Origin of the sequence: Haloarcula sp. R1-2 (genome assembly GCF_011627385.1) — an archaeon.
In the GTDB taxonomy this organism is placed as follows: domain Archaea; phylum Halobacteriota; class Halobacteria; order Halobacteriales; family Haloarculaceae; genus Haloarcula; species Haloarcula marismortui.
In genome coordinates, this window is the sequence record NZ_JAANTG010000002.1 from 892,328 (window position 1) to 948,295 (window position 55,968).

Here is a 55,968-nt window from a genome sequence, read left to right on the forward strand (position 1 = left end):
ACGAGTTCGAGGTCGTCGGGCTTGGCCGCAATAAGCCCAATCACGTCCTCGGGGTCGACGAGGCCGCGGTTCGCGGCGTAGAGAACTTCGTCGAGGACAAGCATATTGACCCCCCCCTCTGGCGGACCGTCGGCGTCCTGTGGCGTCAAAAGGTCGGCGTCGGCGCTGGCCTGCACAATCTCTTGGGCGCGGTCGAGTGCCCCCTTCGCGCGGGCCTCGTGTTCGTCATCCTCGCTCCCGTCGAGGAAGCCGTGCCAGCCGTAGTGGCCGGCGTTCTCGTAGGAAAACCCTGGGAGCGCGGCGATGGCGTTGTACTCGCCGCGCACGTCTTCGACGGTGCTGGTCCCGCCTTTCATGAACTGCAGGAGGTGGACGCGGTAGCCGTGACCGACGGCACGGGTCGCCATCCCCAGCGCCGCCGTGGTCTTGCCCTTGCCGTCGCCCCACCAGACCTGCACCAGCCCGAACTCCTCGGGCACACTCGGACTGATGGGCTCGGCGGTCGGTCCGGCCGTGTTGTCGCTCATATCCGTTTGTTCGGTTGGATTCTGTTTAGCCGTTTGGACTCCGGGACCGTCGTGGGATACACTGTCTTCTCACGGCTCGAAAATCTCGGTATCCCGGTCGGTGACGACGCCGTACTCCGCGCCGTCGACGGTCGGCAGGGCGTCGCCCCCATAGCGGGCGGCCAGACTCGCTCTGATAGCATCGCGGACACAGACGCGGGTAGCGGCCCCAATTTCGGTCGCACTCCCGGCGAAAGAGGCGCGCTCGGCGCTCGGGACACAGCCGACGATGGCCGCGTCCGATGTGGTTCCGGGGACGCTTGCCGCGTCTAGCAGCGTCGCAGCCTTCGCCTCGACGGCGGTGGCGAGCAGCGTCGCCAGCGCGCCCTCGTCCAGCGCCCGGTCGACACCGACGATGAGATTGACCGTCCCGGGCCGCCAGTCGGGGCTGTCCGCCGGATTCGACGCAGTCCCGTCGGAGCCGTCGGCTGTCTCCGCTGCCGACATCGGCAACGCGGCGGGGTTCGAGAGACCCGCTGTTGCCAGCACCGACACCGACCCGCTCCGGGCACAGCGGGCGTGTTCCATGTGAACACCAGTGAGCAACGTCGGGCCGACGGCGAAGCCGGCACCAGACAGCCGCTCGGCGCGGTAGGCGTTGAGGTCGGTCCGCTCGAACCCCTCGGGGACGGTGACGTTGTAGACGGCGTTCGCGGTCCGGTAGCCGCCGTCCCACGCTGTCGAGAGCCAGCGTGCTCCCTCGCGGCGAATCTGGCAGACACCGTCACGGACAGTCGTTTCAAACATCCAGCGCATCCAGCAGCCGGTCGTTTTCTTCGGGGGCTCTGACAGCGACGCGGATGTGCGAGTCCAGCCCCCGGAAGGTGCGGGCATCCCGGAGTGCGATACCAGCCTCGCGGGCCGAGGCGAGGATATCGTCGACGGACTCGTCGGCCTCGCTGACTGACAGCAACAGGAACGGCGCATCGGAGGGGGACACGTCGAACCGCGTCGCCAGCCGCTCCCGCATGCGTGCCCGCTCGTCAACGATGCGGGCTTTCGTCTCCGCGACGAACTCGTGTTGTCCGTAGCAGTGTGCGCCCACCGCAGCCGCGGCGGCGCTCATCGACCAGGCACGTCGCGCGGTGGCGAGTCGGTCCCCGGCGTCGCCGGTCCCGACGGCATAGCCCATCCGGATGCCGGGGAGACCGAATAGCTTCGTCAGCGAGCGTGCGACGATGACGCCCTCACGGCCCGCCAGCGACTGCTCGTCGGTGAACCCGAGAAAGGCCTCGTCGACCAGTAGCGTCGTCCCGGCTTCCAGACAGTCATCGGCGAAGGCCCGGAGCGCCGCGGGGTCGGCGGCTTCTCCGGTCGGATTGTTCGGGTTGCAGACGATGGCGAGCGCGTGACTGTCCGGGTCGGCGGTCAGCAGTTCGTCGTGTGGAACAAACTCCGGCGTCCCGCCCTGAAGCCGGACTTCGCGGGCATACTCGCCGAAGCTAGGGTACGGGACGAGGACGCTGTCACCCGCTCGAACCGTCGTCTGAATCGCCAGCCGTATGGCTTCGAGGCCGCCGGCAGTAGGTATCACCTGCGCCGGGTCGCAGCCGACAAAGGACGCCGCGGCCTCGCGGAACTCGGGGTAGTCATCCGCCGGATACGAGCGGGCTGTGTCGAACGCCTCCCGGTACGCTTCCGCGGCCTCCGTCGGAACGCGGGGGTTCGTGTTCGCGCTGAAATCCAGGAGGTCCGGGTCGTCGCTACTGCCGTGTGGCACGCGTCCGTCCGGACCGATGGCGTCTCCGGGTCCCTCGCCGCCACTTGCCCGCAAGCCCTCGACCGAATCAGGGTCCATTGACAGTGGCTACGGTGGGCGATGTGGAGAAAGTTTCGTGGCGGCTCGGTGTCCACTGCATATGGTTACAGCCACTGTTCCGCTACGCGCGCATCAGCGAGCGTGTTGACGTTGACTGCGACACGTCGGTCCCATGTGAGCCAGGCGTCGTCGGGGCCATCGCCGACGACGTTGATGCCCGTCGGCGCGACTTCTCGGTTGCCGCTTTCGAACGTCGTGTCGTCGCTGACGCCAAGCTCGCGCTTCAGCGAGGCCGGGACCAGAACTGACAGCGAGCCCCCGTTATGCCTGTCGAGCACGCGGTCAACTATCTCGCCGTCAAGCAGCGGAAGGTCGGCGGCGACCGTCAGCACCGGCTGGGAGAGCCGGTCGTCATTCAGCGCCGCGTCGAGGTCCGCGACGTACCCCTCACCCGGCGTCTCAATGCACGGAACGTCCAGATGTGACTGCGTTTCCGGTGCGTTGGGCGACGTTGCGGCGATAATTCTCTCGACGGCACTATCTTCGAGTGCACCGACGACACGGCCGACCATCGGGACGCCGCCGATTCGAAAGAGCGGTTTCTCGACCTTGGTGTCGAGCCGCGTCCCGCGACCGCCACACATCACGAGAGCGTCCACGCGAGCACCCCCCAGTCGACGAGCGGTATCGACCAGACGCCACCGAACAGCGACCACACGGCGACGCCGACGTGGAGCGCGACGGCGCGCGTGAGTTCGTTGGCCGCGCCGAAGGCGTCGCCGCTGACGCCGCCCAGTCGCTGGTCGGCCCAGTTTGAGAGACCTATCGCCAGCAGCGGGCCGGTAAGAACTGCGACTGTGGCTGCCGGAACAGCGATAATGGCGGCCGGGAGTGAGACGGCGAGTGCGCCGACGAGGTGGCGCGGGCCGTTCCCGTCGATGACCGTCGCGCCGAACCCCTCGTGGCTCGGGCGGCCGATGCAGGCCAGCGTCGCCATCGCCAGCTTCGCCCCTACCTCGGCGGCGAGGACCAGCGAAACGGCGACCAGCGGCGGGAGCCGGGCGACAGCCAGCGCGGCCAGTGCGAGCGCGAGGAGGACGGTCCCCAGCGCAAGGACGGCCCCGACGCCGATGGTCGTGTCCCGCATCACGTCGCGGCGCTTTTCGGGGTCGCCGTGGACAACGGCGGCGTCTCCGAGGTCAGCGAGGCCGTCGGCGTGGTTGACACCGGTGACGAGGACGACGCTCCCGAGGTACGCCGCGGCGACGACCGGGGCTGGGAGCAGGCCGGCGGCGAGGAACGGGAGCGCGACGAGGCCGCCGACGACGTAGCCGGCAAGCGGGAACGCTGCCGGCGTCCCGACGAAGGCGTCCCACGCCTGTTGGCTGTGGCCAACCGGGAGCCGTGAGAGGAACCCGAGCGCCCCCCGGACCGCAGTCAGAACCACGCGACCACCCCCAGAGCGGCCAGCACGTACGCCAGCACCCCGGCGACGCCGACCCGCGTCACGCTGCGCTGGGCCGTCGCCACGTCGGGAAGTCCTCTCGCAGGGTTCAGGACGTACACGCCCGGCTTCTCCAGCCGAACGTCGAGCGCCGCGGCGGCCGTCCCCATCGGCCACCCGGAGTTCGGCGAGGGGACGCCGTCCAGCCAAGCTCGGGCGCGGGTTACGGACCGCGGCGACCCACAGGCGAGGGCAAGCAGGAGCGCGCTCAGCCGGGCCGGGAGCCACATCACGGCGTCGTCGAGCCGCGCCGCAGGTGTCCCGACGCGTTTCGAGCGGTAGCCCAGCATCGAATCCATCGTGTTGACGGCCTTGACCCACGCCGCTGCACCGGCAGCGACGGGAAGCGCTGGCAGGCCGACGCCCGTAGCGACGAGTCCCCCTCCAACGAAGGCGGCCAGCGACGCGACGAGGCCGTCGGCGAGGTTCTCCGACGCGCTCTCGACGGCGGCGCTCCGGACCTCGCCCGCAGAGAGAGCGCTGGCGTCGCGACCGGCGAGTGCGAGTAGCCCGTCCCGAGCAGCCGGGAGGTCGGTGTCGGTGTCAGCGATGACGCCCCGTGCGGTCGAAAGGAGACTGCGGAGACTCGTGGTCAGGAATAGCGTGAGGCCGGCGAGCGTGACGGCAGCGAGGGGCGCGACACTGGCGGCGAGTGCGACGCCGCCACCGACGACGACAGCAACTCCAACGGGCAACAGCGCCGCGGCAAGTCCCCCGACCGCAAGCGGGTGGTCCCACTCACGGTCGACCGCTCCGACGAGCCGTCCGAACCACGCAACCGGATGCAAGCGGGTCGGCGGCTCACCGATTGCGAGTCCCAGCCCGCCGGCGACGGCCACCGCCAGCGCGCTCAACACAGTTCGTCCTCCCGGAGTTGTTCGGCTATCGCCGGTAGCGAGTGGTCGTCCAGTAACATCGACTGCGCGCCCACGCGGCCCGCGCCGCCGTCCGTCCGGGCGTCGTCGCCGACGTGGACGAGGTCTGCGAGCGCCACGCCAAGCGCGTCGGCGGTCGATTCGAAGATATTCGGATGCGGTTTCCGCCAGCCGCAGTCGACGCTGGTGACGACGGCGTCGAACGAGTGGTCGCTCCGGGCTTCGATGGTTGCTCGTTCCAGCGTTCGCTCGACCAGCCCTGGGACGCTGCAGTTCGAGCAGACAGCGACCGGGCCTCGCTGTGCGGCGGCGTCCAGCGCGTCGATGGCCCCCTCACGGACCGTGACCGGGCTGTCGAACGCGTCGAGGACGGCTTCGGTCGCTGTTTCCTCGGTGACCTCGGTTCCGCGGCTGGCAAGCGCTAGTCGAACGTGCTCGTCCAGCGGCGCTTCCCGACCGCGGTCGTACTCACGATGGGCCGAACGGTAAGCGTCCTCCCAGTCGTCCGGGACCCGAACCGACCGGGCCGCAAGCGACTCCGCGACGGCGTCCCACGGCTCCGACGGCCGGTCTGCCGTAACGAGCGTCCCGAACAGGTCGAACGAGAGTGCCACACCTGTGTGGTTAGTGCAAGCTCACTTGAACTGTGGGGTAGCTGCGGGAACGGTCGGGGTACGCGGTGCTGCTGTCGGGCGTTCTGGACGTGTGTGACCTACATTTTAGGCGAACTCGGCTACAGAGCGGGAGTCACGACGGGTCTGGCTTGCGGCATTCCAAACCGTTTATACCCAAACAGGGGTAATCCGGCGGTATGGCAAGAGAGCAGACCGAAGTTCGAGAGCTCGACGAAGGAAGCTACGTCATGATCGAAGACACACCGTGTAAGATCAACTCCTACAGCACGGCCAAGCCGGGCAAACACGGCAGCGCCAAGGCCCGAATCGACGCCAAGGGCGTCTTCGACGGAAAGAAGCGCTCGCTGTCACAGCCCGTCGACGCGAAGGTCTGGGTCCCGATTGTCAACCGGAAGCAGGGGCAGGTCGTCTCCACTGACGGCAACGACGCCCAGGTAATGGACCTCGACACGTATGACACGTTCACGATGCGCGTCCCCGAGGACATCGACCTCCAGCCTGACGACGAGATCGAGTACCTCCAGTACGAAGAGCAGCGCAAGATCACACGCTCGTAACGATGCTGCCCGGTGCGGGGGCCGACCGCGGGGCGGCCGACTACGCGATCGTGGGCGCGCCGCTTGACGCATCGACATCGTTTCGCCCCGGCGCACGCTTTGGCCCCGACCGCATCCGCAAATTCGGCCAGCAGTTCGACGACTACGACCACCGCACCGACCAGCACTTCACTGATTGTTCCGTCTACGACCACGGCGACATCGGTCCCACGGCCGACGTTGCCGAGTACCTCACGTATCTTCAGGGTACCCTCTCGGATTTCAGCAGCGACAGGGCTGTCCCGCTCGTCGTCGGCGGCGAACACACTGTCTCGGTCGCTGGCGTGCGCGCGCTCGCTCCGGACGTGTTTGTCTGTCTGGACGCACACCTCGACTTGCGGGAATCCTACGCCGGCGACGAGTACTCTCATGCGACGGTGACCAACCACGCGCTCTCGGTGGCCGACGAAGCGGTCGTACTGGGCGCACGCACTGGCTCGGAAGCCGAATGGGACCGCGCGAGCGAAGCCGACGTGACCGTGGTTCCGCCCGAAGACGTTGCCGACTGGTCGCCCGCGTTCGACGACGAGCGGGTGTACCTCTCTGTGGACATCGACGCCGCCGACCCCGGGTTCGCGCCGGGAACCGGGACGCCGGAGCCGTTCGGCCTCGACCCACGCGAGATGCACGACGTGGTCCGGGCCGTCGCACCCCAGGCCGTCGGTTTCGACGTCGTCGAGGTCAACGACCGCGACGACGGGCAGGCGGCGACGCTGGCCGCGAAACTCCTTCGGGCGTTCGTGTTCGCCCACGCGGACCAGCGCTAATCGAAAAGATATCCGAGTCTCTTCCAGCCGTCGCGTTAGCAGATGACCCGGTCGATATCTAGCGGAGATGCCCGCCGGACAACTGCGTCAACTGGGTCAGCGACCGCCGAGAGGTTATCCGAGTCGCCATCGAGGACCAGTAGCGCGGCCCGGCGACCGGGTTCGATGACACCGCAATCGAGACCGACTGCTTCAGCTCCAGCGGTCGTCGCCATTCGAAGTACCGTCCGCGAAGAGAGGTCAAACGTTTTCGCGGTGTACTCCATCTCACGGAACATAGACGGGGCATTCAGCATCACGTTGTCCGTCCCGAGCGCTACGTCTGTGTACTCAAGCAGCGTCTCAATCGGTGGCCGGCCGACCCCGAGGACGCGGTTTGCACGGGGACAGACCGCGATGGGGACGTTCTGGTCGGCGACCCGTTCGAGGTGCTCCGCCTCGGCATGGACCATGTGGACCAGCAGGTCCGGGTCCAGATCCAGCGCCGGGTGGATATCGGTGGCGTCCGGTTCGCCGGCGTGGATAGCGAACGGAACCGCGCGCTCCTCGGCAGCGGCCCGCTCGGTGGTGAAATCGTCGTCGTTCGCGCCACTGGCACCGAACCCGTCAGCCACATCCAGCACCGCAGAGTCGTCGCTCCCGAAGATGAAGTCCTCAATATCGAGTCCCGAAGCGGCCTCGCGGAGCGCGGTTGCGCCGTCGACGCCGAACTCCCGGAAGTCGAGAAACGCTGCGGTACCGGTTCGCTGCATGAACCGGAGTGTGCGGTGCATCGCCGCAATCAGCGTCTCGTCGTCGGCCGCTTCGATTTGCTGGTGTTTCAGGCTGTCTGGCGGGACCACTGCTTCCTCCAACCCAAGCCCGACGGCTGCCTCCTTCGCAACAGAGTCGCCAACGTGGGTGTGTGCGTTCACGAACGCCGGCAGGACAATGCGGTCGTGGTCGCTCTCACGGGCCGGCGTCTCCTCGATGGCCGTTATGTACCCGTCTTCGACGACAACGTTGCCGTCGACCGGTTCGAACGACCGCCCGGCAAGGATGGTGCCCTCGATTCGCTCCATGCGATAGCGAGGGAGCGGAGCTATATGTGTCTCATGGAGACACAATCTGTTCTGTTCATCGTGAGCCACGGTACACTGATACGCCCGGCGCTGGACAGTCTACGTATGAGTGGCGGTACCACAGTTCCCGAGGACCGCGCGCTGTCGCCAGACGACTGGCCCCATCCAGCCGAGCGACGGTACGCGGACGCCCAGGCCCGCCTCGCCGACCACTACGACCTCGCCGTCGAGTCCAGAGTAACCGAGACAGACGCCGCGGGTCGCGTTCACTATCTCACCGGTGGGAACCCGGACGGCGACCCTGTCCTCCTCCTGCACGGCGTTGGGACGCCAGCAGCGACGTGGCTCCCCCTGTTCCCGGCGCTCACCGACGAGTATCGCGTGTACGCTCCCGACCGACCCGGTCTCGGCCTTTCGGCCGCTCCGAGCTACCGGGACCGGGACCTCCGGTCGTTTCTGGTGACGTACCTGCTGGAACTGCTCGATGACCTTGGGATTGACCGGCCCCACATGGTCGGCAACTCCCACGGCGGCCTCCAGTCGTTCCTGCTCGCAATCGACCACGACCGCGTGGACCGACTGCAACTGGTCGGTGCGCCGGGCGGCGTCTCGCGGGACCTCCCGCTCCTGTTTCGTCTGCTGACGGTTCGCGGTCTCAACCGCGTGTTGCTGTGGTTGCTCAACCGCGGCGACCCGGTTGAGAACGCGAGGCAGTCGATGCAGCGGGTCAATGTCGTCGACGCCTCGGCCATCCCTGAAGCGCTGTATGAACTGCTCGCAGTCGGGCAGGCCTTGCCCGGCCGGCCGGAGAGCCAGCGGTCGCTGGCGACGGCACAGGGGTCGTACGGCCGTGCCCACCCCCTCTTTGATATCCGGAACGAAATCGTGCGAATCGACCGCCCAACGCAGTTCGTCTGGGGGACGGAGGATGCTTTCTATCCGCCAGCTGTGGGCCGTTCCGTTACTGAAAAGATGTCACACGCCGAGTTTCACGAACTGCCGGGATACGGCCACACGCCGTGGCTGGAACCCAACGACGACGCCGTGACACTGGTCCGTGAGTTTCTCGCCTGACTCGTATACAAGCACTTACAGAGTATACGACAGGTGAGTGGACAGCACTGGTCTGTTTTGTGTCTGTTGACATCTGGGTGGACCTCAGCTATCCCACCCACTGACGGCTTGCTCGGCGACGAGTACCCAGCCAAGCATTTCTAGCCGAACTTCGCCGTCTTCGAGCGTTACCAAGTCGTTCTCGATTAGTTCCTCGAGGAGGGCCGCCGGATCAGCTGATTCCTGTGACAGTACGCTTTTGGAATCTGTGCGCCCCCCGTGTGTGTAAAGTCTCGTCAGGGTTCTGACGACCGGGGGCGGCGGGGCGAGTTCCCGAAGCTCCTGCCGCAGACGGCCGTAGCTACGCCGAAGGTACCGCCCGAGCAGATTGAGCTTCCGCGGGGGGTTCAGCGACAGGTCGACACCCACGACGACTCCCTGCCTGACGTACCGAAGGTCGACAGCCAGTTCCCGACGGCCCAGTAGTTCCTTTTTACTGCGACTAACGCCCACGATGGTTTCGAGGTCGACGTTGAGCGGCTGTCTGATACCGGTGCACCCGACTTTTCCGGGGGTGACTCGGAGTTCCCCGATTTCAAAACGCCGGTCTGTCACGCGCCCGCCGATTGTCGCGGGGTGGCACACAGCTACCTCTGTGCCGTCAAGCAACTGTCGGAACAATAGCCCGCTGACCCGGTCTAATGTCGACTCTGACCCGCCTATGAATAGGGCGACGCGCTGTCCACCGCGTTCGAACCCGATTGTGAGTACCGTTCCCGAGAGCGCTTCCACCGCGGCCCGTGGTGGTTGTCCCAGCCTGATGTCGAAAATCTCGTCTAGTCCGGCTTCCTCCGCCAGCTGGTCGCCTTCGACAACGACACCTGCGTTGTCGAGACGGAACTGTGCCTGACTCGGCTCCGCGGAAACGGACGGACAGAACACAGTCGTCGAGAGCTCGACTGTCCGGGTCACGGTTGATTCTCTCCCGGAGCGTATTCTGTGGTCACACGGACAGCAAAGGGCCTGACTGGGGAGTCTCGACGCGTCCAATTTATCGCAGACAGTAACAGTACACCCGACGGGATGGCCACGGTGTATGTAGCAGCTATACCGGCATAAGCATTTTAGTAACCAGCATCTCCACGTAGCGGGTATGAACCAGCTATCGTCGTGTTACTTCTGTGGCGGCGCGCTCGATGTCTCGCTCTCCGAATATCCGATTATCCCGAAATCGCTGGACCCGGAAGCTGAGAAACAGGGGACTGTCGTTCTCTGCTCGACCTGCCGGGAGAAGCTCGCAACTATCGTCGAACCGGCCGTCGAGGCGGCGAAGGCGGACGCCCGCGAGACAGCGGAAACGGCTGGCGATGCCGGGACCACGGAGCCGCCGGGACTGCTGGACGAATCCGAGACGCCGACGACCGGCGGGCGGACGACCGATGAGCCGACGACCAGCGAGCAGACGACCGATGAACCGACAACCACCGATAGCGTAGTCGAGCCGGCCGATGACGGCTCGCTGTTGGGCGACGATAGCGCGAGTGCAGCGGGACAGGAACAGTCGGCGCAGTCAGCGGAGACAGCGGACGCGGCTGCGGAGTCCGATTCGACGAACGTGGCAGCGGCGGACACCACGGACAGGCAAATGGCGGAGCCGACTGCGTCGAGTGGCTCAGCGGCCAAAACTGAGAGCGGAGACACCGAACGTGGTTCGGACAGCGACGACAACGATAGCAGCGATGACGGCCCGTCGCTGACGAAACTGGAGTACAACAAGGTGATGCGCTTGCTCCAGAACCGTGAGATGCCCGTTGACCGCGCGGAAATCCGCGAGGTTGCGGTCAACGCCTACGATATCGACGGCGAGCAGTTCGACGCCATCATCGACGCCGCGGTGGACCGGGGCCTCATCGGGCAGGCGAACGGCCAGTTAGTCGAATCGGACGGGTAGCCAGACGCCAGTAGAGAAAAGCATACCACCGGCCATCTCGAAGCCCGCGTTATGAATGCCGGAGACATTGCGGTACGTCTTGACGATAGACTCGACATCGAGGCTTACGCCGACATCGACGCCAGTCCGAACGGTCTACAGGTCGGGCCGGCGAGCCAACCGGTCGAGCACGTCGCCTTCGCAGTCGATGCGGCCGTCGAGACCATCGACCGCGCCGACGAGGTGGGCGCTGACCTGCTCGTAACGCACCACGGCATCGTCTGGGGCGGGATGGAACGCGTGACCGGAACCAACTACCGCCGCGTCGCGCCGCTAATCGACAACGACCTCGCGCTGTACGTCGCTCACCTCCCGCTGGACGGCCACCAGTCGCTTGGTAACGCTGCCGGTGTTGCTGACCTGCTGGACCTCAACAACCGCGCGCCGTTCGGGTCAATGGGCGGCGAGAATATCGGCCAGCAGGGGACCCTTGCAGAGCCACAGACAGTCTCTGAACTCGCAGATTCGCTCGAAGGCCTAGATACTGGCGGACAGCCAGTTCAGGTTCTGGACTTCGGCCCGTCGACTGTCGAGGACGTCGCCATCGTGACCGGGAGCGGCGTCGACTGGCTGCAAGAGGCGGTCGAGGCGGACGCTGACGTGCTCATCACCGGTGAGGGGAAACAGAAGGCCTTCCACGAGGCGCGCGAGCAGGGGATGCACGTCGTTCTCGCTGGCCACTACGCGACCGAAACGTTCGGCGTCCAGTCGCTCCAGACCGTCGTTGAGGACTGGGGGCTGGAGACGACCTACATCGACTGTCCGACCGGGCTCTGATGCGATGGACGAGGGCGTTTCGTTCGAGGGCATCAACTCGGATGCGGACCTTATCGTCTGGTCACGACAGTACTGCAAGCGAGTCCGCCGCGAGCATGGCGTCTCGGTTCGGTTCGACCTCGTCGACTGGGAGGTGTCACACCGAGCCAAGCGACGGGCCGCCGCGGTCAAGCGGCCGAAACTGGACGCCGCCACTGTCGGCCAGCGGTACGACTGGGACAGTGTCGAGGGGAGCGACGGCCGCCCGCTTCCGTGTACGGTGTCGCTGACCTGGGACGCGTTTTCGGCCTTCGAGCGGGCGGTCTGGGAGGCGACGCTGCGCCACGAACTCATCCACGTTGAGCAGTACCAGCGCGACGGGACGACCGACCACGGCGAGGCTTTCCGGGAGCGGGCCGACCAGCTTGACACTGATATTCACTGTCCGGCCTTCACCGACCCGAAGCACGTCCTCACCTGCGGGGCGTGTGGCGACCTCGTCGCCCGTCGTTATCAGGACTGTCCGCTCGTCGAGCAACGCGAGCAGTACCGGTCGGACTGCTGTGGGGCCTCGCTGGAACTGGCTTGACTACAGCAGGAACCTGATAGCCCAGAGGACGCCCATTCCGGTCACCATCGTCGCGAATACGTCCTCGGTCCGCCAGGCGACACCTGCTGCGAGCGCGCCGGCGATGAACTTGTCTGGGGCGAAACTACTGGCGTCGAGGGTCACGAACGACGGGAGGACAAGCGCAGCAAGGACGGCGGCGGGGACGAACCGCAACACCCGCTTGACGACCGGCGGAATCTCGTCGAGCCGACCGAACAGCGCGATAAAGGAGAGCCGACAGGCGTACGTCAGCACGCCGATGACAGCGATGACACCGGCGATCTCAACTGGGCCGTAGTTAGTCGCCATCGGTGCCTCCCGTGGCGGACTCAGTGAGAACGCCAGCGGTGATGCCAACGCCGGCCGCGACGAGCAGCCCGAGGTTGAGCGGGAGCCCAGCGCCGACCACGGCGATGGCTCCACCGACGGCGGCGGCGACAGCGGTCGCTGCGTCCTCGATTGCAGGGACCAGAATCGCGAGGAAGACCAGCGGGATAGCGAATTCGAGACCCCAGGCGTCCGGGACGCCGGTCCCGAGTAGCGCCCCCGCGATAGTCGTGACCTGCCACACCGCCCAGAGCGTCACGGCGACGCCAAGGTAGTACCACTTCCGGTCGGTTTCGCTGTCGGACCGGTAGTTGGCGACCGACAGCGCGTACGCTTGATCGGTCAACACGTAGGCGAGCATCGCTTTCCACCGGCCGGTGAAATTCCGGAAGTACGGCGCGATTGATGCCGAGTACATCAGAAGCCGGAGGTTGATGACGACTGCCGTTGCAACGACAACCGTCAGCGGTGCGTTCTGTCCCAGCAACTCTAGCGCCGCGAGCTGTGAGGCGCCGGCGAAGACAACTACCGACAATCCGACCGCGGCTGGCAGTCCCAGCCCGGCGTTAACCGTCGCGATGCCGGCAACGAGGCCAAACGGGATAATCCCCAGCAGAAGCGGCGCAACATCACGAACGCCGCGCCGAAACGAAGCGGTATCCATAGCTCTCCATCCAACGCAGGGGCGTCTAAGCCCTCCGTTTCAGTTGCGGTATGTGACGGCAAGTCGACACATGGTCCGTGCCCGTCGTGGCGAACCACGACGTTGAAACCCGCCCGCGCTCGACTGCACAGCAATGAGCGACCACACTGACGAGCGAGAGACGTTCCATCACGACCCCATCGGGCACGCGGAAGCTCGGGCCGGAATGACGGTCGGCGAACTGGCTAACAGCTACGGCGAGGCCGGCATCGGCGCGAGCGACATCCACGAGGCCGTCGATATCTACAGCGAGATGCTCGATGACGACGTGACGACCTTCTTCGGACTCGCCGGTGCGATGGTCCCGACCGGGATGCGGGCTATCGTCAGCGAACTCATCCGCGACGGCCACATCGATGTGCTCGTCACGACGGGGGCGAACTGCACCCACGACAGCATCGAGGCCATCGGCGGCAAGCACCACCACGGCGAGGTGACGCCTGAAGGGCAAACGGAACGCGAACACGACGAGACGCTTCGTGACGAGGGCGTCGACCGTATCTACAACGTCTATCTCCCCCAGGAGCATTTCGCCCTGTTCGAGAACCATCTCCGGGACGAAGTGTTCTCCACGCTGGAAGACGAGGGCGCGGTTTCGATCCAGCGTATGACGGAGGAACTCGGTCGGGCCAACAGCGAAGTCAACGAGCGTGAGGACGTGCCTGAGGACGCTGGCGTGCTGGCGGCGGCCTACGAGAACGACGTGTCGGTGTACTGCCCGGCCTTCCAGGACTCCGTGCTGGGCCTGCAGGCGTGGATGTACTCTCAGACCAGCGAGTTCACGATCGACGCGCTGGCGGATATGACACAGATCACGGACATCGCGTACGAGGCTGACAGCGCCGGTGCGATGGTTGTCGGCGGCGGCGTCCCGAAGAACTACGTCCTCCAGACGATGCTCGTCTCGCCCGACGCCTACGACTACGCCGTCCAGTTGACGATGGACCCCTCGAACACCGGCGGTCTCTCCGGCGCGACGCTTGATGAGGCCCGCTCGTGGGGGAAACTTGAAAAGGACGCCCGGAATGTCTCGGTGTATGCCGACGCGACGATTACGCTCCCGCTGGTCGTGGCCGCAGCCCGTGAACGACACAGTACGTAAGCCTGCGGATTCGGCCGGATACCACACGCCTGACCGCTGGGACCCATTTCTACTGAGAGACATATACTCCTCATATAAACAGTCTTTCACGACCGCTCGGCAGCCGTACGTAGTATGTCACAGTACCTCGGCAGGCGGACGTTCGTCGAAGGGACGGCGGCGACGCTGGCGAGTTCCGGGATTGCAGGGAGCACAGCGGTACAGAAATCCGATGCTGACGAGTCAGGCACAGATGACGCCACCGACACCGGGAGCGAAGCGATGACTGACGACACGACGCTCATCGCTCACCGCGGGTTTGCCGGCGTCTACCCGGAGAACACGGAACTGGCCGTCGAGGCCGCTTCGTTCGGCGGACCGGGAACGCAGACGGCCCACCGGCGCGCCGACATGGTCGAAGTCGATGTCGTACCGACCGCCGATGGCACGCTCGTCACCTTCCACGACAACGGGCTGGCCGAACGCGACGGCGGTGAGCGCGGGCTGACAGACACCGAGGGACTCGTTTTCGAGACCGACACGGATACTGTGACCAACGCGACTGTCTTGGGGACCGAAGAAACGGTCCCGACGCTTGAGACCGTCATGGACGCGATTCCACCGAGCGTCGCTGTCAATCTAGAGTTCAAGAACCCCGGGAGCGACGACCTCGCGTTCGCCGAGTCGCTGTCGGACCAGACACTGTCGACGCAGCGAGAACTGTGGCGACCCTACACCGAACGCGCGCTCGACCTCGTCAGCGAGTACGACAACGATATTCTCGTCTCGTCGTTCTACGAAGCTGCGCTTGCGACTGTCCGTGATTACGACGACTCGGTCCCCGTCGCCTTCCTTTTCTGGGATAGCATCGAGGAGGGGCTGGAGGTCACCCGCCGCTACGACTGCGACGCGATGAACGTCCCCCGGCATATGGTTCAGGGAACGCCCTTCTTCAACGACAGCGAGTACATCGACTCCGACCTGAGCGACATCGACCTCGTCGACATCGCTGCCGACGAGGACCGAGCCCTGAACACCTGGACCGTCGGCACGTGGTATCAGGCCCGGGAACTGGTCCAGGCTGGCGTCGACGGACTTATCTCCGACTACCCCACTGTGCTCTCAGCTCAGGGCTGACGAACGCCGATGCCGAATGTTGAAGGGGCGACCGGTCGACAACGCTAGTATGGAAGCACCGACCGGGGACGCAGGAATCTACGCCCGCGAGTCGTCGTATCTCGACCGGTACGTCCAGCTTGGAGAAGCCGGCGACCGGATCATCTCGTTGTCGTTTCCGTCCCAGCCAGAGGCCGACGCTGGCGAGGACCACGCGCTGCTTGACCGCATCGACGAGTATCTTCAGGGGGTCGAAGACGACTTCGCTGATGTGACGGTCGGCCTCACGGTCCCGACGGACCAGCGAATAGTGCTGGAAGCTGTCCAGGAGATTCCGTACGGCGAAGATGCATCCGTCGCGCAGGTCGCGCGGATGACGCCGGACCTGAATGATGACGAAGAGGACGACCTCGCACAGGTCCGGGAGGCACTAGCCGCAAACCCCGTGCCGCTGTTGATTCCGGACCATCGGGTTCGAGACGGACCAAGCGCCGCGCCGCCGCCTGTCGAGCAAAAGCTCCGGGCTATCGAGGGTCTCTAGGCCCAGAGCCGGTCGACGCCCAGCCCCTCGTGGACAAGTAGTTCGAGGGCGTTGACGAGGTAGTGGGCGACGACGACGGCGAGTAAGCTGTTTGTCGCGATGAACAGGCCAGCGAGCGCCAACCCCAGCGTGCCGGTGACGACGATACCCACCCGGCCTTGTGCGCCGTGGCCCAGCGCGAAGGCGACAGAGGCGACGATAGCCATCGCCCACGCCGGCGCGTTGAGGCCGGCCACGGGGACGCCGATAGCCGCTGCCCGGAAGAGCAGTTCCTCGACGATAGCGATGACCGGCAAGACACCGCCCAGCAGGATGACCCAGCCGCCGGGCGAGTCCGGGGCGAGCAGTTCCCGTAGCGACTCATCGAAGGTGACGCCGAAGCCGTCTGCCAGCGCAGCGGCGCCCTCGTTCCCGACCCAGAAGCCGATTCCAGCGCCGATACCGATTGCCACTGCCGGCAACCCTGTCGAAAGTGCGTCACTGGTGACTCCAAACGCACTGGCGGGGATTTCGAAATAAAACGCGCCGGCGACTAGCAGCACGCCGAACAGCCCCTGTGTGAACGCGACGTTGGCAAGCAACGCCCCTGTCGAGACATCGTTCGGGGCGAGCGTGTCGCGCATCTGTTGTCGCTGGGCCGCCGCCCGTTGCGTTTCGAACCGTGGGATGGTCGGGTCCCTGTCGGCCATTGAGACGCCGTCGACTGTGGATGAGACGCCGCCGTCGGACCGTACGGCTCCCTGCGAGAGCCGTGCGAGACCGAGAAGCGCGGTTAAAAGAAACCCCGTCAGGCCGACGAATGCGGCCCACTCGGGCATTTATTGCGGACTTGGACTGCCGCCCTGCCGGCCGACCTCGTGGTCGAGTGCCTTGCCCGTGATGGACTTGAGGCGGTCGACCAGCGAGTCCTTCTCGGCTTCGCCGGCGAGTGCGACCTCGAGGACTTCTGAGATGTGCGAGACGGGAATGATCTCGATCATGTCTTCGTACTCGTCCTCGATCATCACGTCCTGCGTGTTCGCCTCGGGGATGATGACCGTATCGAGGCCGGACTTGGCAGCCGCCTCGATCTTGTGCGTGACACCGCCGACCGGGAGTACGTCACCCCGGACCGACAGTGAGCCGGTCATGGCGAGGTTCTGCTTGATCGGAACGTCTTCTATCGCGGAGATAACCGCGGTAGCGACTGTGATAGAGGCGGAGTCGCCGTCGACGCCACCTTCACCGGCCTGGACGAACTGGATGTGAACGTCCTTCTCGGAGATGTCCTCGTCAGAGAACTTCTTGATGATCGCCGAGACGTTCTGGACAGCCTCTTCGGCCATCTCCTTGAGCTGTCCCGTGGCGATGACCTGACCGGGGCCCTGTGACGGGCTGACCTCGGCCATCACGGGGAGGACGATACCGCTGTCCTCGCCCATGACGGCGAGCCCGTTGACGCGGCCGACCACGTCGCCCTGGTTGACGGTGAGCTCGTAGTCCTTGCGGCGCTCGATGTAGTTGTCCGCGAGCTGTTGCTCGATGGACCGGGAGCGCCGTTTGGCCTGCAGGACATCTGCGCGCTCGGTGCGGTCGCGGTCCTCGGCGCGGGCGATGTCGCCAGCGACGCGGACCAGTCCGCCAAGGTCACGGAACTTCAGGCTGAGGTGGCCTTTTCGGCCGGCGCGACGCCGGGCCTCCAGGATGAGCTCCTGAACGGCCTCCTCGGTGAAGTGCGGGAGCCGCCCGTCGTTTTCGACCTCCTGGGCGATGAACCGAGCGTACTTCCGTCGCATCTCGGGGTCGTCCTCGATGGTGTCGTCCATGTACACCTCGTACCCGTACCCCTTGATACGGGAGCGCAGCGCGGGGTGCATATTCTCCATCGCGTCGAGGTTCCCCGCGGCGATCATGATGAAGTCACAGGGGACGGGCTCGGTCTGGACCATCGCACCCGAAGACCGCTCGGACTGGCCCGTAATGGAGAACTCGCCCTCCTGAATGGCCGTCATCAGCTTCTGCTGGCTGCGGATATCAAGCGTGTTGATCTCGTCGACGAACAGCACGCCCTTGTTGGCCTGGTGGATCGCGCCGGGCTCGACGCGGTCGTGGCTCGGCGTCTCCATCCCACCGGACTGGAACGGGTCGTGACGAACGTCGCCCAGCAGCGCACCGGCGTGGGCACCCGTGGCGTCCTCGAACGGCGCGGTCTTCTGGTTGGCGTTGTTGACGAGCAGGTTCGGAATCATCGCGTCGCTGCCGCGCGAACCGTAGCGGAATGCGAGATAGATGACACCGGCCGCGAGAATCCCCAGCAGGACCTGCTGGACGAGGATCAGGGCGTAGCCGATGACGATGGCGATGATGATCCACATGAGGAAGGTCCGCATCTGGTTGCGCTTGCGAGCCTCCTCCTTGTGGGCCTCGACAATCTGTTCCCCTTTGCCGCCGGGGACAGTGCGTACTTTCGGTTCATTGCCGTCGTCGGGATTGTGATAGACAAGAACGTCCTGCAGTTCCTCTCGTGGGAGCAGCTGAGACATCGCCTTCGCCAGCATCGACTTCCCCGTTCCGGGGGAGCCAATCATCATCACGTGACGGCGCTGTTTGGCCGCCTTCTTGATCACGTCACGGGCGTGGTCCTGCCCGATGACCTGGTCGACGAGTCGGTCTGGCACTTCGATGTCGGCGGTCGATTCGATTTCGAGACCGCCAAGGAGATTCTCCTCATCTCCGTCCAGTTCAGACTCGCCGTCAACTTGGACATCGCTTCCGAGTGTCGTTTCGGACGTTTCTCCCTCGCCGGCCCATCGGTCCTCGGACGGGTCGGATGGCTCGTCTGCCGAGGGCTCAGAGGCGGGTTCGTTGGGGTCCTGTTTGGCCCCGTTGGTCGACGCCTCTTCCTCCCCAGCGTCGGATGCCTCCCGGTCAGGGTCGGGAGTCGCGTCGGTGTCGGTGTTGTCGCTCATACAAACGTTGCTAACATACTCACGGAAGGCCTGTCGACTGATATACTTTCTCCCCGTGTCGGTTGTTGCAACACCCCGAAAACCGCAGTACAGCGCCCGAATTGGGTGGGGTTGTATTCCGGCAGTACCGCGTCGTCGGGTTTATCAAACCACCACACCCACTGGGGAATATGCGTGGGTTCTACATCGGTCGCTTCCAGCCCTACCACAATGGCCATCACTCGATGGTCGAGCGGATCTCGGAGGAGGTCGACGAGCTTGTACTGGGTATCGGGAGCGCTGACGATTCACACACCACACACGACCCCTTTACGGCCGGTGAACGTATCATGATGATCACGAAGGCCGTCGCAGAGTACGACCTGACGACTTATGTCGTCCCCCTTGAGGACATCAACCGCAACGCCGTCTGGGTGAGCCACGTCGAGAGTATGTGCCCGGACTTCGACGTGGCGTACTCGAACAATCCGCTTGTCGTCCGCTTGTTCGAGGAGGCCGGTATTGAGGTCCGCCAGTCGCCGATGTTCGACCGCGACCGACTGGAGGGCAGCGAGATCCGCCAGCGGATGATCGACGACGAGTCCTGGCGTGACCGGGTCCCGGCATCTGTTGTGGAAGTCATCGAGGAGATCCACGGCATCAAGCGACTCCAGCACGTCTCAGACAGCGACTCGCTCGAACGGTACGCCGCCACGGGCGAATCGCTCCCCGAATCACTCGACGACCTTGACGACTGATGATAACCCTCAGTTCTGACTTCGGCTCGCCCTATCCGGCGGCGATGAAAGGCGTCATCTGTCAGGCGACCGACGCGCGTATCGAGGATATCGCTCACGATTTCCCACGGCAGGACGTGCGGGCAGCGGCGTTCTGGCTCACGCAAACGCTCCCGTACTTTCCGCCGGCAGTCCACTGTGTCGTCGTCGACCCGGGCGTCGGAACCGACAGAGACGCCATCGTCGTCCGTGCGGGCGACCACGCGCTCGTGGGGCCTGACAACGGCGTCCTCCTGCCAGTCGCCCGCGAACTGGCTGAAACCGAGAACGACGCCCCGGAAGCGTTCGAGGTGTTCACCTGGGCCTACGACGACCCGGCGAGTACGACGTTCCACGGGCGGGACGTGTTTGCGCCCGCCGCGGCGGCCGTCCACGACACCGGCGTCGATACCATTGAAACACGGCCTGAAATCGAGCCGACCGACGACTACGTCGACCTTCGGTTCCCGGCAGCCGCAGTCGATGGTGACGGAGCGACCGGTGAGGTGCTCGTCGTTGATGACTTCGGGAACGCCGTGACGAACATACCCGGCGAGGTCCTCGCGGATCGGTTCGGCGGGGTGGTCTCGGTCGACGGTGTTGAGGCCCCAGTCCATCGAGCCTACGCTGCCGTCGACAAGAGTCAGCGACTCGTCACCGTCGGCAGTCACGGGAACGTCGAACTCGCCGTTAACCGCGGCCGTGGCGACGAAGCGTTCGGGGTCAGCACCGGCGACACAGTTACCATCTCACTGTGTTGACGTGTAGCCACACAGCGGTTTAGGCTCGCCAAAACATCGGTGGTCTTAAGTCTTTTAGGCAACCCTAATCGAGCGTATGCCACAGAGACGTGACTTGCTGAAGACGGTGGGGATCGCTGCGACGGGACTGCTTGCTGGGTGTCCCAGTCAGGGGTCGACAGAATCGAACACGGCGTCGGCGGACACCGACACGACAGAACAGGAAGCGACCGCGGGAACAGACGAGGGCGGCGAAAGCGGTGTTTCGGTCGGGCCGATGACCGCTGTCGCGACCGAGTGGAACGTCTACCGGGCGCGGCTGTACGATGCCGTCGCGCTGGGTCGGGCCGGTGCGCCCGGTGCCGGAGCGACCGTCGCACAGAACATTTTTGCCCGGTTCGAAGGCGCATCCGGTGAGTACGGGGCCCACGAACAGCTTGAGTCCACGTCAGAGTCAGCGTACGAGGGCTTTGAGGATGCCCTCGGGACGGTCCAGTCGTCGCTGTCCGAGGGCAACGTATCGGAAGCCGCGTCGGCCGCGGACAAAGCGTCGGGCCACCTCCAGACAGCGCAGCAGGCCGCTGCCGGACAGCAGGCCACCAGAGTGCTGGACCTGCTCTTGCTGGGCAGTCGGGCGAGCAATGCCGCCATGGCCGGGACGCTGGGCGCTTTCGAGGGGGCCGCCACGATCGCGGAAGAGACGATGACCGCGTTCGAGGACGCGCTGGTGTACAGCAAAATAGAGGCTGCGGACGCAGAATCCTACGAGGCCTTCGAGAACGCACTGGCCGGCATCGGCTCCGCCGCAGGCAGTGAAGACGCGAGCGGCGTCACCGAACAGGCCCGCGCCGCACTGGATGCGACCGTTTCGGGCGCGTATGCGCTGGTCCAGCCGGCGTCGGTCGCCGGTGCGGGCCACCTTGCGACGATGCAGGCCCGTGGCTGGGACGCGGCCGCAGTCGTCTCGGGCAGCGGCGTCGGGGCAGACTACGCCCACGCGACGACGCTGAACACGTACCGGGCTCGCGTCCACGACGCTGGGTGGCTGGCCCGTGCCGGCGAGACAGCCACCGCGGCGACGATGGTCGAGGACGTTTTTGCCCACTTCGAAGGCGCGGCCGCTCACGACGCCCTCGAAGAGGCGGACAGCGAGGCCTACGAAGCGTTCGAGTCCGGTTTGTCGGACCTCTCCTCAGCAATCGAGAACGGGAACACCGAGGGGGTCGCGTCGGCCGTCGAGACGGTCGACACCAATCTGGTCGCCGGCATCGAGGCGCTGGCCGGCGGGAACGCGCCGGTTCTCCAGTCGGGCTTCTTCAAAGCCCGCTTCGCCGACGCGCGGGAGCTGTACCGCCAGGGTCAGGCGGGGCAGGCAGCGACGCTCGTTTCGGACCTGTTCGCCCGGTTCGAGGAGAACCAGCTCGACTTCCACGAGACGCTAGAGGAGACCAGCGAGGACCTCTATCACCGCTTCGAGGAGGAACACCTCGTGGGGCTCCAGTCAGCCTACGAGAACGGCGATGACGACGCGGTCGGGACTCACCACGACGGCGTTCTCGCGGCGCTGCTGGAGTTCGAATCGGCCCACAGTGCCGCCGTCGCCAGCGGGTCCGGCGCGACCTACATGGCCGGCCTCGCCTTCGACGCCGCGGCGACGAACGCTCTCGGGAACGCCGACCGCGCAGCGTCGACTGCTCAGGGGGCGCTGGCGTTCTTCGAGTCCGGGGCCGCCGGCTACCATGAGGCACTCGAAGAGGCGAACGAGGACCTGTATCACCGCTTCGAGGACGAAGCACTCGGGAGCGTCATCTCCGCCGCGAACGACGGCGGTGACGTATACGCGGCCGCGAAGACGTTCTACGGCGCAGCCATCGAATCCGTGACGGCCATCATCGGGTCGAGTGGCGGTGGCGAGACCGGTGCCGGGGCCGCGAGTGTCGTCAGCGACGTGTTCGCTACCTTCGAGAACGCCGCGGTGCACGACAAACTCGAAAACGCGGACGCGGAGGCGTACGAAGCCTATGAGGCCGCACTGAACGACTATGTCGCCGACTTGGAGAGCGGGTCGACCGACGGCGCGACCGCGTTCGCAAACGCCGCCCGGACCGCTTCTTTCGCCGTCGTTGGCGCTGTCGACAGCGCCCCAAGTGGGTCCGGCGGCCACGGCGGCGAGGAGTCCGAGGCGACCGAGTCGTCACTGTCCGGCGGCCCGAACGTCGTCGAAGGCGTTCCCGAGGACGCCGACCACGTCGTCGACATGCAGGCTGTGGCGTTCGCGCCCGAGGAACTCACCGTCAGCGTCGGCGACACAGTCGCCTGGAAACACGCCGGTGGCGAGGCTCACAACGTCGTCGCGTACGAGGAGGAACTCCCGGACGACGCGACCTACTGGGCTTCCGGCGGGTTCGAAAGCGGGTCGGCCGCACGCGAGGGCTGGGAGAACGGTGAGGGGGCCGTTCAGTCCGGCCAGAGTTACGTTCACACGTTCGAGACGGCCGGCGAGCACGGATACTTCTGCGTTCCGCACGAGGCTGCGGGGATGGCTGGCACCGTTATCGTCGAGGAGTAATCACGCTCTCTTTTTTGGCCCGCCTAGAAACCGATGGCTTTTTGTGTTTTAGGGTAGCCTAAACAATTGTATGCCGGACGAACAGGCCACATCGAGGCGGGACATCTGTCGCCGTAGCGAGTCGGGTGCTGCCGTCCCTGTCGTCCGCGCAAACGCCGCCCTACAGGAGGTGAGAGCCTGGACGTGACCGTACATTGACCTGTCAGCTTCGACCATCTTTCGCGGCGACGACCACCGTGGGCATAGCCCGTCGCCGCACGCCACGAGCTTTTCGTGTCTGTCCCGTGGGCGTCTGCCCCAAGGACGCCCCATTTCAGGTCCTTTACTGTGGACCACTCTGGAATCACCACTTTTGATTAGCCGCCGGTAGGCGCTGAGTCCGCACTGGTAGCTGTTTTTCGGGGCAGGCGTTTTGAGTCCGCCAGCCCTGCGACTGGCTATGACTGACGAGGAACCAGCGGAGAACATCAGCGGCGGAACCGCTGGCGGTGGCCAGTCGGCAACGTTCGACCCGGAAACAGCGGGGACGCGGGCAGAAACCGTCGTGGACCGTCTCGGCGAGATGTACTGGACAAAAACCTACGGCGGCCGGGACGCCTTTGAGTGTCTCATCCGGACGATTCTCAGCCAGAACACATCCGACAAAGCGAGCCAGCCGGCCCACGACGACCTGATGGCTCGGTATGGCGGCGGGGAGGACGCGAACAGCGAGGGAGACATTGACAGCACTGACCTCGCCCGCGCGCTGGCCGACGCCGACCAGCCCGAACTCGCTGAAACCATCTCCTCGGCCGGGCTGTACAACCAGAAATCCGAGCGCATCATCGCACTGGCACAGCGCATCTGCGAGGAGTACGGCGGCGAAGCTGGCTTTGATGCGTTTGTTCGGGACAGCGACTCTGAGAAGGTTCGGTCGACGCTGCTTGACATGAACGGCGTCGGGCCAAAGACCGCTGATTGCGTCCTGCTGTTCGCGGGCGGTCGTGGCGGTGTGTTTCCCGTCGATACGCACGTCCACCGCATCGCCCGCCGGATAGGACTGGCCCCGGCCGACGCCGCCCACGAGACCGTCCGTGCGTATCTGGAGCGCGACGTGCCCGCGGCGAAATGCGGCTTCGGCCATACGGCGATAATTCAGTTTGGCCGGGAGTACTGCTCGGCCAGAAAGCCGGCCTGTCTGGATGACCCCGATGCGTGCCCGCTGGCGGGTCATTGTGACCAGGTCGGCGTGTACCCGGCCGCTGATGACGTTGTCGACCCATCCGAAACTGCCTGACGCATTCCACAGTATACTGTCGGTACTGTCGATGTGTGTTGGTATTGAACTCTTCCCATCAGAAATTAAACTGAAGTCTGTTTCTGGAAGGACCTTAGTCCCCCGAAAGTGACAGCGTCCGTATGTTCCGACCGGCATCCGGCCGCGGGTTAGTGCGCCGGTACTATCTGTATCGTGCCACGATCGCTGTCGGATTTATCACTCCCATCTTCACCCTGTTTCTCTTGCGAACGCTGACCTTCACGCAGGTCGGTGCCCTCTCAGCAATCTACGCATCGCTATCTGTCGTCGGCGAGATTCCAATAGGCTACGTCGGTGACAGGCTCGGGCGGCGCGCAAGCCTCCTTCTCAGCGTGCTGTTCACCGTTGTCTCCCTCGCGGGCTTCGTTCTCGCTTCGGGATTCCGCTGGTACGGCTTCCTCTATGCGCTGTGGGCGCTGGCGCTGACGTTACGCTCAGGGAGCATGGATGCGTGGCTATACGATACGCTGACTGAACGACTCGATAGCGAGCAGTTCAGCCGTATCCGTGGCCGGGGCGACGCAGTGCAGAAGTGGACTGCAGCGGTTTCGATGGTTGCCGGTGGCCTGCTGTATGTGCTGCACCCAACCTATCCGTTCGTTGCTGCGGTCGGTTTCAACAGTCTCGGCTTCTTTGCCCTGCTCTCACTGCCGAAGAATCGGCAGTACGCCGACCGGGGCAGTGACAGTCGCTCCGCCGACCGTCTCGACCCACTGGAAACCGTCTCGGTCATCCGAACGTATCTGGCTCGACCGCCGCTCCGAGCACTGGTCCTGTACATTGGGTTGTTCTATGCCGTTTTGGGCGTTTCCCACACCTACATCCAGCCGATGGTGGTCGAGACGCTGGGGCCGTACGCCGCCGCTATCGGCGTTCAGGTTCCTGCTGGTGTTCCGACCGCGGCGGCACGAGTAGGCGAGGCCGGCGCGGCACTTGCGCTCGGACTGGGTGTGCTGTACGCTGCCCTGACAGCAGTGGCATCCGCTGGCGGCTACTACGCCGGCGCAGTTGAGGACCGTCTCGGCGTCCGCAGAGCCGTGGTTGTCGTGCCAGCCCTGACGGCTGTCGCACTCGTGGGACCGCTGTGGCTCGCGCTGGTCGTACTCCCGACGTTCACGACGATGCGAACCGCGAAGCCGCTGGTCCAGCCTATCGTCAACGGGTACATTAACGACCATGTCGAGTCGGTCGGACGGGCGACGTTGCTCTCCGCGGTATCGATGCTGCATATGATTCTTCGGACGCCGCTGGCACTTGCTGCTGGGATGGTGGCGGATGCAACCACGGCGACCACAGCAGTTGCGGCGCTTGGCTGCCTGTTTCTCGTCGCTGGCGGCGCAGTCTGGCTGTTCGGGGAGATTGCGCCTGAGACAGTGGCTGTTTCCGGTGACGGGGCCAGCAAATCAGCGTCATAGACCCATCAGCGGCCGGCCGGGAACCCGGCCCGGCCACGATTAGACCGAACGCTTCCGGGGCGACAAGGGCGTGCCCCGACGACAGCGCGGTTCTGTCAGTTCGTCTCCCGATTACGCTCGGTGGCCCCAGCGCTCGCCGTCCTCGGCGTAGCGGGCGCTCACAATCCGGTTGAACTGGTCGTCGGACAGCGAGATGTCCGTCGCGCCGACGTTCTCGTCGAGCTGGTCGACAGTGCGAGCGCCGACGATGGGGACGCAGGTGAAGTCCGGCTGTTCGATGAGCCAGCGGAGCGCGACCTGTGCGGGCGTGGCGTCAAGTTCGTCCGCGACAGCGCGGAGTTCGTCAAGGACGTGCCAGCCGCGCTCGGAGAGGTAGAAATCCTCGAAGCGGTCGGACAGCGAGCCTCGGGAGCCTTCCGGCCCCTCGAAGGCCGTCGGGTCGTCGTCGTCCGTGCGCTCGTACTTGCCCGTGAGGAAGCCGCCGGCCAGCGGCGAGTACGGACAGACCGCGATGTCTTGGTCGGCACACACATCGAGATAGTCTTTCACGTCGTCGCGGTAGCCGGCGTGGAACAGCGGCTGGGTCACCTCGAAGCGCTCGTAGTCCTCGACATCGCTCTTCCACAGGGCTTTGGTCAGCTGCCAGGCGGCCATCGTCGACGCGCCGAGGTGGTGGACCGTCCCCGAACGGACGAGGTCGTCAAGCGTCGACAGCGTCTCCTCGATATCGCTGTGCTCGTCCCAACGGTGGATGTAGTAGAGGTCGAGATAGTCCGTATCGAGACGGTCCAGTGTCCCCTCGATCTGGGCGCGGATGTGCTTGCGGCCCAGACCGGCGTCGTTGGGACCGGGCTCGCCGCGACCGTCGAAGGGGAAGTACACCTTCGAGGCGATAACGAAATCCTCGCGGTCGTAATCGTCGAGCCACTCGCCGATGTACGCTTCGCTGGTCCCGTTAGGATTGCCGTAGACGTTGGCGGTGTCGATGAAGTTGATGCCGCGCTCCCACGCCGCATCGAGCAGTTCGTGGGCCTCCTCGCGGTCGGTCTCGACGACGCCGCCGGTCTCCCGGCCGAAGCGCCAGGTCCCGAAACAGAGCTGTGAAACCGTTGTTCCGGTCGAACCAAGTCTGGTGTACTCCATATCGGGGGCACGACGGGCGACCGGAAAAAGGGGTGCGGTCCCGGCGAAGGCTGTCCGGTATCGGCCGCTCACTCGCTCTGTCGCACCCGCGAATCAGAACTGACTGCCAGACGCTCGGGCGGCCGCGACGACCAGCCCGGTCACCAGCACGAACGCTACCAGCGAGAGATTTGGGACGGTCAGGCCGACCACGCGGTACTGAATCTGCGCACAGCTGATCGCGCCGATGCCACAGGTCGTCTGGCTCACCTGCAGCCAGGAGTGGTAGGCCGCGATGGCCGCTCCCGGCACCGCAAGCGGCAGTGCTGTCCGGACGACGCCGAGACGGCGCTCGACAGCAGCGACGCCGAGAACGACCACTAATGGATACATCAGAATTCGCTGATACCAGCAGAGCCGACAGGGCGTCAGCCCGAGGCCCAGCGAGAGATAGAGACTGCCGGCAGTCGCAACGGTGGCGACGGTAGTCGCCGCGGCCAACAGGAACCGGGCTCGGTCGGAATCGGATCGAGAATCGCCCACAGGGAAGCCAGCGTTTGCTGGCGGAAAAAGCGTTCCGAGAGTCGCCCTCTTTCTCGGCTCCCGCTTGACCGGAGCGCCAGCGCTCGCTTTTTCAGGCCTGCCGCCGACAGCCAGCGTATGCCCGACGATTCGGACCCCGAGGCGAACCTCGAACAGTGGAAGTCCGCGATGCAGGAAGAGCACGCTGAGGCCATCGCAAACCCCGACCCCGACGAGTCCCACCAGATAGAGGGCGTGGCACAGGTCACATATCGGGTGACGTTCGACTACGACGCCGACGAGGACGTACTTGACCGGGCCAGCGCCGAGGAGGTCGACGACCTGACCGACCCCGACCTGCTCTCCTGTGCGTGTGGCGTTCGTGGGATGACCCCCGAAGAAGCCCGAAAGCACATGGCTGCCGCTGTCGAGCAGGGGTAAACAGGGGCCGCAGTCACTCTCAGTCGTGGATAGTCACGCCGTCCTGGTCGACCGAGATGTCGAGCAGGCTGGTCACATCGTAATCAGTGTCGTCAAGCGCCGACTCGCCCTGTTTCCGGAAGACGACGACGATATCAGAGATGTCCGCCCCGATGTCGTCAAGCGCCTCGCAGATGGACGCCATCGTGCCACCGGTCGAGAGCAAGTCGTCGACGATGAGCAGGTCGTCGCCCGCCTCGATGTCGTTGATGAACATCTCCGATTCGGAGTAGCCGGTGGTCTTGTGCAGCGGGACCTCGTCGTCGAGACCGTAGGAGCGCTTACGGATGACCACAAGCGGGATATCCGTCTGCAGTGAGAGCGCGGTTGCGATGTGGATGCCCATCGCCTCCGGCGCGACAATCTTGTCCACGTCGAGGTCGGCCGCCCGCGTCACGCCGACGACGACCTCGCGGAGGAGTTCTGGCTCCAGCATCGGCACGCCGTTGCTGAGCGGGTGGACCAGATAGGAGTATCCGTCCTTATCGATTATCGGGGCCTCGTGCAGTGACTCGCGGAGCTTCTCCATGCCTCCGTTACCTGAAGGGGGACAATAAACCGTTCGAGGCTGGGCTGCGGTGTGCGCGTCACGCTATCGCGTCGTGATTTAGCCGGTTTGCGTGAACTGCCAATCGAGCACGGCAGCGTCAGTCCGCCGTCGAAGCCGAGCGGTCCCCCTTCGTTTCGAACGGGCTGTCCTCAACGATGTCCCGGGCGGTGTGCTCGCCGCTGATAAGACACATCGGCATCCCGATGCCGGGCGTCGTGTAGGCCCCGGTGTAGTAGAGCCCCTCAAGCCCGGCGCGGTGGCTGGGACGGAGCGGCCCGGTCTGGAACAGGGTATGCGCCAGCCCGAGCGCCGTCCCCTGCGGGTCGCCATAGCGCTCGGCAAACTCGCTGACACACGCCGTCTCTTCAACGACGATGCGGTCACGGAGGTCCACGCCGGTTTGCTCGGCGAGGTCGTCCAGCACGAACGCTCTGTATTCCTCGCGAATCGCGGGGCCGTCGTCCAGTCCCGGCGCGATGGGGACAAGGACGACGATGGCGTGGTGGCCGTCGGGGGCGACCGTCTCGTCGGTCTTCGACGCCACCGAGAGGTAATATGCGGGGTCGTCGGGCCACCCCGGGCGGTCGAATATCTGCTCGAAATGGCCGTCCCAGTCCGTCGGCAGGACCAGCGAGTGGTGGGCCAGCGGGTCCACGTCGCCCTCAACACCGAGATACAACATGAATGCCGACGGCGCGTAGGTCTGGTCGTCCCAGTGGTCCGGGTCGTGGTCGCGGGCAGCGGGGTCAAGCAGATGCTGCTCGGTGTAGGCGGGGTTGGCGTTGCTGACCACGACATCGGAGGCGACGACGCCGTCCTCGGTGGTCAGTTCGAACGCCCCCGCCTCGCCGGCGATGTGCTGGACCTCGGTCCCGGTCCGGATGTCGACACCGAGTTCTTGCGCCAGCGACCCGAGGCTGTCGACGACGCCGGCGATGCCGCCCTCCGGGTAGAACACGTTTATGTTCAGGTCGACGTGGCTCATGATGCTGTACAGCGCCGGGGTGTTGTGTGGCGCCCCGCCCAGAAACACCAGCGTGTATTCGAGCAGTTGCCGGAGCTTCGGGTGGTCGACGTAGCGGCCGACGTAGTCGTCCATCGAGCCGAACAGCCGCGCCCGCGGCGCAAGCGGGAGGAGGTCGGTGTCGACGTAGTCACGCAGTCGTTCGCGGCCCTCGTAGACGACCCGGTCCATCGCCAGGTCGTAGTTGCGCTCGGCCGTGTCGAGATAGTCAGCCAGTGCGTCGCCGGCCCCGTCCTCGTAGGATTCGAACACCTCGCGGGCGTTCTGGCGGTTCGGTTGCATCGTCACGCGGTCCCCGTCCTTCCAGAACACCCGGTACTGGGGGTCCAGTCGCTCCAGTTCGTAGTAGTCCGCGGGCTCGCGGTCGAAGTGGCCGAAGAAGCGCTCGAACACGTCGGGCATCAGGTACCACGACGGGCCGGTGTCGAACCGGAAGCCGTCCCGTTCGAGGACGCCCGCGTGGCCGCCGAGGCGGTCGTGGCGTTCGAGCAGTCGCACGTCGGCCCCGGCGTCGGCCAGATAGCACGCGGCCGAGAGGCCGCCGAAGCCGCCGCCGACGACGGTCACCGTCCGGTCGCGAGGGAGGCCATCACGCATAGCAGCCGCTAGCGACTATGACTGAAAAAGGGTTGTCTGGATTCTCAAGACCTCACAACAGACACTGTCATCATTAATCCACTGGGCCGTTCCCAGTTCGCTGGAATCGCTTGTCTCGTTTATTGTGAGTATTTCCCTAGGGCCACGATATGCCCACGACCGGCCTGGGGTCCGTCTGGCAGCGGCATCGGGACACCGACCGCCATCCGTCGCTCTGGCTCTCGCGGGCGAGCCTGCTGGTACTCGCCGTCACGTTCGGTCTCCTCGGCACCGTCGGCGTCAGGGTTCCGCTCCGGGCCCAGATGGTGGTGTATCTCGTCGGGATGGTCGCGCTCAATCTCCCCCACGGCGGGTACGAGCACTTCGAGAACCTCCGCCGCCGTCGCCCCTCGTTTCGCTGGCGCTACGTCGCGGTGTATCTGGCGGCTATCGGCGGGTTCGTCGGCCTGTTCCTCGTTGCGCCAGTCGCTGGCCTCGCGCTGGCGCTGACCGTCGCCATGGCGAAGGGCGGAATCGGCGGCCTGCAGGTGCTGGAAGCCACGAGCGGCACCGAGCACCTCAAGACCCGGTTCCAGCGCGGGCTGGCGGCGGCCGTCCGCGGCGGCGCGGTGATGCTCGTCCCCATCGTGTTCTGGCCGGAGACGTTCCACGCGTTCAGTGCGCTGATGGTCGGGCTCGTCGAACCTGGGGCGCTCTCGTCGTATGCAGGCTTGTTCGACACGACCCGGCTCGTCATCGGGTCGAGCTACGGGCTCGCACTGACGGCGCATATCCTGCTTGGCTACGTGCGCGGCGGCGGCCGCTCCTGGCTTGTCGACGCCGGGGAGTCGCTGCTGCTCGCGGCGTATTTCGCGTTCGTTCCGGTCCTCGTCGCCGTCGGCCTGTACTTCCCGTTCTGGTACTCCGCTCGGCAGGTGGCGCGGACGGCATCCGTGGAACAAGAGCCGGTCGGCGACGAGCGCTGGGACCTGCTCGGCGGCGCGGACGCCTCGACCGTCGCACTGCGCGCCTGGGTCGTCCTCGTCGTTGGAGCGCTGGCCACCTTCGGCGTCCTCGTCGCCGTCTACTGGGCGTTCCCGAACCCGCTTGGAACGAGTGACCTGCTCCCCGGCGCGGTAGCGTTCTGGAGTATGTTTATTAGCATTGTTGCGCTCCCACACATCGTCGTCGGGTCACTCTTCGACCGGGACCGGGGTATCTGGTACGTGCCGTGACGCCCCTCTCCCAGGAAGGACCGCGACGCCGACCCGCAGATGACTAGCTTTCTGTAGCTGGCGGACACCCGGGACAGTATGTCTGAATTCCGCCCCGTCCCGACGACTGACCGCGAAGCCTGCCAGCGGATACTTCAGTACGCGTTCGCGCCCGAAACAGGTCCGGTGCCGCCGGACCCGGACGGTGACTGGCCGCCGTCGCTGTTCGACCAGCGAGGCCTCTATGACGGCGGCACCCTCCGGGCCGTCTGCAAACTGTATTTCCTCGACACAACTGTTCGCGGCGCGGCGACGACGGTCGGCGGCCTCGGCGCGGTTGCAACACCACCCGAACACCGCGGACAGGGGCTCGCCGCCGACCTCTGCCGACACGCCTTACACGAGTACCGTGAGGCCGATGTCGGGTTCGTCACCCTCTGGCCGTTCTCGACGCCGTTCTATCACCGTCTGGGCTGGGGGACGGCGAACACCTATCGCCGCTTCGACCTGCCGCCGTCGGCGCTCCCGGACCCCTCCACCGCCGGACAGCTGGTCCGCCTCGACGCCGACGACTGGGAGCGGCTCCGTCGGGTCGAGACGGCTGCAGCCGCCGGGACAGCGCTCTCGCTCCGGCGCTCGGAGGCGTGGTGGCGCGAGCGGACCCTCGCCGACTGGGACGACGACGGCGTCCCGTACTGCTACGGCTACGAACGCGACGGTGAACTTCAGGGGTACGTCGTGTACACCGTCGCGGACGATGCTAACAACACGCTCTCGGTTTCGAACTTCGCGGCTGTCGACGAGGAGGCCCGCCGCGCGCTGTTTGCGTTCCTCGGGCATCACGGCGCACAGATAGAGCGCGTCACGCTCCAGCTACCGCCTGATACTGACCTCTTCCATCGCGTCGACGACCCCGGGGCGGTCGACTGCACGGTCGAAGTCGGGCCGATGGTTCGGCTCACCGACGTGGACTACCTCGAACGCCTCGACTGGCCCGGGGGCGACCTCGACTGCACGCTCTCGGTGAACGATCCGCTGCTTGACCGCAACGACGGCCTGTTCCGGCTGTCAGTGAACGGCGGCACTGCGACGGTCGACCCGCTTCCAGCCAGCGACTCGAAAGCCGATGTGGCCGTCGACATTGCGACGCTCTCACAACTGGCCGTCGGGACGCACGGCGTCGACGCCGCTGAACGCCTGGCCGGGCTGGAGATGTTCGACGACTCGGTCCGCGGCCCGCTTGCAGACGTTTTCCAGCCCGAATCCGTCTACTTAGGCGAGTTCTTCTGAGACTGGTGGCTGTGACTGCGACGGGATACTCGCCATCCGTGATGGCGACATTCTCGAAAGACGGACAGCAGACCGTGTGAGAGTCACCCACTCGGCCGACAGTCCGAACGGTGCTCACTCAGCCGACGGCGAGTCGTCGATATCGCCCTCGCTGATCTGGACCGTCGAGATACGGGTTCCGTCGACGCTCGTCACCTCGAACACGTATCCGGCCGCTTCGGCGGTGTCGCCGACCTCCGGAGCGCGGTCGAGGTGACTCAGTACCAGCCCGCCGACGGTTTCGACTGCGTCGCTGTCGAGGTCGACACCGAGCGCCTCGCCCGCTGTCGACAGTGGCACGCCGCCGTCGGCGTCGTAGCTCCCGTCGCTTTGCTTGCGGATGGCGTGTTCGCGGCCGTCGACATCGAACTCGTCGCGCAGGTCGCCGACGACGGCCTCGACCACGTCCTCGATCGTCGCGATGCCCTCCAGCGACCCCCACTCGTCGATGACTGCGGCCATCTGTAGACGGTCCTGTCTGAACTGCAACAGGAGGTCGTTGATAGCTGTCGTCTCCGGGACGACCGGTATCTCGTGGGCGATATCGCCGGCAGTCGCGTCCTCGCTGCCTTCCTCGCCGGCCCGCAGCACGTCCTTGACGTCGATGAACCCAACGATCTGGTCGCTGTCGTCGGCATCGACCACCGGATAGCGGGTGTGTCCTTCGTCGAGAACGACCGCCCGGATATCCGACATCGTCGCGTCGGCCGGGACGCTCACAACGTCAGGTCGCGGGACCATGACTTCCCGAACGACCGTATCGTCGAGATCGAACACGCGCTCGATCATGTCGACCTCAGACGCGTCGATGTTCCCCTCTTCGCCAGACCGGGCCAGTACTCGGCGTATCTCGCGCTCGCCGAGCGTCTCGTCCGTCTCCGATGCCGGCGGGACACCCAGTAATTGCGTGAAGGCGTTGGCCGAGCCGTTGAAGACGACGATCCCGGGATAGAACAGGTAGTAAAACAGCTTCATCGGCGGCGCAAGCAACAGCGAGAGCCGCTCAGTCCGAGCAATCGCAAACGTCTTCGGCGCGAGTTCGCCGAAGACGACGTGGAGGAACGTGATGATTGTGAAGCCGATTGCGAACGCCACGAGGTGGAGGAGGGTCTCGGGCAGTACCGGAGCGAGGACGGGTTCAAGCAGCGCTGCGACGGCGGGCTCACCGACCCACCCCAGTCCCAGCGAGGCAAGCGTAATCCCGAGCTGGGTCACCGCGAGATAGTTATCTAGGTCCGCCATCACTGCCTGGAGCGAGCCCGCGCCGGCTTTGCCCTCGTCAGCGAGCTGTTCGACAGACGTGCCGCGAACGCGAACGAACGCGAACTCCGCGGCGACGAAGAAGCCGTTCAGTCCTACAAGCACCAGTGCCAGTACTAGCTGTGCTGCAGAGAGTGCGAGATTTACCATCGCAACCTCCGGGCGGAGTGCGTCGATGTGTGCATACACACCCATCTCTGTCACCGTACTAAAATACTGGAATGTCCGCGCCCGTACCGCTTTGCTTCTCAGCGGTACGCGGCGCGAACAGTGTCTGCGATGATACCGGGCTCTCGGTAGTGCTTGCTCACCGGGGGGACTTCCCGGTCGAGGTCGAGCATCTCGTAGACGGCGGTCATCGCCGACCGGACCGAGTACTCGACAGTGAACACTACGTCCCGCGGCTGTTCGGCGTACTGTCCGAGGAACGCCAGACTGTTCGACCCGTCAGGAACGACTTCGGGTCGGTCACCGGGCTCCCGGGGCTGGAAGTGCGCCGTGATGAACGGCATCATCGCCGGGATGCAGGTCACGTCGTCGAGTAGCTCCGGGAGCCGGTCCTCGCACTGCAGGTGGTAACACAGCTCCTGAAGAATCTCCCGGCCGGTACACTCGGACATCGGCTTCTCCACGTAGTTCCCCTCGCGGTCCGGGAACAGCGCGTAGCCCCAGAACACCTTCACGTCGTCCGGCTGGTTCGCGAAGTGTGGCTGGGCGGCGACGACTGTCGACAACAGCCAGTTCGACCCGAGGTAGGTGACGAGCCCGTTGCCCGGTTCCTCGTTCGTGAAATCGACGATGTGGTCGAACAAGTCGGTGTTGTGCAGGGTAACGGTGAACGACTCCCATTTCGTTTCCGTGACGTTGTCCGCGAACACCGACGGATTGCCGAACTGTGGGTTGTCCTCGGCGATGGACTTCCACAGCTCCCACGACGCCCCGGTTTCGTTCAGTTCGGGGGCCTCGTCCATCCCGCCGATGGACGAGCCGTCGGTCATCGACCCGTTCGTCACGAACACGAGGTCGGACGGCTCGACGGGGACCGTCTCGGTTCCGCTGTCGGTCTCACAGTAGAGCCGCTCGACGGTGCGCCCTGTCCGCGACGGGACGATATCCATATCCGTCACCTCGTGGCCGTACTCGAAGGAGACGCCCCTGTCTTCGAGCCAGCGCCGGAGCGGGAGGACCATCGAGTCGTACTGGTTGTACTTCGTCCGGTCGATACCCTCCATGGTGTGCAGTTGCGGGAACTCGTGGAGGAACCGGTACATGTATCGCCGGACCTCGGCGGCGCTGTGCCACGGCTGGAACGCGAAGATGGTCGCCCAGACGTACCAGAAGTTCGTCTCTAGGAACGACTCGTCGAACCACTCCTCGATGCGCGTGTCACCGAGCCGCGGTTCGGGCGTGAGGAGCAACCGAGCTATCGACTGTCGATGCTGTCGCGTCAGTCCGTACTCGCCAGCGTCGATTCGTTCGCCCTCGTGCATCAGCCGTGTTTTCGCGTACGAGGGGTGCGTTTCGTTGAACTCGTCCATCACGGCCTTGACCGAGCGCGAGTCGTCTTCGAGCGACGGAATCGTCTCGAAGAGGTCCCACGTACATTCATACGCCGGGTAGTTGAACATCCGACCGCCCCGGATCAGGTACGCCTCGTCCGGGTCGCCAGCGCCGTCCATCGCGCCACCGACGACGTCCAGCTTTTCGTAGACATGGATGTTTTCGCCGGGCATATTGCCGTCCCGAACGAGGAACGCCGCGCCAGCCAGGGAGGCAATACCGCCCCCGACGAAGTGTGCGTCGCGGTCAGTGACGTGTGGGTGCTGGTGGATGGTCATATTGGGTCACCGTCATGTAGTGCTACGCAAGTCCCAGCCCTAACCGTTGCCAACATATGTACAGCAATTTATAAGAGGCCGTCTCTTGCCGAAATAGCCGCGCTCTGGCTAGCCGGCTGTCACTGTTCGGAGCTGGCAATCGTGTGGTCGATCAGCCGGTCCGTGCCACGACGGAGACGCTCCGAGATCGCGGACGTGGTCGCGTCGAGTTCCGCTGAAAGGTCCGTCAGGTCTGCCTCGCGAGGGACGGTGAAGTATCCCTGCCGATGGGCTGCTAGCAGTGCCTCTCGCTGTGGGGCGGAGAGTCCGTAGTCATCGCCGCCATGTTCTGTCTCACAGAGCCGGTGCGGGCGGAACGTGACACTGCTTGACTGACAGGTGTCCCGGAACGCTTCGAGGTCTGCCCGGTCGGCGAACTGCGTGCTCACCTTCCACCCGTGCTCGGTCACGAGCGCACCCATCGGATACGTCTGCCGGTCGACGAGCTGGGTGTACATCTCGACGAAGTCTGTATCGAGGACGACCCGATACCGTGACTCGACGATAGCAGAATCCATGGCGACGAACTCCACGACCGATTCGTCGCCGAGCAATGCTGATTCAAGTGCGTCCGGTTCGACGCCCGTCGCGGAGAACACGAGTGCCGGTTCGTCGGTCGTGCCAGAGACGACGGTGTCGACGATCAGTCGGGTGTTCAGTTCCGCAGCAACCGCACACAGCGGCATATCTGCGGACTGCAACTCAAATTCACAGATGACGCTCATGTGTGTTGCTCAGCCGAACAAAATAAAGGCATACTGGGAATTCTCACGCACCGAAACCGACCGGTGGCATCGGAGCCGCTCGACAGACACGCGTTGCTCCTTCCGTATCTGGCCGTCCGATGAGAACACGACCGAAACTCGTGCCGACTCTGGCCACAGCCAGATATAGTCAGAGCTGTGGTCTACTCTCAAATATAGCGGCCTCGGCACTCATAGGGCTCGTCATCAACAGGGAGTCACCCCGGCTCGGCCCAGTGAGTCGTCGTCATCGGCCGCTAGATGGTACCGCCGCCGGCGACAAGACGGTTACTAATCGGTGCCACACAGTGGAACAAACGCTAAACCCACGCGGGCCAACCAGTCGTATATGAACAGACGACGCTTTCTCACACTTTCCGGGGTGGGTGTCGTCGGCGCAGTCGCAGGCTGCAGTAGCGAGGCGGACAGCGCTGAATCCGTCGACAACCACCCGGCAGCCGCCGACCTCGACGCCCAGCCCCGCCGCGGTGAACTGGGCGGTCACGTCATTCTAGCGTTCGAAGACCCTTCCTGCCCCACATGCCGCCGCTTCCACGAGGAAACACTGCCGGATATCCGAGAGAACATCGTTGACACGGGCAAAGGTGCGTACGTCGTCCGGACCTACCCGGTCATCTACCCCTGGGGTGAGCCGGCGACACAGGCGCTGGAGTCGACGTTCGCCCGCGACAGCGAGGCGTACTGGGCGCTGTTTGAGCACTACTTCGCCGAGCAGTCGTCGTTCGACCCGGACAACGTCCTGGACCGGACGGCGATGTTTCTCACCGAGGAGACAGCGGTAGATGGCGAGGCGGTCGCACGCGACGCGCAAGAACAGGCACACAACGACGCTGTGCAGGCTGATATTCAGGCAGCCGAGGACGCCGGACTGGGCGAGACGACGCCGATTATTCTGCTGTTTGAGGACGGCGAGTTCGTGACAAAGGTCAACGGGAGCGTCAGCTACGACCTCATCGCGGAGGCGCTGGGAGAGCGCGACGGATGAGCATCGCACGCGGACTCCGACTGCCGACGACGCGCGGCGACTGGCGACTCATGGGTCGGACGGTCAGGCTTGTGCTCACGCTGCCGGTCTATGCGGCGGTCGCCGTGATCGCTGCCATCGTTTCGCTGACGCTGTTCGTCGTCTCACTGAACGTCCCGCTGGTGCTTGACCTCGTGGTCGGCGGGTCGCTCCCGCTTGCTAGCCGCCTGCGCGTGCTCGCTGAACTGTACCCGTTCATCGGCACGTCGTTCAACCTTGCACAGGGAATCCTGCTACTCGTCGTCGCCGTCCTCACCGGCGTCGACATCGGTCTGGTGACGTACCACTTCCGCGAGCACGGCCTCGACCTCCAGCAGGGCGGTGCGGGCGTCGCGGGCGTTGTCCTTGGAACGCTCGGTGCGGGCTGTGCGGCCTGCGGGTCGGCGGTGCTGCTGGGGCTGCTGTCACTGCTCGGCGTCTCGACCTCGCTGCTGTTTCTGCCGCTGGACGGGCTGGAGTTCGCGCTGCTTGCGCTCGTGGTGTTGACCCTTTCCGTCTACTGGCTCGCCGAGGGGATGCGTGGCGGCGAAATCAACGGCTGTCCGGTCGACCTCTGACCGTGTCGTTGGCAGGCCCTCGTCTCGCTTCGGTCGTGGAGTGCCAACCATTACAGCGGGAGAAAACGTATAGTGTCGTCAGCCGAACACTCCTGCCGAGAAGTATGCCAGAGACGGAGTCCCAGGTGACGGCCTCAACGGAGTCCCCCGCCGAGTACGAACACCTCCACCGGAAGCGGAAAGAGACGGCCGGCACGGTCGAACTGGCCGAAATCGTCGACGTGTGGGTCGGCGAGAGCGAACTCGTCTGTCGATTCCAGTTCGACTGGGCGACCGACGCGATACAGCGGCGGTACGACCTGAACAGCGACCGCGACATCGCCAAGGTCGAACGGCTCTGTGAAGCCAACGGCCTGCAGTTCGAGCAGGCCAGCCATCTAGAGGGGTCGCTGGTCGAACTCGAATACACGGGGTCACAATGGCTGCCACGGCCGGAAGCCGCCTACACCGACGGCGAGGGGTCGGCGGCCGAGACGTTCCGTGCGGAGTGGCGGTTACTGGTCGATGAACTGGCCCAATCGCCTGCATTCATCCGGCGGGGTATCGAACGCGTCCGGGCGCTCTCGACGACGCAACTGATTATCGGTGTTATTCTCGTCAAGAAAGTCGCCATCATTGCGTTGCTGGCACACCTCCTGTTGTAGGCGCAAGACTGTCAGGCTGGGGTGCTGGGACACTGGTTACCGATTCGTCTCAGTCGCTCATCGCGGATCCGGAGCTAGCTGGCGTGTCCACGCCGTCAGTTCCAGCTGTATCGAACTGTGAGAGTTCCTCATGGAGCGTGTCGGCGTCGTCGGCGAACCGTTCCACCGAGTCGACCATCCCGGCAACGGTCTGGCCCTGCTGGTCGACTGTCGTAGCCATCCCGCGGGCGTCGGTCGCGGTCTCTCCGGCAATGTCGTTGATATCGTCGATTATCCGTACGACTTCCTGTGCGCTGGTCGCCTGCTGGTCGGTCGCCCGGTCTATCTCTTGGATGCCGCCGTTGACATCGACAGTGGCATCGACCACGTCTTCAAGCGTTGTAATGGTCTCGGAGATAGTGTTGCTGCCGCGGTCGACAGCGTCTTCCATCGTCTCCATGGCGTCGACGGACGTACCGACCTGAGACCGCAGCGAGCCGATGAGGTCCTCTACGTCGCCGGTGGCGGCCTGTGTCTCGGTCGCAAGCTGTTTGATTTCGTCTGCGACAACGGCAAAGCCAGAGCCCGCCTGGCCGGCACGGGCGGCTTCGATGGAGGCGTTCAGCGCGAGCATATTCGTCTCCTCGGCGATACCGTCGATGACTTCGACGATCTCGGCCATATCCTCGGCGATGTCGTCGAGTTGCTGGACCTCGCTTGCGGCGCTCGTCGAGTAGTGCCGGATTTCATCGACAGCGCTCTGGGCCTCCGACGAAGACCGCTGGGCGTCTCGGCCGAGGTCTGCGGCAGTGTTGCTCTGGTCGGCGATTTCGGCCACGGACGACGCCATCTCTTCGACGGTCGCCGAGAGGTCACTGAGTTCGCTTGTTGCGTCGTCTAGCTGCTGGCGCTGGGTTTCTGCCCCATCGGCGATGTCAGATGCGGTATCGGCCACGGACCGTGTCTCGTCACGGACCTGCTGCCCGTCGGCTAATACCGTTTCACTGCCAGTTGCGATACGTGTCGCAGTCGACTGGCCGCTGCCGATGGCGGTCTCAAGGGCAGCTAGCGTCTCGTTGATCGCGGTCCCGACAGCCGCCATGGCGTCACTGATGCTGTCAGTATCGACGCGGGCGGTCAGGTCACCGGCGGCCGCGTCGTCGAGCACCGTTCGGTACTGTGTCGCCTTGAGTTCGAGGTGACTGCTCAGCGCCTCCATCTCGCTGCGCTCGGACTCCGCGGTTTCACGGGCTTCTTCGGCCGCTCCGCGCGCCTCCTCGGCGCGTTCCTGAGCTTCATTTGCCTCCCGGATGTTCTGGCCGAGCGAGTCCGCGGCCCGTTCGAGTTTTGTGTACGCGTCTCCGACCTCGTCGATCCGGTCGACGCCGAAGTCGATGTCGTACTGGCCGTTGTCGACTGCCGTCGCCTTCCGGTTGATCTCGATTATCGCGCGGTACATCTCACAGTAGCCCAGAAATCCGGTCACGGCAACGACAAACCCGATGAATACCGCGGCGGCTGTCACAGAGGAAAACAGCACGATAGCCAGCGCCGGTGCGCCCACAATCGACATTGCTGCCAGCAGAAAGACACGGGCGCTGAATGTCCGACGGAGTGGTGTCGGCAGGTGCGGCTCAATCGTCATCGGCACAGTACCGACCGCAAGCATGAGTCGGCCAAGCGGGCCCGTCGAATCATCCGCCGTCGTCATCGAAACCGCCTCGACAGTGCTGTCAAACAGATAATTGGTGTCAGCCTTGCGGCGTGCATGTGACGCGTTCACGCCGGCTTATCAAAAGTCACACCCTCGGAGTATCAGCGGTGAATTTTGCAGTATCAGTTCGTTGTCGTAATTTCGACCACGTCCCGATGGTCAAGTTCAGTGTCAGCACCGATCTGTCGCTCGGTGCGCACGTCGTGGGCGTGGAGGAATCCCTCGCCGATATCGGTGTGCAGGAAGTACGCGAAGTCCTCGGCGGTCGACCCGTCTGGGAGGACGAAACAGTCCTGCAGGAAGGTCCCGTCTTCCTGGGGCTTGCGAGCCCCGGGGAACACCGCGATAGCTCCCAGTTCCTCGAACAGCGCGGTTTCGAGGGCCTGCTGGACGCCCGTGCCGCCGAAGTCGGTGACGAACTCCCGGATCTGTTCGAGCCCTGCGGCCTTCTCTTCGGGCAGGTCTGCTGTCACGGTGAACTCCTCGTCGCCCGGTCGGTAGTCGAGTACCCCCTGCTCGTTGCCGTTTTTCAGTGCCTTCTCCGCGTGAGCTGAGACCGGGACAAATGTGAGATGCTCGTACTCCGGGTCCTCGGTGATTGGCTCCCAGTTTTCTTGCGCCGCTGGGGTGTCCATCTTGTTTGCCGCGATGAGCATCGGTTTCGTCCGGATGCGAATTTCCCGAGCGAGTGCCTCTCTGTCTTCGTCGTCCCAGGTGTCGGGGTCGAGTTCCAGGTCCAGCGCGAGCACGACCTGTTTAATCTCGTCGGCGTTGATTTTGAACGCCGACATCTGCTCGGCGAGGTCGTCCTCGATGGCCTTGTCCTCGCCGTGATAGCCCGAGCGGTAGCGCTCGATACCCTTCTCTAAGATGTCGAGATACCACATATCCAGTTCGTCTTCGAGGAAGTCGATGTCCTCGCGCGGGTCGTGGTCCTCGGTGGGTTCACCCTCCAGATCAGTCTCGCCGGTGAAGTCGACGACGTGGACGAGCACGTCGGCCTCGTTGAGGTCCGTGAGGAACTGGTTCCCCAGCCCCTTCCCCTCGTGTGCGCCGGGGACGAGGCCGGCCACGTCGACGAGTTTTGTCGGGACGAACCGGACACCCTCCGTGCAGTAGCCGTGGTTGGGCGTGCAGGTGTGGTCGAACTCTGGAGCCGCACAGTCGACGCGGACGTAGGCTTCGCCCATCGACGGGTCGATTGTCGTGAACGGGTACGCGCCCTCCGGCACATCGTTCATCGTCGCCGCATTGAAAAACGTGGACTTGCCGACAGAGGGCTTGCCGACGAGTCCGATCTTGTAGCTCATTGCACCGACGAAGCGGTTTCAGCGGCTTAAACGCTGTTACACGTCTGCCCAGCGGGTGTGAGTCCCACGCACGTCTGACTCGCGGCCGGCACGGACACGTTGCTGCCACCGCCCTAAGTGGCCCGTGTCGTATGCGTCACTCCGAACTGCGCATGTGACGAAAGAATTCACACAAACTGATACAACAGTGGATATATAAGAATACGTATAATAGTTTTCTTCTCTAACGGGCGTATAGTTCCGGTTACGAAATAATAGTAAGCAGAGCAACTAATACTACACGACCATAGTTAGAATACCTGATAGGTAATGGCTGTTCCGTATGGATGGAGTCGGTGGGTGGCCTGTCGTTCGACGTATCAAGGTCTGGAGTCGAAGTATTGGACTGTGCTCCCTGTGTTTTGGAAATAAGTGTAAGCGTGGCCATCTCAGACTGTCCAGAGGAACATACGTACGTTGCCCGACTGGACCTCTGTTTGTTCCCGGAGAGGCCATGGATGATATGGGTACGCTGTGTTGACAGAGTCGCACAGACGCGGTCCATTCCGAAAATATAAAATAAAATATAAATTAATGGAAACGGTCTACACAGGAACTGACACTTATCGAATGGTTTGTCCCCGATTCCGGGCCGACTCAGGAGACTAGTTGGAATAATCACATATCTTTAATACATTTCGGATTGAAGACTAGTCTGCTCATCCCGATACCAGCGACCACCCCGCTCGTCACAACACACGTGTAACTGGAGTGAAGCCCGAACCCCCCACGGAACTGCTAGCCGACCGCTCGGGGTGAGTCACAGAAAAGACCAATGGAAATAGAACTAACCGAAGTCCCGACAGAGACACAGGACGAACTCGAAGCATTCCCGAACGTAACGGGGACAGGTATCGGTCCGAAACAGCAAGCGGGCGAGATGGACGAGGAAACGGAGTCGGTCATCGTATTTGTCGAGCGGAAAGTTGCGGAGGCGGATCTCGACGATAACGAAGTCATTCCGGAGGAGATCGAAATCGACGGCAAAACGTACAAGACGGACGTTCAGGAGTCGGGCGAAATCAAAGCGCTCGAACTCGAACTCACCGCGCCCGAAGCACCGATGGAACTCGAAGGGCGCGACAGGGCCGAAATCAAAGAGATTCCGGCCTCGCTGTCACGGACGCGACGCTGGCGACCGGCCCCGGCGGGCGTCTCCGTCGGCCACCCGGACATCACCGCCGGAACGCTGGGCACACAGCCGCTCCGAACACAGGACGAGAAGCTCGTCTTCCTTACAAACTCCCACGTCGCTGCGGATAGCGGCCGCGCAAACCGCGGCGATATGGTACTCCAACCCGGTCCGTACGACGGCGGCACCGCTCCAGACGACGAAATCGGGTCGCTGCTGGGGTTCAACGTTATCGACGCTGACACCAGTTCCCCGTTCCCGAAAAACCGGACGGACAGTGCAATCGTAGAGGTCACGCCCGACCACTTGCAGACGGATATCTGGGAACTCCACGAAGACCTGCGGGGCTTTACCGACGCCGAAGTCGGCGCGATTCACACGAAAAGCGGCCGAACAACGGGTGTGACCCAGGCGAAATGCACCGCCCGTCACGCCAACTTCAACGTCCGGTACAGTCACGGCGTCGCCAAGATGGTCGACTGTGACGTATTCAACGCGATGGCCAAGGGAGGCGACAGCGGGAGCCTCATTGGCATGGAGCGCGAGGACGGGCTCCACGGCACGAGTCTCCTGTTCGCCGGGAGTAGTAGTCTCACGCTGGGCATTCCGATGGCAAACGTTCAGGAGGAGCACGGCCAGCTCACGCCCGTGACCTCACAGGACCTCGTCGACGCCGACGACATGCGCATCACGGGGACCGCCTTCCGGGTGTCGCTCAACCCCAGCCAGAGCATCAACCGCTGGAGCGGGCCGTGGGCGGACCGCTACAGCGTCGACTTCGTCGGTCAGCCGGTCAACAACGGCGACTGGGTCAGTACCAGCGTCGAATCGACGTACAGAACCTCCAGCGGGGTCTACTACCAGATTCAGGTGGAGAACCAGTGGTCCAGTCGGTCGGTCGACTGCGACGTCAAATACAGCGTGACGCGGTGATTTACGATGGAAATCACGATCACTATCTCAGAGCAGGGCGAGGGCGTCTCCGTTGAAACCGCCGAAGCCAGTGAGTCACAGCAGGTCGAACCGCCGACCGATCTTAGAGAAGACGCCGCTGGCCCACCGAGCGAAATGAGCAACGTGGAACGCGCCCCGGCACAGTTCCGCCAGTCAAACACGAAACAGGATATCGTCAGCGAAGCCGAGCCCGCGCCACCGCAGTTCAGTCCGTCCCAGTCGCGGGGGATGGAAGAGTACCGCTAGCGCGGTCCTATCACGTTTTTTCGCCAGTTACAGAATGTAGGGAGACCGCCCCAGGCTTGCCCCCGAGGCGATTCACAATCGCCGCTCGTACACGTTCACCGGATGCTCCTGTCCGCCGACCTCTGCGGTCCGCTGGCCGACTTCCTCGAAGTGAGCGCGGTAGAACGCGTTACCGACCTCGTTTTCTGCCAGCACCTCGTCGCGGATTTTCCGCACGGACAGGTCGTGCAAGTGCTGTTCGCCGCGGTGTAGCAGCTCCGTCCCGATACCCTCTCCCCAGTAGTCCGGGTGGACGTACAGGTCGAGGTCGCCGAAGCCGGTCGCGTCCGTCATCCCACAGCTCATGTACGCCACTACGTCGTCGTCGGCTGTCGAGACGAACAGGCCGACCTCGTCGAGCTCGATCATCTGCTCCAACAGCGGCGGCGCATACCCCTCTTTGAGGTGTCCTTCTACTGTCTCTGCCCCGAGAATGTCGTCGTACACGGTATGCCACGTGGCTCTGGCGACCCGGCGGATATCCGCAATGTCCACCGACTCGGCTGGCCGGATGGCTGTCTGGAACGACATATGTGAACATGTAACGCGAGACATCATAGAACTGTGGCCTTATTGACAGCAAGCAGTATCCGCCGTGTCCCGCCCCCTCTGAGAGAATAGGGCAACTCTTATGTACACTTCTGTACGTTAGTGTTCAGTAATGGACGACAGTGAGGAGATAGCACCAGCGGTTCAATCGATTCTCGACGCGGCGCGGGAGCGCGGTGGCGGCGGTGACCGGGTATCGGTGACGCCCCGTTCGCTGCCCGACGCCTTTGACGCGGCGGCAGACGCCGGACGGACACCAGTCGTCGCCGAAATCAAGCCGACGAGTCCAACCGCCGACGGCGAGCGGACCGACGACCCAGTCGACCTCGCACAACAGATGGTCGAGGGCGGTGCGGCAGCGCTCTCGGTGCTGACAGAGCCGGACCACTTCGGCGGGTCGACGGCGACGCTCGAACGGGTTCGTGAGGCTGTCGACGTGCCCGTCCTGCGGAAGGACTTCATCCTCCACGAGAACCAGCTGGATGTCGTCGAAGCGGACGTGATCCTGCTCATCGTCCGGTTTCTTGAAGCGGACGGGACCGACGACCTCGCGGATCTCCTCGCGGCTGCGCGCGAGCGCGGCTTCCAGGTCCTCGTGGAGACTCACACCGCGGCAGAGGTCGAGAAGGCGCTCGACGCCGGCGCGGACATCATCGGCGTCAACAACCGCGACCTCGGCGAGCTAGCGGTTGACCTCGGAACGTTCGAAGCTGTCGCGCCAGATGTCCCGGAGGACGTCACACTCATTGCTGAAAGTGGCATACAGACAGCGGACGACGTTACGCGGATGTGCGACGCCGGTGCGGACGCCCTGCTGATCGGCTCGGCTATCATGGACCACGACGCGGCGACGGACGTGGAAGCGAACACGCGGCGACTGACACGCGCGAACACTGATGCAGTTGAGACAACAACTACAGACACATGAGTACTGACGACGCATACGACCCCAAGTTCGGCGAGTACGGTGGACAGTACGTGCCCGAGGCGCTGATGCCAGCTATCGAAGAGCTGACCGACGCCTACCAGCGGTACGTGCTCGAAAACGAGGACGGCTTCATGGACGAATTCCGGGAACGGCTGGCCGACTTCGGTGGCCGACCGACGCCGCTGCAGTACGCGGACCAGCTCTCGGCCCGGTACGACACGGACGTCTACCTCAAGCGCGAGGACCTGCTTCACGGCGGCGCACACAAGCTCAACAACGCGCTCGGACAGGTCTTGCTGGCGAAGTACATGGGCAAGGAGCGGATTATCGCCGAGACCGGCGCGGGCCAGCACGGCACGGCGACGGCGATGGCGGCGGCCCACCTCGATATGCCCTGTGAGATCTACATGGGCGAGAGCGATATCGCACGCCAGCGCCCCAACGTGTTCCGGATGCGCATCAACGGCTCCGAGGTTAATCCCGTCACGGTCGGCCGCGGCACGCTGAAGGAAGCCATCTCCGAGACGATGCGGGACTGGGCGACCACCGTCGAGAACACCCACTACGTCATCGGGAGCATCGTCGGTCCGCACCCGTTCCCGAAGATGGTGCGTGACTTCCACGCGGTCATTTCCGAAGAAGCCCGCAAACAGATACGTGAGACGACCGGTGGCCTGCCCGATTCCGTGATGGCCTGTGCTGGCGGCGGGTCGAACACTATGGGGATGTTCGCCGAGTTTATCGACGACCCCGAAGTCGACCTCTTCGCTGTCGAGGCCGGCGGCTCCTCGCTGCAGGTCGACGAGGAGAAGGGCGTCGCACCGAACTCCGCGACACTTTCAACTGGCGACGAAGGCGTGCTCCATGGCGCGCGCACGAAGCTCCTGCAGGATTCGGACGGCCAGATCATGGAATCCCACTCCGTTTCGTCGGGGCTGGACTACGCCGGTGTCGGCCCGGAACTCGCCCACCTTGTCGATGAGGAGCGCGTCACACCGGTCAACGTTGACGACGACGTCGCGCTGGAGGCGTTCCACCGCCTCTCACAGGACGAGGGTATCATCCCGGCCCTGGAGACAGCCCACGCCTTCGGTTACCTCGAAGAGCACCACGACGAAGTCGGTGACTCTGTCATCATCAACGTCTCCGGCCGCGGCGACAAGGACCTCGAAATCGCCATCGAGGAGACCGCGAAACGTGACCTCGATATCGCCCCGGACATGTCTATCTTCGAGCGCGTCGGCGGGGGTGGCCTCTGATGGGACTCGAACGCGCGTTCGCCGACGAGCCTGCTTTCGTCCCGTACCTTGCGGCCGGCGACCCGAACTACGAGGCGTCGCTAGAATACGTCGAGGCGCTAGCCCGCGGCGGCGCGGATGTCATCGAACTCGGCCTGCCGTTTTCCGAGCCGATTGCTGAGGGCAAAACCATCCAGAACGCTATCGTCCGCTCGCTGGAAGCCGGGATGACGCCTGACCGCTTCTTCCAGTTCGTTGAGGACCTCGACGTGGACGTGCCGTTGGTGTGTATGACCTACTACAACCTCATCTATCAGTACGGTGAGGGTGATAGCGAGTCGCGAAGCGACTCGGAAAACGCGAGCGGTGAAACCGCGAGCCAGGGACCCCGCCCCTTCGTCGAGAAGGCCGCCGCGGTCGGCATCGAGGGGCTCGTCGTCCCGGACCTCCCCGGAGAGGAAGCCGGCCCGCTCCGGACGGCCTGTGATGAATTCGATCTTGACCTGGTGTTCATCGTCGCACCGACGACGAAGGGTGACCGGCTCGAACGGATGCTCGAACAGGTGTCTGGCTACGTGTACGTGCAGGCCCGTCTGGGCGTCACCGGCGCGCGCGAGGACGTAGATGATGCCACCGAGGACTCGCTGGCCCGACTGTCCGACTGGGACGTGCCAAAGGCTGTCGGGTTCGGCATCAAGACCGGTGCCCACGCCGAACGAATCGTTTCTGCCGGCGCTGACGGTATCATCGTCGGCTCCGCGCTGGTCGATATCGTGGCCGAGGGCCACGAGAACGGCGATTCGACCGATACTGTAGCCGACCGGCTCGAAACAATGGCTCGCGAACTCAAAGAGGGGGCGCTCCGGGGAGCGGCAGAACGACCGCAACCGGAACGCACATAATCGTACTTGCCACACTGTCTCATAACATGACTGCAGGAAAACGCGCACGACTCGAACGTATCGGGACAGACGACACATACGTCATCATCCCGATGGACCACGGCATCACAATGGGGGCAGTAAAGGGCCTCAAAGACATCGAATCGACGATTGATGCGGTTACCAGCGGTGGCGCGGACGCCGTCCTTACCCAGCGTGGCATCGCCGGACGGGTTCACCCCAACAAGAACGACGCGGGCTATATCACGCATCTCAATGGCTCTACTACTATCGGTCCGGACGAGCAGGACAAGCGGACCACGGGGACGGTGGAAGACGCCATCCGCGCCGGGGCCGACGCCGTCTCGTTCCATATCAACGTCGGCAGCCAGTACGAACCCGAACAGATCGAGGAACTCTCCGAGCTGACGACCGAAGCCAGCCAGTACGGCCTGCCGGTGCTGGCGATGGCTTACGCCCGCGGCCCCGACATCGACTCCGAGAACGAGGACTACAACGAATCCGTCGGCCACGCCGTCCGACTGGCCGAGGAACTGGGCGCGGACATCGTCAAAACCGGCTACACCGGCTCCGCCGAGACGTTCCAGCACGTTGTCGAGTCCACGTCGCTGCCGGTGGTCATCGCCGGCGGCTCGAAAGGGACTGACGAGGATACCGTCCGGATGGTCCGCGGGACGATGGACGCCGGAGCCTCTGGCGTTTCCATGGGCCGCTCTATTTTCCAGCACGACGAACCGGAGAAGATTGCGCGCGCCGTCTCCGCCGTCGTCCACGACGACGCCACCACCGAGGAAGCGCTCCGCGAGGCCGGACTGGCTGTCGAGGCCTAAAGGCCAAACAGCGACCGCATTCTCTCGCCGAGACCAGCAGCGCCGCTGCCGCCGGCGTCGGCGTCATCGTTGCTTTGGGAGTCTGACGACGAGTCGATGGCCGGGTCGAGAGCAAACTCCGGTGCATCGTGGCCCGACCCGTCAGTTGTGGACTGCGATGTCTCAGCGGTCGAGTCCGACAGGGCAACATCTCGATCCGGCCTGTCGACCGGTCCCGGCTCGCTGTCGACGAGGTCAGTGCCGTCGATGACCGGCGCGGTTCCGGTGTTCTCCTTGGAGTCCGCTGGCTGCGGTCCCGAAACAGAAGCTGGCGATGTCGCTGTGTCGTCCGCCGGCCGGTCACCACCATCGTCGGCGATTCCATCCCGACGGCGAATCTTCCGCCCACCGTCGGTTGTTTCGACGGACTCAGTTGTGCGCCCATGTGCTTGGTCGTCCGTTCGATGAGAGGTTGGCACCGTGTCCCCCGGGGCCGCTTCCGTGGTTGCATCTGCTGTGGAATCAGTCGATGCTTTCGCTGTGTCGATGAGCTGTTCCGAGATCCGCTCGTAGGCTATCGCGGCGCCGCTGCTGGGCGCGTTCTGAACGACGGGCACACCGCTATCCTGAGAATGCGGGACCGCGTCGTCTTCCGGCACGTGGCCGAGCAGTTCGACGTCGAGGAACTCCGAAATCTCGTCGGCACCCGGCGATGCCCCTGTCCCGGATTTCGTGAGGATGAGGCCCCGAACCGGCGCTTCGATCCGCTCGGCGAGCTCTTTCGTGTTCGAAACGTTCCGGATCGACGCTACCCGCGGGGTCGAAACGAGCAACACGTCGTCGGCGAGCTTGAGCGGCTGAATCGTCTCCTCGCTCAGCCCCGCCGGCGTATCCAACAGGACGATGTCGTGGTGCCACCGAAGTGTTTCGACGAGACCGGGCAGCCGGTCGAGGTCGGTGTCCGCGTACCCTTCAAGCGTGGTCCCGCTCGGCACGATTGACAGGTCGGCGTCGGTTTCGTACATTGCCTCCGTGACCGACGCGTTGCCGGCGAGCACGTCGTGAAACGTCGCGTCCTCGTCGGTGTCGATGTCGACATCGAGAAAGTCGACGATATTTGCCATCGCGAGGTCCATTTCCACGACGACGGTCGAGTATCCGGCTGCCGCCAGCAGTGTGCCGAGGTTGATGCTGGACGTCGTCTTTCCGACCCCCCCCCTTTCGCCCCGGCGATTGTGTAGACGTGGTTAGTAACCATCCGTAGCTGGACTGTAGTATTGACTACCTTGTTAGTAAGGTTCATTGATAAGTCTACTGGCCAACACTTAATTGCGATAACCTGGTGTAAATAAATAATAACTGTTGTATACTGCGCTTCTATGTTCAGGAAATCCAACCGGTGTCGCCTGCCGTACGGATATCCCTTCCCTGTCTGCCACTCAACAGACCCACCCGGGTTCCGCCACGTTCAAGCCCCGCCGTTGCGGACGTGGGCGTATGACTCGAAGCGTCTGGCTCAAAGCCGACAGCGAGGTCGGCGATTGGGAGACACGGAAACGCCGGATAACCGCCGGTATCGAGGCCGGCGTCGACTGGGTACTGGTCGACGAGGAAGACGTTGATCGCGTCTCCGAACTCGGCGAGATAAACATCGCCGCGTTCACCAACGGCGACGTCCACGTGATGGAGGCCGAGGCGGAGGATTCAGAGGCTGATGCGACCATCGTCGGGAAAGACGGTGAGGGCGACGGGACAGTCGACCTTCCGTCTGACTTTTCCGGCTCTGCGGACCTCTCGACGCTGCGGCAGAACGGGGCCGCCCCTGACGGCGGCTACGTCCGCATCTTCGACGAGGACTACGAGGCCTTCGCCGAAGCGGTCGCTGCCGAAGCCGACTTCACGATCGTCATCGGCGAGAACTGGCAGATCATTCCGCTCGAAAACCTCATCGCCCGTGTCGGCGAGGAGACGGACCTCATCGCCGGCGTCCGGACCGCTGAGGACGCCCGGACGGCCTACGAGACACTGGAACTGGGGGCTGACGGCGTCCTGCTGGACACCGACGAAGTCGACGAAATCCGCAAGACAGTGGAGGTCCGCGACGAGATGGGTCGGGAGTCACTCGACCTAGAGTACGCCGAGGTCACCGCTATCGAGCAGACCGGCTCCGCCGACCGCGTCTGTATCGACACGGGCAGCCTGATGGAACACGATGAGGGGATGCTCGTCGGGTCGATGGCTCGCGGCCTCTTTTTCGTCCACGCCGAGACGGCTGAGTCGCCGTACGTCGCCTCCCGGCCGTTCCGGGTCAACGCTGGCGCGGTCCACGCCTACGTCCGAACGCCTGACGGTGGGACGAAGTACCTCTCTGAACTCCAGTCCGGCGACGAGGTCCAGATAGTCGATGCGAACGGACGCACCCGCGAGGCCATCGTCGGCCGCGCGAAAATCGAGAAGCGCCCGATGTTCCGCGTTCAGGCTGAAACCGAAGACGGCGACCGAATCGAGACGCTGCTCCAGAACGCCGAGACGATCAAGGTTCACACTCAGGACGGCCGAACCGCCGTCACGGACCTCGAACCGGGCGACGAAATCCTCATTCACCACGAGGACACGGCGACGCACTTCGGCGAACGGATCGAAGAGAGCATCATCGAAAAGTAAGCTGACTTCGTTTGGGGCTGACCGCAACCCGCAGGTTACTGCTGGTCCGCCTCAACCGGTTCCAGTTGCGTCGTACACCAGTGACAGAAGTCGATGTCTTCGTCGAGTTCTTTGCCGCAGTTCGGACACGTCATGCCGGCTTCGACCTCCTGAGTCTGGTTCTCGTTGACCGCGAGCCAGTAGGCGTCGACAACGTTGAGCGTCGTAATCACGACCGAACCGATTGTCACCTCGGTGGGTCTGGACTGATACGACGACGAGATAGCCTCTAGGCTTAGCTGGGTGACAGGGTCGATAGCGCCAGTGACGACGAACACCACCGACAGCATGAACAGTAATCCGAGCCACAGTAGTCCCCGCACCCACTTACGGAGGTAGAAGTGTCCCAATCCAGGGAAGATGAACGCAAGCACCACGGCCAGCAACGGCCGCTTGCGTCCTGTGTCAGTCATACTCGGCGAATCTATCTCGCATACCCGTATATCTTCCGAAGGACCACTGTCCGGACGAAAGCCTCCTGACGGGCGGCTACCGGCTCAGGCGTCGCTCTGTAGCTGTCCGACCAGTGTCCGGAGCGTCGCGAGGTCGTACTGGCCCGGTGCGGTCGCGTCAGCAGGGTCGACCGGTGCGTAGCCGATGCGGGAGCCGTACACCGGGGCGACAGCCCTGGAGTGGCGGCCAGCCGCACCCATGCACATCGTGGCGACCTGTTCGCCTTCGGCGGTCAGTTCGCGGGTTGCCCCGAGCATCGCCAGCACGTCGTCCGGCGAGTGAGCTGTACTCGCCATCTTCCCAACGTCGCCGTGTGCACAGGCCCGTTCGAGCCGACTCACGATTGCCTCACGGTCGGGCGTCGACTCGAAGTTATGTGTCGAGACGACGACGGATGCTCCGCGGTCGCGGGCAGCGTCGGCGACGCGGCCAGCGTCGTGGTCGCCAGCACCCTCCAGCGCTGCGAGTTCGAGGTCGACAGCCGTCACGGCGTCGTGTTCGAGAGCGGTTTCGAGCGCATCAAGGCGACCCGCGGTGTCGGCGGCCTCGCCGCCCTCCCACGTCGGCCGGTTCGTGACGAGTATCGGGAGGTCGCCGTCGTAGGCGTCCAGCTGTGCCATCGGCTCGTCGGCGAAATCCATCCGTAGCTCCAGTCCGTCGGCATCGGCGCGGGCGGCCGGTTCCACCCCGAGGTCGTCGGTGGCGGCGAGCAGGGTGAACGACTCGAAGTCCATAGGTCAGCTTCGGCGGAGCCGCACAAAAAGCCGCGCTTACTCGACCGGCTCGTGGACGGCCCGGAAGCCGTCATCGGTCGCCGTAACGGCGTCGACTGCGTAGAACTGAATCCGTTGTTCCTGTTTCGTGTTGACGGCGAAGTCGTACTGCTCGGCCTCGTATCCCGGTTCTTTCCCGTCGGCGCGCCGTTGTGCCACCCATGAGCGATGCTCAGCGAGACGCTCCTGAGCGATGGTTCGAGAACGCTCCGGGGCGGTGGCGACCCGTTCTTCGAGCGCCGACAACAGGTCCGGGTCGCGGTCCACACCTATCGAGTTCCGGCCAGCAACCATCGCCGCCAGCGTCGTCGTCCCGGTGCCGAGAAACGGGTCCAGCACCGTATCGCCGTACACCGAGAACATTAAGATAAGTCGGTACGGCACGGTCAGCGGGAAGGCTCCAGAGCGGTCCCGAAGCCCGTCGTCGAGGTCCTGCGTCTCGCCGGGGAGTTCCCAGAGGTCGGAGAACCACTCGTTGCGCTCCTCCCAGAAGTAGGCGCTCTCGTAGCGGCGGTCTGCGCCGGGTTCGAGGCGGCGGCGCTCCCCATTGCGGAGCACGAGGATGTGTTCGTGCTCAAGCGTTGGATAGGCGTTCGGCGGGACCATCCCCGAGCCCATGAACTTCGCGCCGCTGTTGGTTGGCTTCCGCCACAGGATATCGGGCAACGCGCGAAGTCCGTGGTCGGTCAGCCGGTCAGTTATCTCCGCGTGGTTCGGGTAGGAACGGAACCCATCCTCCAGCGACCGTGTCGCGTCCCCGACGTTGATGCAGGCGATGCCGCCGGGAACCAGCACACGCTCTATCTCGGCCCACACCGCATCAAGCACGTCGTGCATCAGCGTGAACGCCCGGTCGCCGTCGCCACTGTCCAGCGCCGTCCCGATGTCGGGGTCCAGTTCAGTGAAGATGTCGTCCCACATCTCGATCATCGGGTACGGTGGGGATGTGACCACTAGCTCGACGCTGTCGTCAGGGCACGCAAGCGTGCGGGCGTCACCGGTTCGAACCCGGTGTGTCGTCTCCATACCGGTCCCAGCGGATGAGACGACTCTAGTCTTGCGGTTATCGGTCGGTATCTGTGGCTATCGTCTGGTGTTGAACTACCGACCATAGACAGCCAGAAAGCCCCCGACACGCTCCGGTCCCGCGGCTCGTTGCGCTCCTCAGTCGTTGCACTCCCTGTGGTGCTTACGTCGCCGGGGTTTCCGGGGCGTGGGTGGTCGGCTCTGTCGACCACCGCATAACGTGGCGGCGATGCCGCCACGCTGTCGACCCCTTTCAGTCCACCCGTTTTCGGATGCCCAATCAGTTATGAGGTGGGACTGAAAGGGGCGGGCGGCTGAACGACGGCGGACGAAGCAAGGACCGCAGTGAGCAAAGCGAACGAGGACCACAGCGAGTCCCCCGAGTTCAGCCGGCCGGGGCTTTCTGGCTGTTCAGACTGTCCGCTGCAGGAGCGGACACTACGCTTGAAAACAGCAGTCAAAACCCGGTTCTCAGAGCAATACCAGACGAGAGTGGAGCTTACGCGACAGGCAGGTCCTGCTCGGCTTCCAGCAGTTCGTGGTAACGGTTGCGGATAGTGACCTCGGAGATGTCGGCGACCTCAGACACGGCGGCCTGCGTCGTCTTCTCGTTGGTCAGCAGTGCGGCGGCGTACACCGCGGCGGCGGCGAGGCCGACCGGTGACTTCCCAGAGTGGACGCCCTGCTCTTTTGCGTTCTGGAGAAGCTGGCGGGCGCGGTGCTCGGCCTCGTCGGACAGTTCCAGCGAGGAAGCAAAGCGCGGAACGTAGCTCTCGGGGTCAGCAGGGCGCACTTCGAGCGAGAGTTCGCGGACGACGTAGCGGTACGTGCGGGCGATTTCGCTCTTTTCGACCCGGGAGACCTCCGTGATCTCGTCGAGCGAGCGCGGGACGCCGGCCTGCCGCGCGGCGGCGTAGACGGAAGCTGTCGAGACACCCTCGATGGAGCGGCCGGGCAGCAGGTCCTCGTCGAGCGCGCGGCGGTAGATGACGCTGGCCGTTTCGCGGACGTTTTCGGGGAGGCCGAGCGCAGAGGCCATCCGGTCAATCTCACCGAGGGCCTGCTTGAGGTTGCGTTCCTTGGAGTCTCGCGTTCTAAAGCGCTCGTTCCACTTGCGCAGGCGCTGCATCTTCTGGCGCTGCTTGCCCGACAGGGAGTTGCCGTAGGCGTCCTTGTCGCGCCAGTCGATGTTGGTCGACAGCCCCTTGTCGTGCATCATGTTCGTCGTCGGCGCACCGACGCGGGACTTCTCGTCTTTCTCGCTGGAGTCGAACGCGCGCCACTCGGGGCCGCGGTCGATTTCGTCGGACTCGACGACCAGGCCACAGTCCTCACAGACCGTTTCGCCGTGTTCGTCGTCGATAACGAGCGAGCCACTGCACTCCGGGCACGCTGTGCTCTCCGATTCCGTCGACTCCGTCGTCTGTTCTTCACGCTGCTGTCGTGTCCGTGTGTGTTCACTCATTGGTTGCGAAGGCGGGTGCTCACCGGGTGGGAGACATCACAGAACCCGGAGGCAGTCGGTAACACTGTATTCGAACGAAAGTCATTAAAACATTCCGGTATTGTCATGGAGACCGCCGATACACGTCACGAAACCCATGTTTGTGCATCGGTCGCATGACCATTCATATAATGGCTGTCGGGTATTTTGACTGATTTCCCACAACCCGGTTATAATCACAGACAATAGGTAGCGTCGTCCCCGTCGCTGTCACTTCCTATTGCTAGAGTAATCCCAGTAATAACAGAGCGCTGTTGCAGGGCGTGTCAAAACTGCGGTCAGTCGTTCGTTTCCGGTTCGATAGCGTCTGTAGACTGGGACTCTTCGACGGCCGTCGTCAGCGAGACGTTGAGCCAGCCCATCGACGCGACGCCGCCAATGATGGTGACGATGTTCTTTACCGCGTGGTCGACGATGGCGACGCCAATAGCCGCGGCGACGCCGACCGGCGTCAGTGACGCGACGATGACGGTGAACGCACCCTCGTAGAGCCCGACCCCACCGGGGGTCAACGGCAGGACCTTTGCGAGGTTCCCGACACTGACCGCGAAGAAGCCAACGGCCACCAGCGACGGCGTCAGGCTGTAGCCGAAGGCCGCAAAGACGATCAGGGCCGTTATCACGTCAAACGTCCAGATGAGGAGACTGCCGATGCCGACACGGGTGAAGGCCGACCCATCGGCGGCCACCGTCTGTACGTCGCCGACGAACCCCTCGATGATGCCAGCGACGTAGTCAGCATAGGAGTCGCTGCTTAGCCGGCCGATGCCCGCTCGGACGAGGTTCCGGTCGCTCCGCGCACTGGCGACGATGGCCACCACTGCACCAATTGCTGCAAGGCCGACACCGCCTGCCACGGCCACGGCGGTTCGCCCGCTGCTGGCCGCGTCGCCGCCGACGGCATCGCCCGTCAGCGCCGTCAGCAACTGTTCGGCCGACCCAGTCACGGCCAGCCCCATCATGACGACGCCGGCGAGGAGCGTTATCGTCAGCAGGTCGAACACGCGCTCGACGGCCAGCGACGCGAACCCAGAGGGGTATGGAATCGAGCGACGGGCCTTGA

General features: G+C 64.2%; 55 protein-coding genes and 1 pseudogene (2 of these 56 only partly in view). 27 read left to right on the forward strand and 29 right to left on the reverse strand.

Annotated features, from left to right (window positions below; all coding sequences use genetic code 11):
* The 7 genes from G9C82_RS12650 to G9C82_RS12680 all read right to left on the reverse strand — a co-directional run.
* Positions 1-527, reverse strand: the 5' portion of a protein-coding gene (locus G9C82_RS12650) for a cob(I)yrinic acid a,c-diamide adenosyltransferase (protein WP_127014278.1). The gene continues 124 nt to the left of window position 1, outside the view; only the first 527 of its 651 coding nucleotides appear in the window; its start codon is at positions 525-527; its stop codon lies beyond the left edge, outside the window.
* Between the two features lie 69 nt (positions 528-596).
* Complete coding sequence (locus G9C82_RS12655; protein WP_127014279.1) at positions 597-1,313, reverse strand: adenosylcobinamide amidohydrolase; 717 nt, start codon at positions 1,311-1,313, stop codon at positions 597-599.
* Positions 1,306-2,364, reverse strand: a complete 1,059-nt coding sequence (locus G9C82_RS12660; protein WP_127014280.1) for a threonine-phosphate decarboxylase — start codon at positions 2,362-2,364, stop codon at positions 1,306-1,308. Before G9C82_RS12660 ends, G9C82_RS12655 begins: the two co-directional genes overlap by 8 nt.
* A 65-nt stretch (positions 2,365-2,429) precedes the next feature.
* Complete coding sequence (locus G9C82_RS12665) at positions 2,430-2,969, reverse strand: NTP transferase domain-containing protein (protein ID WP_127014447.1); 540 nt, start codon at positions 2,967-2,969, stop codon at positions 2,430-2,432.
* Positions 2,969-3,772, reverse strand: a complete 804-nt coding sequence (gene cobS, locus G9C82_RS12670) for an adenosylcobinamide-GDP ribazoletransferase (RefSeq protein ID WP_127014281.1) — start codon at positions 3,770-3,772, stop codon at positions 2,969-2,971. Before cobS ends, G9C82_RS12665 begins: the two co-directional genes overlap by 1 nt.
* Complete coding sequence (locus tag G9C82_RS12675; RefSeq protein WP_127014282.1) at positions 3,763-4,686, reverse strand: CobD/CbiB family cobalamin biosynthesis protein; 924 nt, start codon at positions 4,684-4,686, stop codon at positions 3,763-3,765. Before G9C82_RS12675 ends, cobS begins: the two co-directional genes overlap by 10 nt.
* Positions 4,680-5,318, reverse strand: a complete 639-nt coding sequence (locus tag G9C82_RS12680) for an HAD family hydrolase (protein ID WP_127014283.1) — start codon at positions 5,316-5,318, stop codon at positions 4,680-4,682. Before G9C82_RS12680 ends, G9C82_RS12675 begins: the two co-directional genes overlap by 7 nt.
* Positions 5,319-5,515: 197 nt before the next feature.
* Between G9C82_RS12680 and G9C82_RS12685 the strand changes: the two genes are divergently transcribed.
* Both G9C82_RS12685 and speB read left to right on the forward strand, forming a co-directional pair.
* Positions 5,516-5,896, forward strand: a complete 381-nt coding sequence (locus G9C82_RS12685; RefSeq protein WP_004515075.1) for a translation initiation factor IF-5A — start codon at positions 5,516-5,518, stop codon at positions 5,894-5,896.
* A 2-nt stretch (positions 5,897-5,898) separates the two neighbouring features.
* Positions 5,899-6,702 carry an agmatinase gene (gene speB / locus G9C82_RS12690; protein ID WP_007188748.1) on the forward strand — a complete coding sequence of 268 codons (804 nt, stop codon included), beginning with the start codon at positions 5,899-5,901 and terminating at the stop codon, positions 6,700-6,702.
* 35 nt (positions 6,703-6,737) lie between these two features.
* Here the strand turns inward: speB and G9C82_RS12695 are convergent, their stop codons facing one another.
* Positions 6,738-7,763: an amidohydrolase family protein gene (locus tag G9C82_RS12695; RefSeq protein ID WP_127014284.1), complete on the reverse strand. Its 1,026-nt coding sequence runs from the start codon at positions 7,761-7,763 to the stop codon at positions 6,738-6,740.
* Positions 7,764-7,868: 105 nt separating this feature from the next.
* On the opposite strand from G9C82_RS12695, the gene G9C82_RS12700 reads away from it, so the two are divergent.
* Positions 7,869-8,837 carry an alpha/beta fold hydrolase gene (locus G9C82_RS12700; RefSeq protein ID WP_127014285.1) on the forward strand — a complete coding sequence of 323 codons (969 nt, stop codon included), beginning with the start codon at positions 7,869-7,871 and terminating at the stop codon, positions 8,835-8,837.
* An 84-nt stretch (positions 8,838-8,921) separates the two neighbouring features.
* Here G9C82_RS12700 and G9C82_RS12705 read toward each other — a convergent pair whose 3' ends face one another.
* On the reverse strand, positions 8,922-9,788 hold the full coding sequence (locus G9C82_RS12705) for a CheF family chemotaxis protein (RefSeq protein ID WP_127014286.1): 867 nt from the start codon (positions 9,786-9,788) through the stop codon (positions 8,922-8,924).
* A 181-nt stretch (positions 9,789-9,969) separates the two neighbouring features.
* Between G9C82_RS12705 and G9C82_RS12710 the strand changes: the two genes are divergently transcribed.
* The 3 genes from G9C82_RS12710 to G9C82_RS12720 are packed head-to-tail and all read left to right on the forward strand — an operon-like array spanning position 9,970 to position 12,151.
* Positions 9,970-10,767: a hypothetical protein gene (locus G9C82_RS12710; RefSeq protein ID WP_007188752.1), complete on the forward strand. Its 798-nt coding sequence runs from the start codon at positions 9,970-9,972 to the stop codon at positions 10,765-10,767.
* 51 nt (positions 10,768-10,818) lie between these two features.
* Entirely contained in the window at positions 10,819-11,583 is a 765-nt protein-coding gene (locus tag G9C82_RS12715; protein ID WP_127014287.1) for a Nif3-like dinuclear metal center hexameric protein, read from the forward strand.
* Positions 11,584-11,587: 4 nt separating this feature from the next.
* Positions 11,588-12,151 carry a transcription elongation protein SprT gene (locus tag G9C82_RS12720; protein ID WP_127014288.1) on the forward strand — a complete coding sequence of 188 codons (564 nt, stop codon included), beginning with the start codon at positions 11,588-11,590 and terminating at the stop codon, positions 12,149-12,151.
* On the opposite strand, the gene G9C82_RS12725 is transcribed toward G9C82_RS12720, so the two are convergent.
* Together G9C82_RS12725 and G9C82_RS12730 are read right to left on the reverse strand one after the other, a co-directional pair.
* Positions 12,152-12,481: an AzlD domain-containing protein gene (locus tag G9C82_RS12725; RefSeq protein ID WP_004958093.1), complete on the reverse strand. Its 330-nt coding sequence runs from the start codon at positions 12,479-12,481 to the stop codon at positions 12,152-12,154.
* Positions 12,471-13,163 carry an AzlC family ABC transporter permease gene (locus G9C82_RS12730; protein ID WP_127014289.1) on the reverse strand — a complete coding sequence of 231 codons (693 nt, stop codon included), beginning with the start codon at positions 13,161-13,163 and terminating at the stop codon, positions 12,471-12,473. The genes G9C82_RS12725 and G9C82_RS12730 overlap by 11 nt, the downstream gene beginning before the upstream one ends.
* A gap of 133 nt (positions 13,164-13,296) precedes the next feature.
* On the opposite strand from G9C82_RS12730, the gene G9C82_RS12735 reads away from it, so the two are divergent.
* The 3 genes from G9C82_RS12735 (at position 13,297) to G9C82_RS12745 (ending at position 15,940) form a co-directional block, all read left to right on the forward strand.
* Positions 13,297-14,304: a deoxyhypusine synthase gene (locus tag G9C82_RS12735; protein WP_127014290.1), complete on the forward strand. Its 1,008-nt coding sequence runs from the start codon at positions 13,297-13,299 to the stop codon at positions 14,302-14,304.
* A gap of 114 nt (positions 14,305-14,418) precedes the next feature.
* A complete protein-coding gene (locus G9C82_RS12740) occupies positions 14,419-15,420 on the forward strand; it encodes a glycerophosphodiester phosphodiesterase (RefSeq protein ID WP_127014291.1) in 1,002 nt (333 codons plus the stop codon).
* Between the two features lie 16 nt (positions 15,421-15,436).
* Positions 15,437-15,940 (forward strand): MGMT family protein, encoded by a 504-nt coding sequence (locus G9C82_RS12745; protein ID WP_127014292.1) that lies wholly within the window; start codon positions 15,437-15,439, stop codon positions 15,938-15,940.
* Here G9C82_RS12745 and G9C82_RS12750 read toward each other — a convergent pair.
* Both G9C82_RS12750 and lonB read right to left on the reverse strand, forming a co-directional pair.
* Positions 15,937-16,758: a CPBP family intramembrane glutamic endopeptidase gene (locus tag G9C82_RS12750; protein WP_127014293.1), complete on the reverse strand. Its 822-nt coding sequence runs from the start codon at positions 16,756-16,758 to the stop codon at positions 15,937-15,939. The two genes, G9C82_RS12745 and G9C82_RS12750, sit on opposite strands and share 4 nt — an antisense overlap.
* The gene (gene lonB, locus G9C82_RS12755) at positions 16,759-18,888 is read right to left on the reverse strand and encodes an ATP-dependent protease LonB (protein ID WP_004958081.1); all 2,130 of its coding nucleotides are present in this window, start codon (positions 18,886-18,888) and stop codon (positions 16,759-16,761) included. It abuts the gene before it with no gap.
* A gap of 170 nt (positions 18,889-19,058) precedes the next feature.
* On the opposite strand from lonB, the gene G9C82_RS12760 reads away from it, so the two are divergent.
* From G9C82_RS12760 to G9C82_RS12780, 5 genes are all read left to right on the forward strand, one after another.
* Positions 19,059-19,625, forward strand: a complete 567-nt coding sequence (locus G9C82_RS12760) for a nicotinamide-nucleotide adenylyltransferase (protein ID WP_004958079.1) — start codon at positions 19,059-19,061, stop codon at positions 19,623-19,625.
* On the forward strand, positions 19,625-20,404 hold the full coding sequence (locus G9C82_RS12765) for an S-adenosyl-l-methionine hydroxide adenosyltransferase family protein (RefSeq protein WP_127014294.1): 780 nt from the start codon (positions 19,625-19,627) through the stop codon (positions 20,402-20,404). The genes G9C82_RS12760 and G9C82_RS12765 overlap by 1 nt, the downstream gene beginning before the upstream one ends.
* A gap of 76 nt (positions 20,405-20,480) precedes the next feature.
* Positions 20,481-22,952 (forward strand): DUF5059 domain-containing protein, encoded by a 2,472-nt coding sequence (locus G9C82_RS12770; protein ID WP_127014295.1) that lies wholly within the window; start codon positions 20,481-20,483, stop codon positions 22,950-22,952.
* Between the two features lie 439 nt (positions 22,953-23,391).
* Entirely contained in the window at positions 23,392-24,228 is an 837-nt protein-coding gene (nth, locus tag G9C82_RS12775; protein WP_127014296.1) for an endonuclease III, read from the forward strand.
* Positions 24,229-24,350: 122 nt separating this feature from the next.
* Positions 24,351-25,664, forward strand: a complete 1,314-nt coding sequence (locus G9C82_RS12780) for an MFS transporter (RefSeq protein WP_127014297.1) — start codon at positions 24,351-24,353, stop codon at positions 25,662-25,664.
* A 111-nt stretch (positions 25,665-25,775) separates the two neighbouring features.
* Here the strand turns inward: G9C82_RS12780 and G9C82_RS12785 are convergent, their stop codons facing one another.
* Together G9C82_RS12785 and G9C82_RS12790 are read right to left on the reverse strand one after the other, a co-directional pair.
* Positions 25,776-26,807 carry an aldo/keto reductase gene (locus G9C82_RS12785; protein ID WP_127014298.1) on the reverse strand — a complete coding sequence of 344 codons (1,032 nt, stop codon included), beginning with the start codon at positions 26,805-26,807 and terminating at the stop codon, positions 25,776-25,778.
* A 93-nt stretch (positions 26,808-26,900) separates the two neighbouring features.
* Positions 26,901-27,329: a disulfide bond formation protein B gene (locus tag G9C82_RS12790; protein WP_004958069.1), complete on the reverse strand. Its 429-nt coding sequence runs from the start codon at positions 27,327-27,329 to the stop codon at positions 26,901-26,903.
* Positions 27,330-27,446: 117 nt separating this feature from the next.
* On the opposite strand from G9C82_RS12790, the gene G9C82_RS12795 reads away from it, so the two are divergent.
* On the forward strand, positions 27,447-27,749 hold the full coding sequence (locus tag G9C82_RS12795; protein WP_004958067.1) for a hypothetical protein: 303 nt from the start codon (positions 27,447-27,449) through the stop codon (positions 27,747-27,749).
* A 19-nt stretch (positions 27,750-27,768) separates the two neighbouring features.
* Here G9C82_RS12795 and hpt read toward each other — a convergent pair whose 3' ends face one another.
* Together hpt and G9C82_RS12805 are read right to left on the reverse strand one after the other, a co-directional pair.
* On the reverse strand, positions 27,769-28,317 hold the full coding sequence (gene hpt / locus G9C82_RS12800; protein ID WP_127014299.1) for a hypoxanthine/guanine phosphoribosyltransferase: 549 nt from the start codon (positions 28,315-28,317) through the stop codon (positions 27,769-27,771).
* Positions 28,318-28,435: 118 nt separating this feature from the next.
* Complete coding sequence (locus G9C82_RS12805; protein ID WP_127014300.1) at positions 28,436-29,959, reverse strand: NAD(P)/FAD-dependent oxidoreductase; 1,524 nt, start codon at positions 29,957-29,959, stop codon at positions 28,436-28,438.
* Between the two features lie 149 nt (positions 29,960-30,108).
* Between G9C82_RS12805 and G9C82_RS12810 the strand changes: the two genes are divergently transcribed.
* Together G9C82_RS12810 and eis are read left to right on the forward strand one after the other, a co-directional pair.
* Positions 30,109-31,173, forward strand: a complete 1,065-nt coding sequence (locus tag G9C82_RS12810; protein WP_127014301.1) for a Brp/Blh family beta-carotene 15,15'-dioxygenase — start codon at positions 30,109-30,111, stop codon at positions 31,171-31,173.
* Positions 31,174-31,251: 78 nt separating this feature from the next.
* Positions 31,252-32,442 carry an enhanced intracellular survival protein Eis gene (gene eis, locus G9C82_RS12815; RefSeq protein ID WP_127014302.1) on the forward strand — a complete coding sequence of 397 codons (1,191 nt, stop codon included), beginning with the start codon at positions 31,252-31,254 and terminating at the stop codon, positions 32,440-32,442.
* A gap of 114 nt (positions 32,443-32,556) precedes the next feature.
* Here the strand turns inward: eis and G9C82_RS12820 are convergent, their stop codons facing one another.
* From G9C82_RS12820 to G9C82_RS12830, 3 genes are all read right to left on the reverse strand, one after another.
* On the reverse strand, positions 32,557-33,936 hold the full coding sequence (locus G9C82_RS12820; RefSeq protein WP_127014303.1) for a hemolysin family protein: 1,380 nt from the start codon (positions 33,934-33,936) through the stop codon (positions 32,557-32,559).
* Positions 33,937-33,989: 53 nt separating this feature from the next.
* Positions 33,990-35,579, reverse strand: a complete 1,590-nt coding sequence (locus G9C82_RS12825) for an oleate hydratase (RefSeq protein ID WP_127014304.1) — start codon at positions 35,577-35,579, stop codon at positions 33,990-33,992.
* A gap of 119 nt (positions 35,580-35,698) precedes the next feature.
* Positions 35,699-36,343: a helix-turn-helix domain-containing protein gene (locus G9C82_RS12830; RefSeq protein ID WP_127014305.1), complete on the reverse strand. Its 645-nt coding sequence runs from the start codon at positions 36,341-36,343 to the stop codon at positions 35,699-35,701.
* Positions 36,344-36,710: 367 nt separating this feature from the next.
* Here G9C82_RS12830 and G9C82_RS12835 point away from each other — a divergent pair, with 367 nt between their 5' ends.
* The 3 genes from G9C82_RS12835 (at position 36,711) to G9C82_RS12845 (ending at position 38,607) form a co-directional block, all read left to right on the forward strand.
* Complete coding sequence (locus G9C82_RS12835) at positions 36,711-37,367, forward strand: thioredoxin domain-containing protein (RefSeq protein ID WP_127014306.1); 657 nt, start codon at positions 36,711-36,713, stop codon at positions 37,365-37,367.
* Positions 37,364-37,963, forward strand: coding sequence for a hypothetical protein (locus tag G9C82_RS12840; protein ID WP_004958045.1), 600 nt, complete (start codon positions 37,364-37,366; stop codon positions 37,961-37,963). Before G9C82_RS12835 ends, G9C82_RS12840 begins: the two co-directional genes overlap by 4 nt.
* A gap of 104 nt (positions 37,964-38,067) precedes the next feature.
* Positions 38,068-38,607 (forward strand): hypothetical protein, encoded by a 540-nt coding sequence (locus tag G9C82_RS12845; RefSeq protein WP_004958043.1) that lies wholly within the window; start codon positions 38,068-38,070, stop codon positions 38,605-38,607.
* Positions 38,608-38,656: 49 nt separating this feature from the next.
* Here the strand turns inward: G9C82_RS12845 and G9C82_RS12850 are convergent, their stop codons facing one another.
* Together G9C82_RS12850 and G9C82_RS12855 are read right to left on the reverse strand one after the other, a co-directional pair.
* Complete coding sequence (locus G9C82_RS12850; RefSeq protein ID WP_127014307.1) at positions 38,657-40,297, reverse strand: methyl-accepting chemotaxis protein; 1,641 nt, start codon at positions 40,295-40,297, stop codon at positions 38,657-38,659.
* 125 nt (positions 40,298-40,422) lie between these two features.
* Positions 40,423-41,610, reverse strand: coding sequence for a redox-regulated ATPase YchF (locus G9C82_RS12855; protein WP_004958040.1), 1,188 nt, complete (start codon positions 41,608-41,610; stop codon positions 40,423-40,425).
* Between the two features lie 814 nt (positions 41,611-42,424).
* Between G9C82_RS12855 and G9C82_RS12860 the strand changes: the two genes are divergently transcribed.
* Positions 42,425-43,714: a hypothetical protein gene (locus G9C82_RS12860; protein ID WP_127014308.1), complete on the forward strand. Its 1,290-nt coding sequence runs from the start codon at positions 42,425-42,427 to the stop codon at positions 43,712-43,714.
* A gap of 6 nt (positions 43,715-43,720) precedes the next feature.
* Positions 43,721-43,981 carry a hypothetical protein gene (locus G9C82_RS12865; RefSeq protein ID WP_004958037.1) on the forward strand — a complete coding sequence of 87 codons (261 nt, stop codon included), beginning with the start codon at positions 43,721-43,723 and terminating at the stop codon, positions 43,979-43,981.
* A 72-nt stretch (positions 43,982-44,053) separates the two neighbouring features.
* Here the strand turns inward: G9C82_RS12865 and G9C82_RS12870 are convergent, their stop codons facing one another.
* Complete coding sequence (locus tag G9C82_RS12870) at positions 44,054-44,551, reverse strand: GNAT family N-acetyltransferase (protein ID WP_127014309.1); 498 nt, start codon at positions 44,549-44,551, stop codon at positions 44,054-44,056.
* Positions 44,552-44,681: 130 nt separating this feature from the next.
* Between G9C82_RS12870 and trpC the strand changes: the two genes are divergently transcribed.
* Genes trpC through G9C82_RS12890 form a run of 4 tightly spaced genes read left to right on the forward strand, consistent with a single transcriptional unit; the run spans position 44,682 to position 48,467 of the window.
* A complete protein-coding gene (gene trpC / locus G9C82_RS12875) occupies positions 44,682-45,497 on the forward strand; it encodes an indole-3-glycerol phosphate synthase (RefSeq protein WP_127014310.1) in 816 nt (271 codons plus the stop codon).
* Positions 45,494-46,756: a tryptophan synthase subunit beta gene (trpB, locus tag G9C82_RS12880; RefSeq protein ID WP_004958030.1), complete on the forward strand. Its 1,263-nt coding sequence runs from the start codon at positions 45,494-45,496 to the stop codon at positions 46,754-46,756. Before trpC ends, trpB begins: the two co-directional genes overlap by 4 nt.
* On the forward strand, positions 46,756-47,637 hold the full coding sequence (gene trpA / locus G9C82_RS12885) for a tryptophan synthase subunit alpha (protein ID WP_127014311.1): 882 nt from the start codon (positions 46,756-46,758) through the stop codon (positions 47,635-47,637). The genes trpB and trpA overlap by 1 nt, the downstream gene beginning before the upstream one ends.
* A gap of 26 nt (positions 47,638-47,663) precedes the next feature.
* On the forward strand, positions 47,664-48,467 hold the full coding sequence (locus G9C82_RS12890) for a 2-amino-3,7-dideoxy-D-threo-hept-6-ulosonate synthase (RefSeq protein WP_127014312.1): 804 nt from the start codon (positions 47,664-47,666) through the stop codon (positions 48,465-48,467).
* Here the strand turns inward: G9C82_RS12890 and G9C82_RS12895 are convergent.
* Positions 48,464-49,704 (reverse strand): annotated as a pseudogene (locus G9C82_RS12895) (P-loop NTPase). The gene G9C82_RS12890 and the pseudogene G9C82_RS12895 sit on opposite strands and share 4 nt — an antisense overlap.
* Before the next feature lie 239 nt (positions 49,705-49,943).
* Between G9C82_RS12895 and G9C82_RS12900 the strand changes: the two are divergent.
* A complete protein-coding gene (locus G9C82_RS12900; RefSeq protein ID WP_004958021.1) occupies positions 49,944-51,110 on the forward strand; it encodes a 3-dehydroquinate synthase II in 1,167 nt (388 codons plus the stop codon).
* 35 nt (positions 51,111-51,145) lie between these two features.
* On the opposite strand, the gene G9C82_RS12905 is transcribed toward G9C82_RS12900, so the two are convergent.
* From G9C82_RS12905 to G9C82_RS12925, 5 genes are all read right to left on the reverse strand, one after another.
* Positions 51,146-51,562 carry a DUF6677 family protein gene (locus tag G9C82_RS12905; protein ID WP_004958019.1) on the reverse strand — a complete coding sequence of 139 codons (417 nt, stop codon included), beginning with the start codon at positions 51,560-51,562 and terminating at the stop codon, positions 51,146-51,148.
* 84 nt (positions 51,563-51,646) lie between these two features.
* A complete protein-coding gene (locus tag G9C82_RS12910; protein ID WP_127014313.1) occupies positions 51,647-52,336 on the reverse strand; it encodes a type I 3-dehydroquinate dehydratase in 690 nt (229 codons plus the stop codon).
* A gap of 36 nt (positions 52,337-52,372) precedes the next feature.
* Positions 52,373-53,401, reverse strand: a complete 1,029-nt coding sequence (locus G9C82_RS12915; protein WP_127014314.1) for a site-specific DNA-methyltransferase — start codon at positions 53,399-53,401, stop codon at positions 52,373-52,375.
* 499 nt (positions 53,402-53,900) lie between these two features.
* Positions 53,901-54,866 carry a transcription initiation factor IIB family protein gene (locus G9C82_RS12920; RefSeq protein WP_004591241.1) on the reverse strand — a complete coding sequence of 322 codons (966 nt, stop codon included), beginning with the start codon at positions 54,864-54,866 and terminating at the stop codon, positions 53,901-53,903.
* Positions 54,867-55,183: 317 nt separating this feature from the next.
* Positions 55,184-55,968 carry the final stretch of a flippase-like domain-containing protein gene (locus G9C82_RS12925; protein ID WP_127014315.1) on the reverse strand. It continues 1,033 nt past the right edge of the window, so 785 of the gene's 1,818 nt are visible here — the last part of the coding sequence; its start codon lies off the right edge, out of view; its stop codon occupies positions 55,184-55,186.

Bases quoted from the DNA above. Each gene is read 5' to 3' on its own strand.
- nth (WP_127014296.1), top strand. From the start codon at position 23,392: ATGACTGACGAGGAACCAGCGGAGAACATCAGCGGCGGAACCGCTGGC.
- G9C82_RS12710 (WP_007188752.1), top strand. From the start codon at position 9,970: ATGAACCAGCTATCGTCGTGTTACTTCTGTGGCGGCGCGCTCGATGTC.
- G9C82_RS12805 (WP_127014300.1), bottom strand. From the start codon at position 29,959: ATGCGTGATGGCCTCCCTCGCGACCGGACGGTGACCGTCGTCGGCGGC.
- G9C82_RS12865 (WP_004958037.1), top strand. From the start codon at position 43,721: ATGGAAATCACGATCACTATCTCAGAGCAGGGCGAGGGCGTCTCCGTT.
- G9C82_RS12785 (WP_127014298.1), bottom strand. From the start codon at position 26,807: ATGGAGTACACCAGACTTGGTTCGACCGGAACAACGGTTTCACAGCTC.
- trpA (WP_127014311.1), top strand. From the start codon at position 46,756: ATGGGACTCGAACGCGCGTTCGCCGACGAGCCTGCTTTCGTCCCGTAC.
- G9C82_RS12835 (WP_127014306.1), top strand. From the start codon at position 36,711: ATGAACAGACGACGCTTTCTCACACTTTCCGGGGTGGGTGTCGTCGGC.
- G9C82_RS12730 (WP_127014289.1), bottom strand. From the start codon at position 13,163: ATGGATACCGCTTCGTTTCGGCGCGGCGTTCGTGATGTTGCGCCGCTT.
- G9C82_RS12855 (WP_004958040.1), bottom strand. From the start codon at position 41,610: ATGAGCTACAAGATCGGACTCGTCGGCAAGCCCTCTGTCGGCAAGTCC.
- G9C82_RS12910 (WP_127014313.1), bottom strand. From the start codon at position 52,336: ATGGACTTCGAGTCGTTCACCCTGCTCGCCGCCACCGACGACCTCGGG.
- lonB (WP_004958081.1), bottom strand. From the start codon at position 18,888: ATGAGCGACAACACCGACACCGACGCGACTCCCGACCCTGACCGGGAG.
- hpt (WP_127014299.1), bottom strand. From the start codon at position 28,317: ATGGAGAAGCTCCGCGAGTCACTGCACGAGGCCCCGATAATCGATAAG.
- G9C82_RS12870 (WP_127014309.1), bottom strand. From the start codon at position 44,551: ATGTCGTTCCAGACAGCCATCCGGCCAGCCGAGTCGGTGGACATTGCG.
- G9C82_RS12845 (WP_004958043.1), top strand. From the start codon at position 38,068: ATGCCAGAGACGGAGTCCCAGGTGACGGCCTCAACGGAGTCCCCCGCC.
- G9C82_RS12830 (WP_127014305.1), bottom strand. From the start codon at position 36,343: ATGAGCGTCATCTGTGAATTTGAGTTGCAGTCCGCAGATATGCCGCTG.
- G9C82_RS12685 (WP_004515075.1), top strand. From the start codon at position 5,516: ATGGCAAGAGAGCAGACCGAAGTTCGAGAGCTCGACGAAGGAAGCTAC.
- G9C82_RS12920 (WP_004591241.1), bottom strand. From the start codon at position 54,866: ATGAGTGAACACACACGGACACGACAGCAGCGTGAAGAACAGACGACG.
- trpC (WP_127014310.1), top strand. From the start codon at position 44,682: ATGGACGACAGTGAGGAGATAGCACCAGCGGTTCAATCGATTCTCGAC.
- G9C82_RS12860 (WP_127014308.1), top strand. From the start codon at position 42,425: ATGGAAATAGAACTAACCGAAGTCCCGACAGAGACACAGGACGAACTC.
- eis (WP_127014302.1), top strand. From the start codon at position 31,252: ATGTCTGAATTCCGCCCCGTCCCGACGACTGACCGCGAAGCCTGCCAG.
- G9C82_RS12780 (WP_127014297.1), top strand. From the start codon at position 24,351: ATGTTCCGACCGGCATCCGGCCGCGGGTTAGTGCGCCGGTACTATCTG.
- G9C82_RS12810 (WP_127014301.1), top strand. From the start codon at position 30,109: ATGCCCACGACCGGCCTGGGGTCCGTCTGGCAGCGGCATCGGGACACC.
- G9C82_RS12890 (WP_127014312.1), top strand. From the start codon at position 47,664: ATGACTGCAGGAAAACGCGCACGACTCGAACGTATCGGGACAGACGAC.
- G9C82_RS12795 (WP_004958067.1), top strand. From the start codon at position 27,447: ATGCCCGACGATTCGGACCCCGAGGCGAACCTCGAACAGTGGAAGTCC.
- G9C82_RS12735 (WP_127014290.1), top strand. From the start codon at position 13,297: ATGAGCGACCACACTGACGAGCGAGAGACGTTCCATCACGACCCCATC.
- G9C82_RS12700 (WP_127014285.1), top strand. From the start codon at position 7,869: ATGAGTGGCGGTACCACAGTTCCCGAGGACCGCGCGCTGTCGCCAGAC.
- G9C82_RS12715 (WP_127014287.1), top strand. From the start codon at position 10,819: ATGAATGCCGGAGACATTGCGGTACGTCTTGACGATAGACTCGACATC.
- G9C82_RS12900 (WP_004958021.1), top strand. From the start codon at position 49,944: ATGACTCGAAGCGTCTGGCTCAAAGCCGACAGCGAGGTCGGCGATTGG.
- G9C82_RS12915 (WP_127014314.1), bottom strand. From the start codon at position 53,401: ATGGAGACGACACACCGGGTTCGAACCGGTGACGCCCGCACGCTTGCG.
- G9C82_RS12655 (WP_127014279.1), bottom strand. From the start codon at position 1,313: ATGTTTGAAACGACTGTCCGTGACGGTGTCTGCCAGATTCGCCGCGAG.
- G9C82_RS12750 (WP_127014293.1), bottom strand. From the start codon at position 16,758: ATGCCCGAGTGGGCCGCATTCGTCGGCCTGACGGGGTTTCTTTTAACC.
- G9C82_RS12745 (WP_127014292.1), top strand. From the start codon at position 15,437: ATGTTGAAGGGGCGACCGGTCGACAACGCTAGTATGGAAGCACCGACC.
- G9C82_RS12725 (WP_004958093.1), bottom strand. From the start codon at position 12,481: ATGGCGACTAACTACGGCCCAGTTGAGATCGCCGGTGTCATCGCTGTC.
- G9C82_RS12760 (WP_004958079.1), top strand. From the start codon at position 19,059: ATGCGTGGGTTCTACATCGGTCGCTTCCAGCCCTACCACAATGGCCAT.
- G9C82_RS12660 (WP_127014280.1), bottom strand. From the start codon at position 2,364: ATGGACCCTGATTCGGTCGAGGGCTTGCGGGCAAGTGGCGGCGAGGGA.
- G9C82_RS12905 (WP_004958019.1), bottom strand. From the start codon at position 51,562: ATGACTGACACAGGACGCAAGCGGCCGTTGCTGGCCGTGGTGCTTGCG.
- G9C82_RS12820 (WP_127014303.1), bottom strand. From the start codon at position 33,936: ATGGGTGTGTATGCACACATCGACGCACTCCGCCCGGAGGTTGCGATG.
- G9C82_RS12765 (WP_127014294.1), top strand. From the start codon at position 19,625: ATGATAACCCTCAGTTCTGACTTCGGCTCGCCCTATCCGGCGGCGATG.
- G9C82_RS12695 (WP_127014284.1), bottom strand. From the start codon at position 7,763: ATGGAGCGAATCGAGGGCACCATCCTTGCCGGGCGGTCGTTCGAACCG.
- G9C82_RS12850 (WP_127014307.1), bottom strand. From the start codon at position 40,297: ATGACGACGGCGGATGATTCGACGGGCCCGCTTGGCCGACTCATGCTT.
- G9C82_RS12665 (WP_127014447.1), bottom strand. From the start codon at position 2,969: ATGTGTGGCGGTCGCGGGACGCGGCTCGACACCAAGGTCGAGAAACCG.
- G9C82_RS12825 (WP_127014304.1), bottom strand. From the start codon at position 35,579: ATGACCATCCACCAGCACCCACACGTCACTGACCGCGACGCACACTTC.
- speB (WP_007188748.1), top strand. From the start codon at position 5,899: ATGCTGCCCGGTGCGGGGGCCGACCGCGGGGCGGCCGACTACGCGATC.
- G9C82_RS12770 (WP_127014295.1), top strand. From the start codon at position 20,481: ATGCCACAGAGACGTGACTTGCTGAAGACGGTGGGGATCGCTGCGACG.
- G9C82_RS12720 (WP_127014288.1), top strand. From the start codon at position 11,588: ATGGACGAGGGCGTTTCGTTCGAGGGCATCAACTCGGATGCGGACCTT.
- G9C82_RS12840 (WP_004958045.1), top strand. From the start codon at position 37,364: ATGAGCATCGCACGCGGACTCCGACTGCCGACGACGCGCGGCGACTGG.
- G9C82_RS12740 (WP_127014291.1), top strand. From the start codon at position 14,419: ATGTCACAGTACCTCGGCAGGCGGACGTTCGTCGAAGGGACGGCGGCG.
- trpB (WP_004958030.1), top strand. From the start codon at position 45,494: ATGAGTACTGACGACGCATACGACCCCAAGTTCGGCGAGTACGGTGGA.